The organism is Streptomyces sp. NPDC031132, from assembly GCF_055570595.1.
Window position 1 is genome coordinate 1 of sequence record NZ_JBVIGX010000014.1, and the last position, 57,226, is coordinate 57,226.

A 57,226-nucleotide genomic window follows, 5' to 3' on the forward strand; every position below is an offset into this window, starting at 1 on the left:
TGACCGACAGATCAAACGCAAGGCATAAGAGCCAGTCGTAGCGCGAGTCAGGCCACCGCCCAGAGCGGCACCCGAACATCCTCACAGTCGTAGCGGGTGGCCACCGCCCGGTGCTGCTTGAGCCGGTTGATGGCCCGTTCGACAGTGTTGCGTTTCTTGTACCGCTCTTCATCGAAGCCGGTTGGCCGTCCGCCGTGTGATTCCAGACTGTCGGGCTTCTTACGTGGCCTGCCCGGCCCGGTTCTCGGGACGCGGATCTTCTCCCGGACCGGCTTGAACTGCGTGCAGTCCGCCCGCTGACCTGGTGTGATCAGGGACAGCGGGCGGCAGCGACCGTCGGCGCTCAGGTGGAGCTTGCTGGTGAACCCGCCACGCGAGCGGCCCAGGCCAGCACCACCTCCACCAGGTGGGCGTGAAGGCTCTGCCACGGAGTCTCGTCCTGGTGTTCTGCTGGTGCGTCCCCCTTTGCTCGGGGGCCGGCGGGTCGGTTCGGGCGCCGGCCGCGTGCTGGTGGGCGCGGACGATGGTGGAGTCGACCGAGACGTCCCAGTCGATCTCACCCGCCGCATCCGCCGCGGCCTGGACCTGCTGGAGCAGACGCTCCCACGTCCCGTCCGCCGACCACAGCCGGTGCCGTTCATAGACGGTCTTCCACGGCCCGAACCGTTCGGGCAGGTCACGCCACCGCACGCCGGTCCGCGTCCGGTGCAGAATCCCGTCGATCACCTGCCGATGGTCCCGCCACCGCCCACAACGCCTGTTGCTGACCGGCAGGAACGGTCGCAGCCGTTCTCACTCGGCACACATCAACGACCCGGACCCGAAGTAGTCGCATGATCGGCCGGACAAGTCCTAGCCGTCCCAGTCCGGCGCCTCTGTGAGCGTGAGGGTTCCATCCTCTGCCTCGACGACTCTCACCAAGAACCCCCCGCGGTCCTCGCCGGGAAACGCTATGGAGAAGTGGGGGTCCATCTCCGTGAGGAAGTCCCAGCCCTCGCGCTGGGTCGTGTCGAGGGCGCTGGCATGCCGACCGGTTGCCCACCACGTTCCGACCGCGTCGACAGTGACGGTGATGTCGATGTCGTACATCTCAAGGCACGTCGCGTCATTGGCCCACCATTCGAGGCGGGCCTGACCCACGAATCGATCCATGAGCACACTATGCACGGTGCCCAGGACGGACGGGCGAGCGAGTCCGCCGACTTCGGACCTCATTCTGAAACGATCAGTGAGTGGTCACTGATGCGATGTGGGACCGGATCGAGCCGTCGATATCGGCCGATCGGGTCCGTGGGCGGCGGTGAGCCAACCACCGCCGAACTCTTGCAGCCATCGCGTGGAAGTACCGCACCAACTCGCCCTGGCGGGACCTGCCCGACGAGCTCGGCCCTTTCCAGACCGCCCACAAACGGCTGATCAGGTGGGCGGTCGACGGAACTTGGGAGACGATCCTCGCCCCCCGTTCTGGCGGCGCCGGAGGCCGCCGGCGACATCGACTGGACCGTGTCGGTGGACTCCGCGGTCGTCCGATCTCACCAGCACGCCGCTGGAGCACGCAAAAGGCGGCAACAGGCTCCGGCGAACCCGCCGATCACGCGCTCGGACGTTCCCGCGGCAGGCTGAGCACCAAAGTCCACCTCGCCGCGGATGGTGCCGCACGCCCTCTGGCCGTCACCGTCACCGCAGGCCAAGCCGGTGAAGCCCCCGCTTTCGAGACGGTGATGGCCCGCATCCGCGTGCCTCGCAGCAGCCCGGGCAGGCCACGAACCCGACCCACGTCCGACGGCGCGGCAGCCGTGGGGCCGCCCTCCAGGCTTAGAGGTCCTAACAAAGGCGTTGGACGTGTCGGTGGGTGATGAGGCAGGTGGCGAGGCCGAGGAAGGCTTCATGGATGTTGTCTCGTCGTTCCCATCGGACGCGCAGGCGTCGGAAGCCGTGAAACCAGGCGATGGTCCGCTCCACGACCCACCGGTAGACGCCGAGACCGGAACCGTGCGGGACTCCGCGGCGGGCGATCACTGGTTTGACTCCGGTCGCCCAGACCAGGCGGCGGTACTTGTCGTGGTCGTAGCCGCGGTCGCCGAGGATCACGTCGGGGCGGCGTCGCGGTCGTCCGACCAGGCCAGCGACGGACGGAATCTTGGCGAGCAGGGGCATCAACTGAGTGACGTCGTTTCGGTTTCCGCCGGTCAGTGACACGGCAAGCGGGATGCCCTGCCCGTCGACGAGGATGGTGCTTGCTGCCCGGTCGGGCTCGGTCGACCGGACTGGGACCACTTTTGGGCCCCGCCGAGCTGCCCTGACATGACTAGAGTCGATCACCGCCCGGGACCAGTATCAACTGCCTCAAGCAGTGGCGCGGCCTGGCCACCCGAGCCGACAAGCTCGCGATCGCCTACCAGGCCGCACTCCACCTCGCCGGCATCCTCATCTGGACCCGATGCTGACCAAAGAGACAGAACCTAGCCCGTCGGCTGGAGTACTGCCAGCAGGCGGCGCGCGGCGTCGGGGGACATGAGGATGTCGTGGATGCGGGCGGAGTGGTCGGCGGCCTCCTGCGCGCGGGGGAACATCGCCTGCTCGTAGTGGTGCGCGGCCGCGTCGGGGGCGGACGGGTCGGCGGCGATGGCGAGGCCGAGTTCGGCCCCGTCGAGCAGGGCCGCGTTGGCGCCCTCGCCGGCCGGCGGCATCAGGTGGGCGGCATCGCCGAGGAGGGTGACTCCGGGTACGTGCGGCCAGGTCAGCCCGACCGGCAGCGTGGACAGGGAGCGGACCGTGAGCGCCTCGTCGCACGCGTCGATCAGGTCGGTGAACTCCGGCGCCCAGTCGGCGAACTGCTCGCGCAGTCCTGCCCGGGCGCGGCCCGGGTCGTCGAAGGGGATGCCGCAGGTGGCGGGCCAGTCCTCGGCCCCCTGGAAGGTCAGGTAGACGCGCAGCCGGCCGTCACCGTTGAGCTGGGCGGAGAGGGAGCGGCCGGGGCCGAAGGCCCAGTAGTTGCCGCGTCCCACCAGCGCGGCGAGGTCGGGCCTGGCGCGGGCGAGGTCGGGGATGCCCAGTTCCACGACGTGGGAGCCGAGCGGGGCCGGCCGGGCGTCGGTGACGAGGGGCCGTACACGGGAGTTGGCGCCGTCCGCCCCGACGAGCAGGTCGCATTCGGCGGTCCGGCCGCCGGCGAAGTGCAGGCGGTGGCGGCCCCCGGGCAGCGGCTCGGCCCGCTCCAGACCGTGGCCCCAGGCGACGGCGCCGGGGGGCAGTGAGCCGAGGAGGATCGCGCGGAGGTCCGCGCGGTCGACCTCGGGGCGGTCCATCGGGGCGTCGTCGGGGGTGTCCTGCCGGAGCAGGACCGTGCCGGTGTGGTCGAGCAGGCGGTGGTCCTGGCCCTCGCGCCGGGCGATGGCCAGGAACTCCGCCTCCAACCCGGCCTCGCGCAGTGCACGCTGGCCGCTGCCGGGGTGCAGGTCGAGCATGCCGCCCTGGGTGCGGGCGGCCGGCGACGCGTCGCGCTCGTACACGACGGCCTCGATGCCGTGCAGGTGTAGGACGCGGGCCAGGACCAGGCCGCCGGGCCCGGCTCCGATGATGGCGATGTGCGGCATGGCTGACATGGCTGACGTGCGTGGCATGGGTGTGCTCCTGGGCCGGTTCGGATGCGGAGGGAGCGGATCGGATCCGATTGGATCGATACGCTGTATTGCGACGATACACCGTATCGACCGAGAAGCGATACGGTGTATCGAAACAGGAGCGGTCCGAGGACCCGAGGAAGAGACAGGGGAGCCCGTGCTCATCTGGGAACGGCCCGAGCCGGCCGCACGTTCGTCGCTCAGCCCGCTGAGCCGCGACCGCATCGTGCGGGCCGCGATCGGGCTGGCCGACGGCGACGGACTGGCCGCGGTCTCGCTGCGCAAAGTCGCCGCCGCGCTCGACGCCGGCCCGATGCGGCTCTACCGCTACGTGGACACCAAGGAGGAGCTCCTCGACCTGATGGTCGACGCGGTGTACGCCGAGATCCCGCTGCCCGAACCCGGCGAGGGAGACTGGGAGGCACGCGTACGGGCCCTCGCCCACGGCCTGCGCGGCGCGGCCCTGCGCCACGAGTGGTTCGCCGACCTCCTCGGCGGCCGCCCGCAGTTCGGCCCCGCGGCCCTCGGCCACCTGGAGGCGATCCTGGCGGCCCTGCGCCACGCCCCGGGCATCGGCGACGACGACCCGAACGCCCTGATGCGCGCCCTCCAGGCGGTGAACGGCTACGTACTCGGCGCCGTCCGCCACGAGATCGTCGAACGGCGCGCCGAACGCGAGAGCGGCCAGACGGAACGCCAGTGGCAGGCCGCCTCGGGCCCCTACCTCCGGCGCCTCTTCGCCACCGGCCGTTACCCCGCCCTCTCCCACCTCGTCACGGGCGGCAACGACCATGACCCGGCAGCGATGTTCACTGCCGGCCTGAACATCATCCTGACCGGCCTGGCAGCTCCGGCCTGACCCGCACCAGCCCCGTCGGCGACTACGATGCGTGCGTCGGCAGGGCGGGACGGCGGGAGTGCGTGGCGTGAGCGGTTACGGCGGGGGCGGGTACGCGGGCGGCGGGCCGGTGGGCGGGGCGGGCGGGACGCCGCCCGCGGGCCCGCCCGGCCAGGGCTCCCCGGTCCCGCCGCAGGGAACCCCGTACGGCCCGCCGCCGGGGCATCCGTACCACCCCCCGCAGCGAGCACCGTACGCCGCGCCTGCCGGGTATCCGTACGCGCAGCAGCCCGCGCACCCGTGCCCGCAGCCGGTCCCGGCGCAGGGGTATCCGTACGGATGGGGGCATCCGCAGATTGCGCCGCCGCCGGTCGAGCCGTCGCGGGGGCGGAAGATCCTGCGGGGCCTCTACAACCCGTTCTACGCCGCCCAGTCGGCGTTCCGCCCTTCGCGTCCGGGGATCGTGCACGACCCGGAGGTCCGCAAGCTCCAGCTGTGGCGGACCGCGCTCGGGCTGGCGGCCTGGGTGGGCCTGATGGTCGCCTACAAGGCGGTCGTCAGCGCCGACGACGTCAAGGCCGTGGCGGACGCCCGCCTCGACCAGAGCTGGTCCAGCGTCCTGGTACTGGTCTGCACGTTCCCGTTGGTGGTCGGCGCGTTCGTGGCAGCCGCGCGGGGCGCGCTGCGGCGCGTCTACCTGCGACGGGCCCTGCGTTCCCTCGGCGCGGTGGTGGCCATCATGGCCTCCATGGGCACCTCGGCGCTCGCGATGGCACCGGAGTTGGCGGGCTTCCGGGATGCCGTCGGTCTGCCGGGGAAGATCGTCATCGGCGTGACGTGCGCGTGGTCGATCGGCTTCGCCCTCTACGGCATCGGCCTGTCGCTCGTCCACGTCTTCCGTACCGCCGACATCCACGAGGTGGTGCCGCCGGTCCTCGCCGGCGTCCTCGTGTGGGAGATGGCGATCCTGGACGTGGTCACGGGCGCCTACCCCCAAGTACCGGCGGGCGCCCGCGCGGTGTTCATCCTCGGTGCACCCGTCACCGTCACGGCCCTGTCCTGGTGGGAGATGCACCGGCTGCACCGCCGCCACGGGCTGTCGGTCCGCGGCGCACTGGGGCGCTGACGGGCGGAACCGGCGCAACGGGCGCGCGGTCACGTCAACGACGCGCGGGCCGGCCGCGCCGCTCCGTCGAGCGCGTCAGCAGCACGCCGCGTCCCGGGAGCCCCCGCACCATGCGGCATCGAACATCGAGCTTGACCACGTACACCTCCCACGGCTCGTTGCCCGGGCCGGTGACCCACACCTTGTCCTGGACGACGTGGCAGCACGTGGTGCCGCACTCCACGGACGTGGCCAGACCCGCTTCCTCGAGGCGCCCGGCCGCGGCGTCGACCTCCTCGGTGGAGGCGACCTCGACGCCGAGCTGGTCCAGGCGGGTCTCCTCCCCCGCCCGGCCCTCGATGAGGACGAGCTCGAGCGGCGGCTCGGTGAGGCGTCGGCGGCGTGCTGCGCACCTATGGTGCGCGAGCCGCTGGGCGAAGACGCCGCGGCCGAACTGTCGCGGTTGTTCAAGGCGTTGTCGGACCCCACCCGCCTGCGGCTGCAGTCGCTGATCGCCTCGTACGTGGGGGCGGTGGCCGTCGAACTTCCGCTCCGCCGCGAAGCCGCCCGTCAGGACGCAGGATCCGGGGGCGTACTCGCGACTTGGGCGAGGACACCATGGCGGGCTCAGGTGTGGGCGCGTGGTGCCGAACGACTGCCGACCTGCTGCGAGTCTGCCACCGGACCAGGTGCAGGCAGGCCAAGCTCAGCGGTGCCGGGCGGCCGAGGAGTCCGTATTGCCGTAGTTACGTCGCGGGGAGCCGCGGGCTGCGGTGAGGGGGCCACACCGATGCGGTCGGCCGAGCGGATGGCGCCCAGGTCGAACGGTTCGTGACGCCCGCCCTGGCTGCGCCGGCGTATGTGCGGATCAGCGGGCGATCGAGATCGCGAAGGGCGCAAATCCGCTGGCCCGAATCACGTGCGGTACGAACAGTATCGCGGCCTCCGTGGCGCGGGCGCTCTGGATCCCGCCGAGATCGGTGATCCACTCCTTGCGCCAGCCGAGGTCGACGAGCAGTTCACGGACGGTCTGCTTGGCCTGCGGGTCCTCACCGGACAGGAAGGCCTCGGGCGCCTGGGTGAGCATGGCCGGCGCGGTCATCACCGGGAAGAGCATGGTGTTGAGTGTCTTGACGACGCGCGTTTGCGGGAGCGCTTCTTGGAGTTGCTCGGCGAGGCTTGAGCCGGGGTAGATCAGGTGGGCGGGCATTCCGTCCGGTCCGTCGACGGTGGCGTTGGAGACGTCCACGAGGATCTTGTCGAGCAGTTCCTCGCGCAGCGCGACGAGCCGGTCCAGCGAGCCGGCTCCCGGGGTGGCGTTGATGACGATCTGCGCTGCCCGGGCCGCGTCGGCGGCGGCGCCCGGCGTGCGATCCGTCACCGTCACCTCGTGCCCTGCCCGGGTGAGGGCTGCGGCCAGGTTGCCGCCGACGCGGCCGTTTCCGAGAACTGCGATCGTGGTCATGATGATCTGGTCCTTCCGTGCGTGCAGGTTGGGGCGTGTGGTCAGCGTGAGAGCGTGGCGACGGCTTCGGCGTGGACGCCGGGCGCGGCGGCCAGGAAGCTCTCGCTCTGCAAGGTCCAGGGGCGGCCCTCGGCGTCGGAGATCCGTCCGCCGGCCTCGGTGACGAGCAGCGCCCCGGGCAGCAGGTCCGCGCGGGCGCCGGCGAACTGCCAGAAGGCGTCGATCCGGCCTGCGGCCGTGTTCAGCAAGTGCAGGGTCGCAGGCACCGCGGTGCGGACGACGAGCGCGTCGAAGAGCATCGCGGTGATCGAGGAGCCGACGCGCCGCACGACCGTGTCCTCCTCGTCCGGCCGGGCCTGGCTGGTGGCAACGATGCTCAGACCGAGATCCGCCGTCTGGGAGACCTGCAGCGGTCGGCCGTCGAGGTAGGCACCCGCGCCGGTGAGCGCGGTGTAGGTCTCGCCGGTCATCGGCAGGTGGACCGCGGTGAGCACCGGCTGGTTCTCACGCACGAGGGTGGCGGTCACCGCCCATTCCGGCATGGCGTGCAGGTGGTTGACGTTGCCTTCGGCCGGATCGACGACCCACCACTCGCCCGGCGGCAGGGCCCCGCCCTCCAGCTCGTCCTCCGCCCAGCCGGCGTCCGGGCGGACGGCCGTGAGGCGGGGGCGCAGGATGTCGAGGGCCGCGTCGTCGTTCGCAGCGAGCGCACGCATCAGCTCTTCGCGTGTCTGGTAGCGGACCACCTCGCCGAAGCGCTCGCGCAGTGCCGAACCGGCCGCGCGCACGGCGTCCGCGGTTTGGGCGAGCAGGTTGGCATCGGTCGAGACGAGGTCAGTGGTCCGAAGCGTTCCAGGCATGGGGGTGCTCCTGTCTGAGGAAGGGTGACGAGGGCCGGTCGAGCCACGTTGTGCGTTCCGCCGTGCGCTCTTCCTCGAAGGTATCCAGCCCGGTAATTAACAACAAGTGCATGTAAAGCACGCCTAGGATTACTCCCATGCAATTGGATTTGAATCTGCTCACCGCGCTCGACGCACTGCTGGAAGAGGGCAGCGTGGCCGGGGCAGCCGCGCGCCTGCACGTCACCGCCCCCGCGATGAGCCGGAGTCTGGGCCGCATCCGGCGCACGACCGGGGACCAGATCCTGGTGCGCACCGGCCGCACGATGACCCCCACGCCGTACGCGATCGCCGTCCGGGAACAGGTGCACGAGCTGCTGCACCAGGTGCAGGGCGTGCTGGCACCGAGCCGTGAACTCGATCTGGCAACGCTGGAGCGCACTTTCGCGCTCCGCTGGCACGATTCCCTGGTCGCCTCGAGCGGCCCCGCGCTGCTCGCCGCCGTACGCCGACAGGCGCCTGGCGTGCGATTGCGTTTCGTCGCGGAATCGAGCGTCGACTCCCCCGAGTTGCGGCGCGGCGAGATCGACCTGGAGGCGAACGCCAACCCCCCGAGCGCACCGGACATCCGTGCCGATGAGGTGGGCTCGACCCGCCTCGTCATCGTCGTGAGGCAGGGGCACCCCCTCACCCGCGTCAGGACCGTCACTGCAAAGCAGTACGCCGCCGCTGAACACGTCACCGTCTCGCGACGCGGAAATCTCGGCAATGGTCTCGATGACGCCCTCGCGCGGCTCGGACTCGCCCGCCGCGTGGTGGCGTCCGCGCCCACAGAAGCAGCCGCGCTGGAGTTCGCGCGCGGCTCCGATCTCCTGGTCAGCGTCCCCGAAGCCACCACGCGGCCCACGGTCGCCGACCTCGGCCTGGTCGTGCTCCCCCTCCCGCTCGAACTGCCGCCGGTGTCGATCTACCTGTCGTGGCATCAGCGCTACGACACCGATCACGCCCACGCATGGCTGCGAGGGCTGGCGCGAACCGCCCTGGGCACCTGCGGGGCGTCGTAGTCGGCGCCGTGCGGGGGTGGCCGGCCGTAATGGCGATCAGCCGGCTCGAGTCCCTCCCCGCGGGACGATGCCTCCTCCCCCGCCGGCGGTCCCCGGGCCGGATGACCTCGACCGGCCCGCCGCGGCGCTGACACAGGCCGACGCCTTCGGTGACGAAGACGGTCTGGCCCAGCGGGTGGCGGTGCCAGTGGGTGCGGGCACCGGGCATGAAGTGCACCAGGTTGGCAGTGACCCGGGACGGGCTGGGGGCGGCTGCGACGGCATCGATGTAGGCGTCGCCGGTGAACCAGTCGGAGGGGCCCTTGGCGGTGGCGATCGAACTGCGGGTGATCTGCACGGGTACTCCTTGGACGGGATGGCGGCAGGGGTCAGGGCTTGAGGAGGGCCTTGATGGCGCGGCGCTCGTCCATCGCCCGGTAGCCGTCGGCGACCTGCTCCAGCGGAAGGGTGAGGTCGAAGACCTTGCCCGGGTCGATGCGGCCGGAAAGGACGCGGTCGATGAGGTCGGGCAGGTAGCGGCGGACGGGGGCGGGGCCGCCGCGCAGGCCGACGTGGGAGAAGAACAGCTCCTGCCCGTCAACGGAGACGTCGTGGGGAACGCCGACGAAGCCGACGTTGCCGCCGGGGCGGGCGGAATGCAGGGCCTGTTCCACGGCCTGGGCGGTGCCGACGCACTCCAGGACGCTACCGGCGCCGATCCCGCCGGTCAGCTCCTTGATCCGGGCGACGCCCTCGTCGCCGCGCTCGGTGACGATGTCGGTCGCACCGAACTCCCGCGCGAGCTTCTGCCGGCTCTCGTGCCGGGACATGACGATGATCCGCTCCGCGCCCCTCTCCTTCGCCGCGATCACCGCGCACAGGCCGACCGCACCGTCCCCGACCACCACGGCGGTCGAGCCGGGCTTCACCTCGGCCGCATCCGCGGCCCACCAGCCGGTGCCCATGACGTCGGAGAGGGCCAGCAGGCCGGGCCACAGCTCCTCGCCCGGCACCTCGTCGGTGGCGACCAGGGTGCCCTGGGCGTTGGGGATGCGCACGGAGTCGGCCTGGCAGGTGGACATGAACTCGCGGTGCAGGCAGTTCGACTGGAAGCCGCCCAGGCAGTTCGCGCAGGTGTTGTCGGAGGTGGCGAAGGAGCCGATGACGAACTGGCCCGGCCGGACCGAGGTGACCTCGGAGCCGACCTCCTCGACGAAGCCGACGTACTCGTGGCCCATCGGGTGCGGGTCGCCGATCGGCTCCGCGCCGCGGTAGGGCCACAGATCCGAGCCGCACACACAGGTCACGGCCGTCCGGATGATCGCATCGGTCGGGTGGAGGAGCTTCGGGTCGTCCAGCGACTCGAAGCGGACGTCTCCGGGAGCGTGAATCACTGCGCCGCGCATACGGAAGATCCTTACGTGTCGAGGCGCGCGGCACCGGATGCCCGGGGCCGCGGCCGAGTACAGGAACGGGTGCGGGCTGTCCGCGCCGGCCGAGATGACCGGGCGGAAAGCACCACGTCGTCCAGGTAACCCGCCCCGGGTGTGCGCAGCGAGACACCATCAAGGGGTGTACTGCCAGTACATCCCTATGGCCGCGTGCGGGACGTACCGTCGAAGGCGTGGACGGCCGAGCAGAGGTCCGCGAGTTCCTCACCTCGCGGCGCGCGAAGATCACCCCCGAGCGGGCGGGCCTGCCCGCCGGCAGCCGGCGGCGCGTGCCCGGCCTGCGCCGCAGCGAGGTCGCCGCCCTGGCCGACGTGAGCGTGGAGTACTACGCCAAGCTGGAGCGCGGCAACCTCGCCGGCGTCTCCCCCGCCGTCCTCGAAGCCGTCGCCCGCGCACTCCAGCTCGATGATGCCGAACGCGCCCACCTGCTGAACCTCGCGCGGGCGGCCGACGGCTCCGACGCCCTCACCCGCCCCGCCGCCGCACCGCCCGGCCGTTCACGCCGCACCGGAGTCTGCAGTGGGTGCTGGACGCCGTCACCGCCGGCCCCGTCTTCGTCCGCAACGGCCGCATGGACCTCCTGGCCGCCAACCAGCTCGCCCGCGCCTTCTACGACGACGTCTACGCCGCACCCGGCAACCGGGCCAACCTGGCCCGCTTCACCTTCCTCGACCCTGCCTCGCACCGGTTCTACCCCGACTGGGACCAGGCCGCGGACATCGCCGTCGCCATCCTGCGCACCGAGGCGGGTCGCAACCCGCACGACAAGGAACTCCACGACCTCGTCGGCGAGCTCTCCACCCGCAGCGACGACTTCCGCACCCGCTGGGGCGCCGTGACGTCCGCCATCACGGCGCCGGCACCAAACGCTTCCACCACCACGCCGTCGGCGACCTCACCCTCGCCTACGAGAGCCTGGAGATGGCCTTGCTGGGCACCGCCGCCGCCTACGGCAACGAGGCAGCGGTCGGCCACGCCATCAAGAACAGCGGCATCCCCCGCAAGGACTTGTTCGTCACCACCAAGCGGTGGGTCCAAGACGCCCCCGCGCAGGACAACACCCGCCGTGCTCTGGAGACCTCGCTGACCAAGCTGGGCCTTGAGCACGTCGACCTGTACCTGAAGCAGCAGCCGTTCGGCGACGTCTACGGCCAATGGCGCGCCATGGAAGCCGCCCACCGCGAGGGCCTGGCCAAGGCGATCGGCGTCGCCAACCGGCGACCGGACCGAGGACTGACCGCACCCTCCAGAAACGACGCGCGAGGCGCCTACGGTATCGACGCCCAAGATCGTCCGAGAGCCCAGCAGTGAACGCCGAACACGCACGAAGGGGCCCCGACCGGCCAGGGGGGAGAGGCCGGTCGGGGCCGGGCCCTGACCCAGCCGGGGGGGGGATGGCTGGTCAGGGCGTATGAGGGGCAAGACGAGCGGGCAACGGAGCTTCCGCCGTCAACACGTCCGCCGCACCCTTGTCACGGTACTCCTCGTAGGTGGCACCAGCCCTCTCGCCGCACGCTCCTGAGACGAGAAGACCGGAACCGGCCTACACAGCGCTGCCCCAGCGCCACCATCCGGGCACTGCGACGGCCGCGTGCCGGGTGGTGCCGGCGCCGACCAGGCTGTACGACGTGCTGCACACCGCGATCACCCAACCGGACGGGCGAGCATGATCATCATTCACCTCGCCGAACTGTCGTTCTGCGACTCGGCCGGCCTCAACGCCTTCATCCGCGCACGGCACACAGCCCAGGAACACGGCAAACAGGTCAGCCTCCGCAAGCCGCAGCCGCAGTTCCTGCGCCTCCTGGAAATCACCGGCACCGACACCATCTTCCCGATCACAGACATCTCACCCCAGGACGGCGTGCCGTAGCGCGCCGGCCGCGGCACACCAAGCACGGCCCGGCGCGGGCCCCGCCCCCCCCAACGGCGTACGCGTGCCCGCTTGGCGCAGGCGGTGCGGGCTGGGCCGTGGCCCGGTGACAGGGCGAGGTGAGGTCCACGCACGCGAGGCCCAGCCGGTCGAAAAAGCCACCCCGGCCGGGCCCCGCACCGGATCCAAGTCCCGCGCTCCCCTGGCGAAGACGGTCCGTCGCTGTCACCTGCACTCATCGGCCGAGACCCGGACAGGTGACCGACATCCAGACCACCGGCCTCGTCCCACCACGGGCAACCGCCGCACACGCGACGATGCCCGAGCCCGCCTCCGACCGCCCATGGCTGGAGAACACCGTGCTGGAACGCAAGAAGGTCAAGGACCGAACCAAGGTCACCTTCGTCCTGCCCGAAGGCGACCCGGACGGCCCGGTCAGCGTCGTCGGCGACTTCAACCACTGGAACCCCGCCGCCCACCCCCTCACACCCCGAGGCGACGGCACCCGCACCGCCGAGGTATCCCTGCCCGCCCACAGCACGCACTCCTTCCGCTACCTGGCCGCCGGCGCCCCATACGGATGCCGACCGAGGACGGCGGCGGAGACGTGCGAGCCGGGAAGGTGAGGCGAGCCGCGGACGTAGGTGGGCGGAGGCGCTGCGCAGCGTGCTGTCGATGAGCCGGGCCGGGTCAGCTTGCCAGTCGGGCGAGGGCCAGCGCATGAGCGCGGTCGAGGGAGTCGGCAGCAGCGCAAGGGACGTCCGGCTGCACGCCGGTGCCCTCCCAGTTCGTGCCGGAGACGGGGTTGATGGCGCGGCCGAAGGGAATGGTGGCTTCCAGGTGTGGGTGCACCGTCCAGCCCTGGCACGGATGTGCACCGCCGCGGGTGCGCTCACCGACCACTACGGCGCGGCCGAGCTGCTGGAGGTCGTACGCCAGCTCCTCAGCGGCGGAGAAGCTGCTGTCGCTGGTCAGCACGTACAACGGCTTGCTGCCGCCGAAGCGTGCGCCGGGAACGTGCGGGAGACTCCAGGACTGCTCACTGCGCTCTCCGCCGCGCCAGGACATGGTGTTGAGGTGGGTGCGCTCGTCCAGGAGGTAACTGCAGACGAAGGCGACCGTGTCCGGGTCGCCGCCTCGGTTGGCACGCAGGTCCACGATCAGAGCCTGGGCGCGGGATGCCAGGGTGAGCGCGGCGCCCAGCGGCTCGGCGGCCCACTCCAGCGGAAACAGCATCGGTGACAGCTCCACCACGGCGACCCCTCCCTCGAGCAACTGCACCCGGGGCGCACCGCCCAGCGAGGTGTCGAAGTCCCGGCGCATGGCCTCGAGGGTTGCCGCCCCCCGCTTCGGGGGGACCGGGTCGGTGTGGTGCTTCAGTCTCAGGTGTCGGTCGCCGTTGACGGACTGCAGGTCCGCGGTGACCAGACGGGCGAGTTCCTCTGCGCCGTCCACGTCATAGGCGCCCTCGGCGAGGCGTTGTTGCAGCAGGCCGGCGAGCTGCTCGGCTATCTCCGGGAAAACGTAGTGCTCGGACAGCAGCCGGGTCGTCTCGTCGATCACAGCGGCAGGCACAAGCTTCGTCAGATTCGTCATAGCAGGGAGTAGAACACCACTTCTTGCAAAAGGCTTCAGAGTTTAGGCACTTCGGGATGGTCCCGCGCCGTCCAGGCTGTTGCTGACCGTGCTGGAGTCCGGCCCCGCGCCCCGGGATGGTCCCGCCCGACGGGCAGGGCGGCCGCCGGGTGCGGTGCGACGGCCGGAGCCTCGGCCGCGCCACGGGCCCAAGCAGCGGCGTCGCTATGTCGGGCGGGGGCACCGGGGGGAAGCGCTCCCGCACAGGGCCGGGCAACTCGGCCGGGCCCAGGCGCCGAGGTGTCCCGGGACGGTGTGGGCTTCTCTGTGAGGGGTCATCCGATGCGGACGGTGATCTCGGGGAGGGGTATGTCGGAAAGGTTCAGCTGGAGCCCGGTCAGGGTCAGGTAGGTCTGCGAGTCGGTCAAGGCGGAGGTGGTGGACGGCGCCTGGGTCTTCCCGCGCGTGCTCACCAGCAGGTACCAGCCCCCGCGCTTGTAGCTGCGGGAGGCGTCGGGGCGGTCGCCGTTCGGGTTCAGTGTCCAGCCCTGGCGCTCCAGGTCTGCACAGATCGCGTTCATCTCCGACTGTGCGGCGGTCTTCTCGCGGACGGCCATCCAGCCCGTCCTGTTCGCGTTGGCGTCGGCCGCGACGGTCGCGCGGCCCTGCGCCGGGTCGAGGCCCGCCGCGCTGACCGCGTTCCGGATCACCTCGTCCACGGCGTCCCGTGTGAGGGGCGGGGACGTGGACTCCGGTGTGGACGCCGCCGTGGACGGGGACGGCGTGGGCACGGGCGCGCCCAGGTGGATACGCCCGTCGTCGTTTATCTGGATACGGTCAGGCAGGACCACGGCAGCCAGACTCACGATCAAGGTCGCGGCCAGCCCGATCCACACCCTCTTCAACAGCGCGTTCAACGCGAAACTCCCCCCGAGTGATCATTCAGAGGGAGTCTCACACATACTGCTCGGCGCCAGGCAGCCCTTCGAGGTCCTGACAAAGCTTCGCGTATCCCTCCCTCGGCCAGAAGACCCGCCGCGAACGGCTTTACGTCGCCCAGCTGCACACGCCCCCGCCCCCGCGGCATGTCTTGGGCACAGGAGGCGAGACGCTCTGTCACACGGGCGGCCCGGCCGCAGAGCGGCCCGTGCGCCGGATCGAGCTCGGCCAGTTCTCCGAGTTCATGACGGTGATGGCGTCCGTCCTGGACCATGCAGGTATCGACGGGTTCCCGAAAGACCGGGAAGAGGTGATGGCGGGGGCCGATATGCAGGCCACCGACTACCGCCGGTGCTACTCGGCCGTACTCGAGGTCGTAGGCGGCCGCTGGTTCCGGGCATCGGAGTTCACGAGCGTTCCTTCCTGGCTGGCAGTGCGAGGCAGTCCGCCCGCTGACCTGGTGTCATAGAAGTAGGCCCAGGACCTCGACCAGGGCCTGGAGGAACGCGGCTGGTCACGGCTCCGGCCTTGCCTGTCCGAGCCTGTCTGTAGGGTGCGTTACGTGAGTGACGTTTATGAGCTGATAGTCACGGTTGACCTGCGCAATGAGTTGTCGGAGCAGCAGCTCGCCGAGCTGCGTTGGCATCTGGGAATCGGTCCACAACCAGCGGGCTTGGCGATCGTGACCGAGTTCCCCTACGTGGTGGTCGACGACGAGGGGAACCCTGAGGTCGAGGACGATCCTCATCCGCTGCTGGCCGGCAGTGGCGCAGCCGACAAGGTCGGGGGTGCACTCTGCTCGACATTGGCCGGCCGTGAGGATCTGGCACAAGGGGGCTGGTCTTTGACCTCCCGGATCGAGATCCACCCGGACGAATTCGAAAACGTCGGCGAGTTGCTGTGCTGGCTCGCAGACCGGGCTCACGACACCCACCGGCTCGCAGACGGTGCGGTCCGTATGGGGTACTACAGATGGCACGAAGAACTGACGCCGCACGTACTGAAGGTCGAGAACGGGCGGATCAACTTGTTGGAAGCGACCGGGACGCCGGCGACGGAACAGTGAGCGGGTAAGCGGCGCCTGCGGGTGCTGTCTCCCGCGGCTCGACCCAAAAGACAGAGCACGCTGTCGGTCCCGCTGCAGACGCTCGTCTTCGCCACGCTCGCAACCTGGCTAGAAGCGTGATCGCCCGGACAAGTCCTAGGTGATCGCGCGTCAGCGGGCCTGGGCGGACTCGACGAGCTTGAACACCCTCGCCAGGGCCTCGGGCGGGCTGCCGGCGCCGCGTGTGGCCTTGGTGCGGAGCTTGACCGTGGAGAACGTCGACTCTCGGTCACGTTGCTGCTGGTCATCGGCGCATCTCCGTGATCGGGAGTCACACCGAACGGTTTGCAGTCCCAGCCGGTCCGAACCTCTCCCCCTGACTGCGGCCGAGGGAGCCGGCGCGCGCATCAGATGCCGCAGGAAGGCGCCGACCAGAAGCGGCTCGGTCGGTGGTCCACGTGGGTGTGGTCGTCGTGGCCGGGGTAGCCCGGCCCGAGGATGCCGCCGAATCCGTGGTTGCGTGCCGCCTGGGCCAGCTTGCACAAGGAATGCGGTCCGGCCGCGAGGTCAGCCGAGTCTCCGTACAGGTGGCGGCTGTCGGCTGCGCCACCGACCGCGGCGTTGCATGCGCGTGAGCGGAAGCCGCTGGTGACTGTGATCGGCGCATCGCCGAGCGCGTGCCGCATGGCCTGCAGCTTCCACATGGTACGTAGGGCGTTGGACTTGGCCGTGGCAGCGGAGACCGCGCCTCCGGACCAGGTGGCGTTGCAGTCGTTCAGTTCCGCGTACGAAAAGTTGACGGGTGTGCAGTCGTTGTCCTGCAGGGCGTAGATCTTGCTGAAGGTGGCACTGTCCGCGACTCCGTTGGCGGGCAGTCCGTAGGCCTGCTGGAAGCGTGTGACGGCGGCCGCGGTCGCGGGACCGTAGGCGCCGTCGATGCCGAGGACTCCTCCGGAGCCGGGGTAGCCGGCGACCCGGATCTGCAGTTGGGTGACGTCTGCGCCGGAGGCTCCCGGTGCCAGGGTGCGCGTCCAGGTGAAGCAGCCGTCGGCGTGGGCTGCTCCCGCAGTGGCCACGGTGCCGACGAACAGGCTCACGGCGAACAGCACCATGGCCAGAAACGGTCTGAAGAGGTGATGGGTCATGAGGGGGTTCTCCCTGGCTCGTTAATCGGAGGGACGCGTGAATCGAGGGACGGGTGGTGAGTCCCTTGGCGATGAGATGGGGGGCGTTGAGGAAGACGATCCGGGCGATGTCGACGCCCCCGGAAGCAGGCGACGCCCCTCCTCCATCAAGGCATGCTGTGAGGGAGCAAGATGAGTTTCGGAGTCGTCCACCCTGGAAGAGGAAAGGTTCGCGGCCGTCATCGCCGCCCGAAGGAGCTGGATGCCGTGCGGGCTGCTGGGATCGAGCCCGCTGAACTCCCGAATTTTCTGAAGGCGGTAACTCAGGGTTCTTCGGTGGATGTTCAAGGCTTTGGCGGTCTTTTCCCGGTCAAGCTCGTGGAAGAACAGCTCGTCGAGGGTGAGACGCAGATCGGTCCCCTGTTCGAGCGGTGCCAGGAAGTCGACGAGCCGGTTCTGCAGTGCCGGCTGACGGGAGATGGCGAGCTCTATCACCAGTTCGGCCGCCTTGTAGGGGCGCGCCTGGGCGTCGGGCATCGCCACCACCACGGACATGGTCTGCTGCAGCTCTCGCAGCGTTTCGGGTACCGATCCCACGGTGGCGGCCAGGGCGTGGGCGGCACGTACGGACCGCACCTTTCGAGACGCTGCGGTCACCAGCTCGGCGGACAGGGCTTCCGCAGCGTCCTCGTCACCGTTCACCGGTAGCAGCACCATCATTTCGTCTCGCCGAGCCTGGGTGGACCACAGGATCCCGGGCGAGGACCGGAGCAGGCCCCGGCTCGCGTCCAGCGCGCGGTCGAGGGCTCCTTCCTCCTGCAAGAACCTGCAGACGAGGATGAGATACCCCTCGGGGAGGAGGATGCCCGCCGCCGCGGCCATCGCGGCGGACTCGGTCGACGCGCGTAGCAACTCGGCAAGCAGCTGCCGGCGGGCTTGGAGGGTCTCTCCCCGTTCGACGCGCGCCGTGTCGTGGTAGCCCGCCATGGCGGCCGCGAGGATGCGGGCGTTCTCCTGAGCCCCGTAGGTGATCAGCTTCGCGAACTCTGCGTAGTTCTTGGAGTTCGCCACCGAAAGAATGTCTCGCAGGCCGGCCAGGTGCCCCACCTCGAATCCGTTTCGGAGGTCGGACGCGGAGAACGAGTCGAACAGGCATCGACGCGACCCCATGTTCCGGAAGACCTCCAGATCGGAGTCGAGGAAGGGAGCTTGGCCGTTGTCGAACAAGTCGAGCATGCGGACCGTCACGAAATGCAGTTCAGCCGGGATCTCTTTGGGTCGTTTCGCATGCAGCTGCGCCACCTTGGGAATTTCGCTCGCCGTCATGTCGAGGATCTTTGAGACAGTGACGTCGCGTCGGGCCTTCAACTGCCTGACGAGCTGGGAATCGTTGATGTGACACACCTCCATCGACAACCGAAGGAACGCCCGAATCGCACCGGGAGGGGGCGGCCCGAGCTCTGACTGCTCACTTCCAACGCGTGGATGCCCAATTCGCGAACGTCGATGGGGTGATCTCCGACCTGCGGGAGAGACTAAAGGGCCTTCCGGCCCTGGCGCAGACGTGGCGGTCCATACCAATCCCGGAAGGGCCCGGACGTGCGAGTACTACACAGCGTGGTTCCGCGTCATTTCGACGGCGATGCTAGCCGCCTGGCGGCCTATCCGGGAAGGGCGGCGGGAAGGCAGTCGCGGGGAATGAAGTACCACCCCTGCTGGCCGACGCCGTCGGTGCTGTCGGCCCGCGGGTCGCGGATCATCACCCACTTGCCGTCGCGCGAGACGTAGCGCCACAGGACGGTCTGGCCGACGGCTATCCGACCGTTCAGCGGCGAACTGGCCACCGCGGGAACCTTCCAGGGCTGCACATTGCCGTACCCCCTGATGTGGGATCCGTCCCAGGTCCGGCACCCGGCCCGGGCGACCGTGGCCACGGTGGCACCATCATCGGCCGAACCACCGATCTGGCCGTTGGTGAACAGGGAGGTAGGCAGCGTGGCCGCAGCGCCACAACCGTCGGCGGCGGATGCGCTGCCGGCGACTGCTCCCGAGAAGGTCCACAAGCACGCGTTGAGGTCCCCGTACACCCGGCCCCACCGGTACCCGCCGCTCTGCTCGCCCTGCACGTCGACCGTCCAGTTGCGGTACGCCGTACCCAGAACGTACGAGTGCGGAGCGCGCCGCAACAACGTGTAATCGGCCGACACATGCTTACGGACCGCGGCTTCGGCGGAGGGCCCCTGCACCAACAGGGGCACGGCCACACCCACCGCCGCCGCCAACGACAACCCGATGAGCGACGCACGAACTCGTCTCGACATGGAAATTCCTTCCCTTGGCATGAAATGGATACCTGGTGACGGGCCGACAGCATGGTTGGGCATGCTCGGCATTACACAGAAGCGGTCAAAGCGACAATCCGCCGTCGCCCGTAGCGACCACGTGCACACTCTCCTGCGGAAGAGAGGCCGGGAGGTGCTTCGACTTTCTTCCAACCGACGCTTGCCGTGTACCTGACAGGCGAGCCCAGCATTCATCACAGCGGTCGCGACACGCAAGGGTTGCAGAGAAGAAGATCCGCACACGAAGGCGCTTTGCGCAGACGGGCAATTGTCGGGCCGCCAGGTTTTCCTGGTTGCGCATAGGCCGACGCCGCTGTTCGTGATGCACTCCTGCCGATGCGCCGCCCGCTCAATCGCGGGCCGCCAGCTCCCGGAGGTAGCGCGTGATACGTCGCATGTCCGCAATCCTGGCCATTCCGGCCGCCACCTTGCTCGCTTGGGCCGGTGCCACAGCACCGGCTTCGGCAGCTCCCGCCGACAAATCGCATGTCCTGTCCAGTTGGACCCAGACCAGCGCCACCAGTTACAACGCCTTCATGTCGGCGCGCAATAACCAGGGTTCCTGGTCGGCGTACGGCTTCGACTGGTCCACGGACTACTGCTCCTCGTCGCCCGACAATCCGCTGGGCTTCCCGTTCAACCTTTCCTGTGCCCGGCACGACTTCGGCTACCGCAACTACAGGGCCGCCGGCCAGTTCGACGCCAACAAGCCCCGGTTGGACAGCATGTTCTACGAGGACCTCAAGCGGGTGTGCAGTTCACACGGGTACAGCACCTCGAAGAAAGCGTCCTGCAACAGCCTCGCCTGGACGTACTACAAGGCAGTCAAGCAGTTCGGCTGACCCGCCCGCCGGGCCGACCCGCGTTGCAACAAGAGCCGTAGTCAGCGGACCGCAGCTGAGCAGAAGGCGGCCGATGCCCGCGCGGCGGACCGCTCCTCTTGCACAGGAACAGCTGACCCTGCAGCGGCAGGCCCGGCACTACACCCTGTGCGCGGTTCGGTTGTGAGGACCGCTGGTTCCGAGGCCGAGCCACTTCGTCGTCCTGGGCCGTCCCGAGAGTTGGGCAGCAAGAAAGTCAGGGACGGCCCAGCAGTGCACCGCCCGCGGCGGTGTTCGCGCGGGCGGTGAAGAAGTGGACGAACGCGGCGACGAATTCCGCCTCGCCGGTCCGGCCGTTGCCGTACTTGTCGCGTTGCCGGAAGGCTTTGTTCCGCTCGGCGGGGTGGACGCGTACGTACCCCGGCCCCGACAGCGGTCGCGGGCCTCGCCGCCGCCCTGGCCGAGATACCAGGCCACTCAGTGAGTCGGGCGAAGGAGGGGCGCTTCCCCCGCCCGGGGGAACAGGTTCCTCCCCGCGGCGGAAGCCGCGACCGGGGGTGAGCTGGGAGGTTGGAAGCAGTCGGGATCAGCCCGACCCCTTTCTCCCCAGCGAGGATTGACCATGCGAAAGCTCACCACCGCGATAGCGCTCACCACTGCGGCCGCGGCCCTCGCGGCCGGGACGGCCGCCACCGCCGCGGCTGCGCCCGCGCAGGCCACCCCCCTACCGGCCCATCACCTCGCGCTGCACAGCTGGACCCTGCTCAACGAGCACGGCCCGGGTCCCAACCCAGGCGAGCGGCTCACCGCGCAGGTCAGCGCCCGTACGGTCGACGGCCGCGCCCGGGGGCACGTCGTGGTGCAGCACGTGTTCGAGAAGAGCGGCACCACCCGGGCCGAGTTCGACGTCGACTGCCTGACCGTCGACGGGAACGGCGCCATCACCGTGACCGGGCCCATCTCGCAGATCGTGGTCACCCCGCTCGGGGGCGAGCCGTACCTCTTCGAGGAGGGCCAGCACCCCGAGGCCGGCCTCACCTTCTACCCGACCGATGAGCAGCACCAGCGCCGGGTCGGCTGGGTCCGGACCAACCCCCAGACACACTCCGAAGTCGTCAAGTGCGGCGCGGTTCCGGCCAGCCTCTGGGTCATCGACGGTGCGACCTTCCTGCGGCACTAGAAGCGCGTCTCTGTCACCGGCAACCCACCTGTCTCTCGTGATCTTTCGTACGGGGGGATCCCGGCGTGCGTGGTGAGGATGGGCTGCTCGAGGTCGAGCCGGTCGAGGTAAAGCGGCCGCAACGCTATGGGGATGGCTCGACCAAGTGAAGTTCCGTCTCACAGGCCGGTCCCGAAGTCGTCAGGCAGTGCCGTAGCCCAGGTTGGCCTCGCCGTGCCCCTGGCCGCGCTGCTCCACGCCATCACGCAGCGTGCCGTACCGTCCGCTGCGGTCAAGTCCGAACTCAGCGCAGGTGCCCACCCCTTCCGACCAGATGGGGGGTGGCCGGACCGAGGGGGCCGAAGTAGCCGGACGGCCCACACCACCCAAGCCCCGCATGTTCAGCTGCTCGTCCAGGCCTCCGGACCATCCGCCGACCAGCCCTGGCGGACGTCCACCGTGCCCATAGGGGACACGAGGCCGAGTCGTACCACCTGGTCGAGGTCCGTAGGACGCACCCCGAGCCGCACCGGCGTCTGGTCCGGGCCGAGGGGGAAAAGCTGTCGAGGAGGGCAGGCGGGTCCCCGCAGCGCCGAGCTGCGCCACCTGATCCGAATGCCCCTCGGGGAACTGGAGTTCCGCGCCGGGCCTGCGCCGTAGTCGGCCCTGTCTCACCCCTTGCACTCGCCGATGCGACCCTTCAACAAAATGTGTAACCTCTCCCGGTCGGTGACATCTTTTGCCTGAGAGGCATCGCGTGTACCCATCCCCGGACCAGCCCTACCCTCCGGCCCCCACCAGACCTGCATGGCCTCTAGCCATCGCGGTGGTCGCGGTCGTCGCAGCCACCCTGTTCGTGCCCCCGCTCGGCGCCGCGCTGGCGTTCATGGCCCGCTGGGGCAAGGCCGGGAAGACCGTGGCCGTCTCCGCGGCATCGCTCTGGTTCGTCATCCTGATCGTGGCGGCCTCCGGGCCTGCGCCCAAGGCCCCTGCCGCGAAGCCGCTTCCCGCGCCGACCTTCACCGCCACCACGACGGCGACCGTCACCGCGACGCCCCAACCGAGCCCGACGCCCACGCCGACCGCGACACCCACCCCGGCACCGACGCCAACACCGACGCCGGCCACGGAGCCGGCGGCCCCCGCCCCGCCCGCCGGCAACGGCAACGGCAACAGCAACAGCAACGACGATTCCTCCGCGGCCGACGGGTCCGGGCCCTCCGGTGACTCAGCCTCCGGCGGGTCGTCCTCAGGCGGGTCCTCCAGCTCCTCGTCGTCCGGCGGGGGCGGGAGCGCCTACTACAAGAACTGCGCTGCGGCCCGCGCAGCGGGAGCCGCCCCGGTCCGGCGTGGTGAGCCGGGCTACGGCCGCCACCTCGACCGCGACGGCGACGGCGTGGGTTGCGAGTAGGGCGGACATGAGCGAGAAGACCCCCCTGCCCCCGCCGGGCCTGCCCGGACGCCAACTCGGCACCTCCTACTTCGGCTTTCCTGCCAAGCCCGCACCTCCGGCCTGGACCAGCTACCTCGTTCGCGTCGTCCTGGTCCTCCTCGCCATTGGCGTGACGGCGACCGCCGTCGACGGCTACGTACAAGGCGCGGATGCCAGCGAGAACGGCAAAGGCGAATCCTGGTGCCTGCCGGCCGGAGCCCTCGAAGACCCCCAATTCGGAATCGTTTGGCGATGGGGATGCTGGGCCGGCGCCGACGATGACAGCGACTTCGGGACACCCACCCCGCTTCCCTCCATCATCCCGAGGAACCCATAGAGGTATTCGAGAAACGTCGAGTGAAGAGCACGAGGCTCCCCCGCCGCCGGCAGAGATCCGGGCCTTCGAACCCCTGCTCCGGGGTGGGGCGGCGGACAGGCTGCCACCGGTCCGTCCGGGGGCAACCCAGGGCGACCCAGGTGACGGGGCGGGGGACGGAACGGCGGCCGGGGCAAGCACCCGGGCAGGAACCCGGTGTGTGCCACCCCGCGCCTGCACCGGACACGCCGAGGGGAGTCACAGTGGTGACGGCCCCGCCTCGATCCGCTTCCACCTACGAACCGCCCGCTCTCGCCCCCTCGCGAGAACCACCTACACCAGAAGCAGGAGTCACCCCAGCGTGAGCACCACCGTCATACCCGAAGCCGTCACCGCCCACCTCACCGCCGGAGCCACCGACACCGCGCACCTGCGTAGCGCCCTCGCCGTCCTCAACCGCGTACTCGCCGACAGCAGCATCACCGCCGTCACCCCCGCCACCCGCGACGGCCGGGGCGAGAAGTACGTCCGCGTCCGCGGCATCGATGCCGCCGCCACAGCCGCGTACGTCTATCCGTACGGGCGCGTGGAACTCCGCCTCGACCACGAGGACGCCGCCGAATACACCCACCTCGAATGCGTCCGCCTGATCGACACACAGAACGGCAGCCCCCTGCGGGTCGAAGTCACCGCCACCGATCCCGTCGCGATCCTCGTCGCAACCGAACTCACCCGCATCGCCCTGGCAAAGCTCGGCAGCCAGCCGACCCGCACGCGACCGTGCCCCCTCCGCCGAGAGCACAGTCCACCGACTGTTGGTCCAGGCGAACCGAGGCCCGAGAACCAGCGGCGCCGGAGCACCTCGAACGAGAGCCGGCCCGAACGGCACCACCCTGCGGGACCATCACGATCGTGGCATACATCGAAGCCCGAGACCGAGGAGCGGCGCCCCGGATCCGCACGAGGTCCAGGGCGCCGCTCCTTCGGGCTCTATCAGGACTGAGGGGCGTGCTGAGCAGCTGCTGCTCGGTCGGTGCCGGTGGTCCAGTCACCGGAGAACAGATGACACTTCCAGGCAGACCCCGGCAGCACACGCCTGCTGATCGGCAGCGGGCCGTACTGCACAGGGCAGTGCGCTGTGCGCTAGGGCCTGTATCCGGTCCTGATCACGTGACGAGCGCAGGCAGTCCCGCCGAGGCGTTCCGTCAGCCCGCTGCGGTGCCGAGTCGGGTGCCCCGTCACGTCCGTCAGAAAATAGTAGCCATGGACATAGTAGCCATGTAATCTATCGAGCATGAGTAAGGGCTCACCGGGCCCCACGCCCGGCTTCCTGGTATGGCGGCTCGCCAACAAATGGCGCGTCGCGGTCGATCGCGCAGTGGCTCCGCTGGGGCTCACGCACGCGCAGTACTCGCTGGTCGCGTCGCTGCACGGCATGCAGCGCGGCGGCGAGCGGCCCAGTCAGCGTCGGCTCGCCGACCACACCGGCCTGGAGGCGCTGTACGTCTCGAAGCTGGCGCGCGCCCTGGAGTCGGCCGGTCTGATCGAGCGGACCCGCGACCCCCACGACCCGCGCGCCATGCAGCTCGCCCTCACCGAGGAGGGCCAGGCTGTCACACGGCAGGCCATCGCGGTGGTCCAGGACCTGCATCAGCAGTTGCTGGAGCCGCTCGGGGGCCTCGACGCCCCGCGGACGCACGCATTCACCGACGAGCTGACGACCCTGCTCGACGCACCTCTCGCTCCACCTGTACCGAACAACGAGAGCACTCAGAGGACAACACCATGACCATCACCGCACCCGTCGCCGACGCCCGCGCCCTCGGCCTGGCCCACTACGCCGCCCGAAGCGTCCTGGAGCATGTCCTGGCCCGGCACGGCATCACGTTCCAGCACCAGGTCGCCCTGCGCGCGGCCCTCACCATCAACATCCCGCAGACGCCGGACGATATCGTCACCCAGGTCCAGGGCTCCCTCAAGGCCGATCCGGCCGACATCCGGGCCACCCTCGACGAACTGCTCGCCAAGCAACTGCTCGTCGCGGAGGGCGCGCACCTTCGCCCCACGGACACAGGCCGCGAGCTGATCGCCGCCGTCGGCGCGGAGACCGCCCCCATCACCGCCCGGATCTGGGGCGGGATACCCGTCGCGGAGCTGGCCGCCGCCGGCCGCGTTCTCGCCCTGGTCACCGAGCGCGCCAACGCGGAGCTAGCGGCGCTGACCTCCTGACCGAGCAGGTCAGGGTCTGCATCTGGTTGTGATCAGAGGGTGGCTCGCGTGAGGTCCGTGATCCAGATCATGGAGGCGCGGAGATGCAGGCCGGCGAGGTAGCTGGCGGGGGTCTTGTCGTAGCGGGTGGCAATGCCCCGCCAGGCTTTCAGCTTGTTGATCAGGCGCTCCACGGTGTTCCTCTCCTTATAGAGGGCGGAGTCGTGGCTGACGGGCCGACCACCCTTACTGCCCTTGTTCTTCCGGTTGGCAGCCTGGTCCTTCTTCTCCGGGATCACCGCCTGAACTGCGGGCTGTCGGCGTCCTGTCCCGCGGTCAGGATGAGCGCGAGCGGGCGGCACTTGCGGTCAGCGGCGAGGTGGACCTTGCTGGTCTGCCCGCCGCGCGATCGCCCAAGCAGGGCGGCCTTCAGCCGGACTCTGTGCCGGCGCCGGATACGGCGTCGTTCTTCCCGGGCGGGGTCGCTGTCTCCGTTGTGCCCGTCTTGTCCCTCCGGGCCGCCCCCTTTGACCGTGTCACTTCTTCCTCGGCGGCAGCCTTCTCCAGGGCGGTGAGAACCTCGGGTGCCAGGTGCATCCCGGCGGCGTCGTGGTGGGCGCGGGCCGTGGTGGAGTCCACGCTGACCAGGGACAAGTCCACCTCGCCCCGCTCCGCTGCCTCGGCGATCAGACCCTCCAGCAGAGCCTCGAAGACACCGGCGTCCCGCCACTGCCCGGAATCGGTTGTGGACGGTCGACCAGGCCCCGAACTCCGCCGGCATCTCCCGCCACTGCCCGCCCGTCCTGAACCGCCAGATCACGCCCTCGAACTGCTGCCGGAGCCGCTCGGGATACGGGCCGCACTTCCCGATCGGCAGGTACGGCCCGATGAACTCCCACTCCTCGTCCGTCAGTTGCATCCGCGTCATGCAAGATGCGTTACCGGATTCGCTCCATAGCGCGGAGCGAATCCGTCAGGTTGATCACGACTCGATACCCGCCCTAACAGGTCCTGACAAAGGCGTTGGGTGTGGCGGTGTGTGATGAGGCAGGTGGCAAGGGCGAGGAACGCTTCGTGGATGTCGTCGCGTCGTTCCCAGCGGGTTCGTAGGCGTCGGAAACCGTGAAGCCAGGCGATCGTCCGCTCGACGACCCAGCGGTGGACGCCGAGTCCGGAGCCGTGCGGAACGCCGCGGCGGGCGATCACAGGTGTGACTCCCATCGCCCAGTCCAGCCGGCGGTACTTGTCGTGGTCGTAGCCGCGCTGTCAGCAACGTCTCGGGCCGCTTCGTGGCCGTCCCACCCAGCCGGCCACCGGTGGGATCTTCTTCAGCAGGGGTACCAGCTGCGTGACGTCGTGCCCGGACGTGCGCGATCGACCGGGCCGGGACCGCTTTGGGGCCCCGCCCGGCGGCCCCTTCCCCACGACCAGGCCAACGAGCATCCAAGCCGACAGTCGCACCACAACCGGCTTCTGTCAGGAGTTCTAAGGCCCAGACCGGGACCGTACGACACGGCCCCGCTGTCCGCATGCCGGTCCCGGCGTACGCCGGCGCGGAGACCTCGTCATGATGGGCCCATGATGCAAAGCGACGACCAGCACACCGACTCGCCGGCGATAGCCCTGCTCAAGGAGGTGGGAGCGGAGACGACCAAGCACTCCGGCGGCACGCTCCTGACCCACCTGCTGCGCGTCGAGGCGCTGCTCGCCGCGTGGGGCGCGCGGCCCGCGCTGCAGACCGCGGCACTGTGCCATGCCTTCTACGGCACCGACGGGCTGCCGTTGGTGCTCCTGGAGCTGTCTGAGCGCCATCGCCTCGCCGAGGCGATCGGTACGGAGGCGGAGGAGCTCGTGTACTTCTACGCCAGCTGCGACCGCAAGGCCTCCTACCCCAGCCTTGCCGCGCCGGACGGGGCGGCGGTGATCTTCCGGGACCGGTTCACCGGTGAGGAGTTCACACCGTCCCTGCAGCAGCGTCGCGACTTCGCCGAGCTCACGGTGGCCAACGAGCTGGACCTGGCCAAGGTGCACGAGTCCTTCCGTGAGCGTAACGGGGCGGACCTGCTCGAGCTGTTCTCGCGCTGGGCGCCCCTCCTGTCGGAGGCGACCCGCCGCGAAGTGACCGCAGTCCTCGACTGACTTCGGTCCGCGAATGACCGCGCGCCGTCGGCGAGATCCGATGTACCGGAGTGGGCGTTGATCTGGCGTACTCCGGCCCTTGGCCGGACAACCGGGAGGGGTCGATCCGTACGTGCGCGGGCCGCTCCGGAGTCCCACTTCAATCCGGTCGACGCCCCGGGATCTACGATTGCACCAAGGGCCACAGGGGGCGGGTTTCCCGGCACTCCCCCGCCCCGACCGGCATGTCGACCGGGAGCCCGGGTCGAACACCGAGCCCACCAGCACCTGGCGGCTGCCTCGGCGCCGTCACCAGGTACAGCGGGCGCCCCGAGAACTACATCCTCACCGCCGCCGGCCCTGCCCGCTCGGAGCCGAGAACACCGAGGGGGCACACGGCAGCCGCATCATGCGACCCAACCACGGCACACCACCGGGCACGGCGGGCCACCGCTTCGGTGGGCATGCCGGCGTCCGCGGGCCGCGTCGGCGGCCGCCCGGCGGACCCTGGCGGCGAACCGCCGTCGGCTGCATCTCCTTCGAACCTGAGGCCGCGACCCTGCGGGAAGGGCCTGTGGCCCTCCGTGCGTCTGTGCGGCGTCCTCAGGCAGTCAGCGCGAGCGTCACCTCGCGCCCGAGGACTTTGTAGCTGACAGACGAGGTCACGGGGGTTGCGCTCGGGGTCTACCCATCGTGAAAGCCAGCCGGTCCCATATCGGCATCGTCTGGTACGTCCTCCGGCCCCTCCAGACCGAGGGCATGCGCAACTCCGTGGCGAGCAGGGACTTTCAAGCCCGAACGCGGCCATACTCGTGGGGGATTCCCCGGCACAACCAACAAGTCTGTGACTACCGCTTCAGTCGGCTGCGAATTGCCAGGACAGCGAGTCCGAGGAGGACCGGCTCGATCAGGCGAGACACCATCTCGGTGTAGGTGCCGGCCGTGGTCAGGTGCTGATCGGAGGAACGGAAGATCACCGAGTTGACGACCACCCGCAGGGACTCCTCGAACCGCTCGGTCGTCAAACGCTCGTTGTAGGGACCGACCGGGTTGACGGGGTCGGGTTTGTCGGTGGTCATCGCGACACTGCGGCCAGCCACTGTGCCAGTAGTCTTCGGCTTCGGGTCGTGCTGTGGCAAACCCCACAGCATCATCGCCACCACGGTGGCGGCCATGGCCACCATGAGCCAACCCAGGGCGCGCGAGGCTCGCGTCCCGTAGCCGGACAGCGCCCAATACGCGGTGAGCAGGCTCCGCTCGGCCCAGGGGATGTCGTCGGCACGGCGGCGCATCTCCATCTCGCCGTAGTAGAAGTCAGCGGCACCCGGTTCGTGCTTGCCGTCCTCGAAAGCCTTGCGCAGTTGCCGGTACACCGGCGCAAGTGCTGCCGGCTCCCGCACCTCTTCCCCTTCTGGCGCAGGCATCCAGCCATCTGTGCCCCGGCCGTGGGCGGCGCGCCAGTGGTGTTCTTCGGCCAGCGTGCGGCGAGGCGTCCAGCGTACTGGCAGCATCCCGCGTCGACGTAGGCCGGAGGGGGCAGCAGCAAAGGTGTATCTCCCCTCGAGCCGCAGCTGATCGAGGTGGATGGTGCCGGCGAAGAGGCAGTCGGTGAGATCCACGCTGGTGAGTACCAGGTGCGCGGCATCCATTCCTCGCAGCGAAATTAGCCGCACGCCGGCATCCACGAAACCGGGCTCGTCCATTTCCTCGCCGTCCACGATGAAGGGCCGGGATCGGGCAGCGATGCTCAACGGGTGTTCGACGACTGCATCGCTCAAGTCCACTACCGAGTACCGTAATCGCAGCGCCGCGGTAGATGCCCACCGCGTTCGCCAGCACCATACGGCGGCTGCCGCCGCCTCCACAGTCACTGCGTCCCCGAACACCGCCTCGGACAGGGTCAGCGTGCGTGCGCACACCAGCGGCCCGATCAGTGCAGCGCGCTCGAACGCCACTCCCAGAAACGACACCTGACCGCCTACCCTCAGCCCACGGAACGTGGCGCTGCCGCTGAACTGGGCCCGATCAAATCTGCCATCACCACCGATGCCGGACTGGTCGAGCGAGAAGAAACCGCCGATCTCCACCCCTTTGAAGCACGCATCTCGCCCGATCTTCGCCCCGTCGAAGACGGCACGGCCGCCCACCTTCATCCGCTCGAACGAGGCATTGCCGTCGACCTCCACTCTCTCGAACATGGCGCGTCGGCGGACCTTCATCCGATCGAAGCAGGCGTTGCCCCCGATCTTCACCTGGCGGAAGAGGGCACGACTGCCGATCTCCGCTTGGTCGAATGAAATGTCGCCAGCGATCTCGGCCCCATCGAACAGGACGTCACCGTCGATCTCCACCAGGTCGAAGCGCAGGCTGCCGCGGAACATCGCCTCGTCGAAACGGGCCTGGCCGGTACGCGGCTTATGCGTGGACGGCTCCGTGAGCGCGGCGAGTAGTTCGCTCACCAGCTCTTCGGTGAAGTGGGTGCCTCGGTGATCGAGGTCGGCGCCGGGCCGAAGATCTGCAAGGTAGGCAAAGCGTTCGGCGTCGGTCAGGTGAGCCAGGCACGCGGTGTGTGGCTCGACCTGACGGCCGCGACACGCGTCGCCGCCTGGCAGGGAGCCGCGGCAATGCGGCCATGGCGGTGCGTGCGATGCAGTCCGGTACGGGGCGGCGGTCATGTTCGTGGGACGTGGAACAGAAAGCAGTCGGTTGCAGCGATCCACACCAAACATCCGGAACCTCAGAACCCGCTACGCTCTTGGCTGCGTGGGCCTCAGACGTCGCTTCTTATGGCTGCAGCGCATGCTGTTGACCCGGCTCAGATGTGTGTCGGTGCTGCATGAGACCCTCCGAGCATGAGCAACGACCTGGCAGTGCTCGATGCCCTTGCAGGCGATGCGGTGCCTGATACCGCGTCCACGTAACCATCTCCGCAGGTGGAGGATGGAGGGTATGGCCCCGTAGGAGGGGCTCGAGGGTGTGGCTGTCGTGCAGGTTCGCCCCTGAGATTCCGACGGGCGGGGGCAGACCGGTCCGCGCTCCTCGAGCAAGCCGCGCGATCTTTCTCGTCGGGGAGCAGTGCTGGCCTACGGGTAGTCAGGAGGGTTGTCGCTGCGATCCCGCAGCCTTGATCAGGCACGCGCGGTCGTCCGCGCTGATCAGTCCGTCCGGAAGGGTCTCGTCCTCCAACAACGTGCGCAACGCAGAAGCGTGTGCGGCGAAAGCGGCCCTTCCTTCTTCGCGTTCCGGGTGATCGCAGTCGTTCCCGAATAGCGCCACCTGGCGTTCGTCGTCTGCGTCGACGGGCGAAGACAGCTCCGCGGCAACGACCAAGAGGTCGAACAGGCCGGGCCGCACCGCTGTGTCAGGGACAGCCGCCAGGCCGATCAGGAAGGGCAGGACAGCCGGCGTCGCAGCGCTCGTGTGAAAAACACTGTTCATCACGCGCAGGGCCTCGAGGCCGGCTACCTCATCCAGGAGACCGCGGAGCAGGACCGGGATTCTTGCAGGGCACCCGGGAAGCTGTGACCAGTCGACATCGGCGCAGCCCAGCAGTGCGGGGTGGTCGCATACAGCTCGCTCCATATGCGGATATTGGCGGAGAAACCGGGCAACGGCAGCCTCTTTCGCATCCGCATCCATCACACACATCTCTCTGCCCCTGCCCCCACGACATCGCCCCGAACGACATCCACAGGACGGAACTCTTCCCGGGTCGGGTGTCGACCGCAAGCGGGAACGCCAGCAGCTGGCACCTCCCACCCAGGGGGTCGTGCCCCCTGGCCCGCCACCGGATTCCGGGACGACCCGCGGACGGCGGCGGCCCTGACCCGCAGGGTCCGATGCCCGGCCCGGCGTGGAAGTCAGCGGACCAACGGATCAGGGCTGGACACGACTGGTTGCGCGTACGAACAACCGCCACACGAAGTGGCCTGGGTTCATGGAATCGACCGACATCTGCTTGACCGATGAACCTGCGGCAACGTAGCTTCGACCGAACCGACTCGAGAGCTACCACTGGAAGGAGGCGAAGCCGGATGTCGAACGTCTCCGAGCTGCTTCGCCTCGCACACCAGATCGCCTGGGCTCCCGGTCGTGTAGCACACGGCTGCTGAACAGCCCCCTTCCCGGCGCGCCTGATTACGGCCCGGGCACCTTCCTCTCTCCGTCACCACCTGCGGCACGTCGTTGCGTGCCGATTTGTCGCGCTCGGCGTTATCGAGCTGCGACCACTGAAAGAGAAAGCTCCTGAAATGGCGACTTGGACAGTCACATCGACCGCGCGCCGAAATGCAAGTGCGGCATGGTAGCGGCACGGATCACGGTCAACGGGAAAGAAACACCGATTGCACCGGCTGCAGCCCACACCACCGTGCTGGACTTTCTGCGCGAGCGTGGCCTCACCGGCACCAAGGAGGGCTGCGCCGAGGGGGAATGCGGCGCCTGTTCCGTCCTGGTGGCCCGTCCCGGGGTGAACAAACCTACTGACTGGGTGGCGGTCAACGCCTGCCTGGTCCCGGCCGCAGCGCTCGACGGCCAGGAGGTCATCACCTCCGAAGGTCTCGCCACCGCCGGCGAGTCCGGCGTGCCGGCCTCGTTGCACCCTGTGCAGGAGGAGATGGCCGTTCGCGGCGGTTCCCAATGTGGTTACTGCACACCGGGATTCATCTGCAGCATGGCCTCCGAATACTACCGGCCCGACCGCTGCACACACCCGGACTCGGCCGACGGCACCGGCACCAGCACCGGCACCGAGCACGGTCCGAACGGTTTCGATCTGCACGCGCTGAGCGGAAACCTGTGCCGCTGCACCGGCTACCGCCCGATTCGCGACGCCGCGTTCGCCGTCGGTACACCCACGGAGAACGACCCCCTGGCGCAGCGTCGCGAGCAGTCCCCACCCGAACCGGTCGCCACCGAATACACCCGGGACGACAGTACGTTCCTTCGGCCCGGCACCCTGGCCGAGACCCTGCAGCTGCTGCGCGAGCGGACCGACGCGGTGGTCGTCGCCGGAAGCACCGACTGGGGTGTGGACGTGAACATCCGTTCCCGCCGGGCGAATTGCGTGATCGCGGTCGACCGCCTGCCCGAACTGCGGGAGATGCGCGTCGCATCCGACCACATCGAGATCGGGGCGGCGCAGACGCTCACGGAGATCGAACGCCGCCTCGACGGCAGCGTCCCGCTGCTGGCAGAGCTGTTCCCCCAGTTCGCATCCCGACTCATCCGCAACAGTGCGACCCTCGGCGGCAATCTGGGTACCGGGTCCCCCATCGGTGACAGCCCGCCGGTGCTGCTCGCACTGGAGGCATCGGTCGTACTCGCCGACGCCGACGGTGAGCGCGAGGTCCCGCTCTGCGACTATTTCACCGGTTACCGGCAGAGCGTGCGCCGTCCCGGCGAGCTGATCCGCGCGGTGCGCATCCCACTGCCGCTGTCACCCGTCACGACCTTCCACAAGATCGCCAAACGGCGCTTCGACGACATCTCCAGCGTGGCGGTCGCCTTCGCGCTCGACATCGAGGACGGGATCGTACGCAAGGCACGCATCGGCCTGGGCGGTGTGGCCGCCACCCCGATCCGCGCCCTCGCCACCGAGGCGGCCCTGGAGGGCAAGCCGTGGGCGGCGCAGACCGTCGAGGCCGCGTCCCGGGTGCTGCAGGCCCAGGGCACACCCATGGACGATCACCGCGCCAGCGCCGGATACCGCTCCGCGATGCTCGGCCAGAGCCTGCTCAAGCTGTACGCGCAAACCACCGAGGCGGTGTCGTCATGAGCCATTTGTCCGAGCGCCCCGAAATGCCTGTCGTCGGCGTTTCCATGCCCCACGAGAGCGCCAACCTGCATGTCACCGGCGCCGCGCTCTACACCGATGACCTGGTCCACCGCACCAAGGACGTACTGCACGCCTACCCGGTCCAGGTCATGAAGGCCCATGGCAGGATCACCGCGCTGCGCACCGAGCCCGCGCTCGCCGTGTCCGGTGTGGTCCGCGTGCTGACGGGTGCCGACGTTCCCGGTGTCAACGATGCCGGTATGAAGCACGACGAACCGCTGTTCCCCGATGAGGTCATGTTCCACGGCCACGCCGTCGCTTGGGTGCTCGCCGAGACCCTGGAGGCGGCCCGGCTCGGTGCGGCGGCCGTCGAGGTGGAACTCGACGAACAGCCCTCCGTGATCACGTTGCAGGAAGCGATCGCTGCGGACAGTTTTCACGGCGCCCGACCCTTGATGCTGATTGGCGACGTCGACGCCGGCTTCGAGGACTCCGCGCACGTGTTCACCGGCGAGTTCCAGTTCTCCGATCAGGAACACTTCTATCTCGAGACGCACGCGGCGCTGGCCCACGTCGACGAGGGCGGGCAGATGTTCGTCCAGAGCAGCACCCAGCATCCCTCGGAGACGCAGGAGATCGTCGCGCACGTGCTCGGCCTGCACAGCCACGAGGTGACCGTGCAGTGTCTGCGGATGGGTGGCGGCTTCGGCGGCAAGGAGATGCAGCCCCACGGGTTCGCGGCCGTCGCCGCGCTCGGCGCCAGGCTGACCGGCCGGCCGGTCCGCGTGCGGCTCAACCGGACCCAGGACCTGACCATGTCCGGCAAGCGCCACGGCTTCCACGCGACGTGGAAGATCGGCTTCGACGCCGAGGGCCGCATCCAGGCCTTGGACGCCACCTTGACCGCGGACGGCGGCTGGAGCCTGGACCTGTCCGAGCCCGTCGTGGCCCGCGCCCTGTGCCACATCGACAACACCTACTGGATCCCCAACGCGCGCATCGCCGGCCGCATCGCCAGGACCAACAAGGTCTCCAACACCGCCTTCCGCGGCTTCGGCGGACCGCAGGGCATGCTGGTGATCGAGGACATCATGGGCCGGTGCGCGCCACTCCTCGGCCTGGATCCGATGGAGTTGCGCGAACGCAACTTCTACCGGCAGGGCCACTCGACACCGTACGGACAGCGGGTTCTGCACCCCGAACGGATCTCCACCGTCTGGAGCCAGGTGAAGGACGACGCCCGCATCGCCGACCGCCGGGCCGAGATCGAAGCCTTCAATGCCGCGCACCCGCACACCAAGCGAGCGCTCGCGATCACCGGGATCAAGTTCGGCATCTCCTTCAACCTCACCGCCTTCAACCAGGCCGGCGCGCTGGTACTGATCTACAAGGACGGCTCGGTCCTGATCAACCACGGCGGCACCGAAATGGGGCAGGGCCTCCACACCAAGATGCTGCAGGTGGCCGCGACCACACTGGGTGTTCCGCTGCACAAGGTGCGGCTGGCCCCGACGCGTACCGACAAGGTCCCCAACACCTCGGCAACCGCCGCCAGTGCCGGGGCGGACCTCAACGGCGCGGCGGTGAAGAACGCCTGCGAGCAATTGCGCGGGCGGCTGCTGCAGGTGGCCGGAACCCAACTGGGTGCGAACGCCTCGGACGTGCGCATCGTCGAGGGTCTCGCGCGCGTCCTCGGGAACGACAGGACGCTGGCCTGGGACGACCTGGTGCGCACCGCGTACTTCCAGCGGGTCCAGTTGTCGGCGGCCGGCTTCTACCGGACCGAGGGCCTGCACTGGGACGCCAAGACGTTCCAGGGCTCGCCGTTCAAGTACTTCTCCTACGGTGCCGCCGCGACCGAGGTGGAGGTGGACGGCTTCACCGGCGCATACCGGATCCGGCGGGTGGACATCGTGCACGACGTCGGCGACAGCCTCTCCCCGATGATCGACATCGGTCAGGTCGAGGGCGGTTTCGTGCAGGGCGCGGGCTGGCTCACGCTCGAGGACCTGCGGTGGGACGCAGGCGACGGGCCGAACCGCGGTCGGCTGCTGACCCAGGCCGCGAGCACCTACAAACTGCCGAGTTTCTCGGAGATGCCCGAGGAGTTCCACGTCAGGCTGCTGGAGAACGCCACCGAGGAGGGTGCGGTGTACGGCTCCAAAGCGGTCGGTGAGCCTCCGCTGATGCTGGCCTTCTCGGTGCGAGAAGCGCTGCGGCAGGCGGCCGGGGAGTTCGGGCCCTGCGGAGTCAGCGTGGAGCTCGCCTCCCCCGCGACACCGGAGGCGGTGTACTGGGCGATCGAAGCAGCCCGCAAGGGCGGCGTGCGGCACGACCGTCGCGCCCGCGGCGGCGGCGAGGTCCCCGCCGAGGCAAGTGCTTTGAGCAATGCCTGACATGAGCTGGGTGGCCGCGGTCGCGCGGTTGCGTTCACGCCGCGAACCCGGCGTGCTCGTGACCGTCGCGACCGTGCGCGGCCACGCACCCCGCCGGGCCGGTGCCAAACTCGTCGTGGGACGGACCGAGACCTGGGGTTCGATCGGCGGCGGCAACATCGAGGCCGTGGCCATCGACCGGGCGCGCGAGCTGAACGGCACGGCCGGCCCGGAGCCGGAGCCGGAGCTGATGGAATTCGCCCTCAACGACAAGGTCACCGGCCGGCACGGCGTGCAGTGCTGCGGCGGAGCCGTCACCGTACTGCTCGAACCGCTGCCGGTGGTCCCAGCGGTGGCGGTCTTCGGCGTCGGGCACGTCGGGCTGGAACTGGCACGCATCCTGGCCCGCCACCACCTCGACCTGCACCTGATCGACACCCGACCCGACATGCTCACCGCCGAACGACTCGGCGTACTCGCGGATGCGGTGGCGCAGATCCACGTGCACCACACCCCACTGCTTCCGGAGGAGGCGCTCACGGAGCTGCCGCCCGGCACCCACGTCCTGATCATGACGCACGACCACGCCGAGGACGCCGCACTGTGCGACGCCGCCCTGCGCACCGCCGGTCTCGGCTCGATCGGATTGATCGGCTCGTCCGCCAAATGGGCGCGGTTCCGGCAACGCCTGGCCACCGAGGGCGGCCACGACGCCGCCACCATCGCCCGGATCAAGACCCCGATCGGAATCGCCGAGATCACCGGCAAGGAACCCGCCACGATCGCGGTGAGCGTCGCGGCAGACCTGCTCCGGACCCTCGAACAGGACCGCCACCGGGCAGCCCCGAACCCGTAGTGGTCACCCCCCACGGCAGGTCGCGGGCGACCACGGCGTGCTGCGCGGACACGTAGGTGGTGACCATGATCGTGGCCATCACGAGGGCGATCAGCAGGCCCGAGATCAGCGCGGGCCACGACGGCGGCCGCGGGCCCTCGTCGGTGCCCGGGAGCCCGCCGCTCGGTCGGCGACCCACGCCGCCGGGCAGCTGAGGGCCCCGCGGCCAACCCCTGCGGTCGGCCCACTCCTCGGCGGATGCGGGACGGACTGCACCCGCACCGCCGTCCTCGGCAGCGCCCCGGCCAAGCTGAGGCTCCTCGAAGACCTGCCGAAGATCTTCGCGGGCGAAACACCGGCCGCCGACCCCATGTGCGCGCAGGCGGACGCATACATCGGGCCGGACAATGACCAACCACTCCGCCTACGACGTCGGGTGGGTGGAAGGCCCACTGGCTGCTGGAGGTCCCCCTGGTCGACGAGCACGGGGGCTTCGGCGGCTCGTACAAGGCGCTTCTCGACGTGGTGTGAGGCCCGCCGCGTTTCAGGTCGGCGTCACGATGAGCGGCGCCGGAACACCCCTGACCGCACGACTCCGGAACGCTCTGCCTACCTTCCGGGCCACTCAGCCGACCCCCGTGTACCCGTCCGGCCGATCCGGATCCGGACCGTCGTTCGCGCCCTGAGCCGCAGGAAGCCGTCACCCGCCTCCGTCGGAGCTTGGTAGCCGTCCACTCCACCCCGTGCCGGCGCGACGGGCACCAGCTTCGCGACGTCGGGGTCGTCCATCTCCTGGACACCGCCCCCTGCAGTCGGCGAAGGCGGGCCTTGACCGGACCGTTGGCGCAAAACACCGAGTCCGCGGGGTCGAAGAGCGCATTTCCCATGGCGGTAAAGGCAGCGGTCGAACTCGACATGTGAGGGTGACGACGCGGAGTCGTCCGGCCCGGTCAGAAGGCGTTCGTGGACAGGGGCCATTCGGGCCCAACTCACTTCATGGGATACCCAGTTGCCTTAAGCCTGGCTTGAATCGTCGTCGACAGGGCGGCAAATGAGTGGCTAAGTTCACTGCCTTGTGCGACTGATCGGGGGCAGGACGTTGGAACGTCTGGGCGCGGGGGATCCGGAGCGGGTCGGGTCGTATGTGCTGCTAGGCAGGCTGGGGAGGGACGGGACGGGCTCGGTGTACGCGGGGCGGTCGCCCGCGGGGGCGACCGTCGCGGTCGAGGTGGTGCATGAGGGCCTGGCCGGTGATGCCGGCTTTCGGGCGCGGTTCGGGGCCGCGGTCGGGGCCGCGCGGACGCTGGCAGGGGGTCATGTCGCCCCGGTGGTGGACGCTGACCCGGACGGGTCCGTGCCATGGGTGGCCACCTCCCTACCCGTTGGGCTGACCCTCAGCCAGGCCGTCACTTCGCACGGCCCGTTGCCCGATCAGACCCTACGGGTGCTGGCTGCGGGGCTCGCGGAAGCACTGGCTTCCGTTCACGCTGCGGGGTTGGCGCACTGCGCCCTCCGGCCGGACAACGTTCTCTTGGCGCAGGCGGGGCCGTGCCTCATCGGCTGGGTGGTTCCCCGGCAAGGAACCCCGGCCGACGACGTGGCCTCCCTCGGTGCGGCACTGGTGTTCGCGGCGTCCGGGCATGAGCCGTCGGGTCCGGGCGCCGCCGATGAAGGGGTTTCGGCCGTGCCCCCGTCGCTTCAGGGCATTGTCGGCCGCTGTCTGGCCACCGATCCACAAGACCGCCCGCAGCTCACGGAGTTGCTCGATCAACTGGCCGGCGCCGGAACTGCGGTGCCCACCGGCAGCTGGCTGCCGCCGGCGCTCGTGGACGAGGGCGAGGCGGCAGCCGTCCACGGGGGAACGGCACCCCTTGTTGTGCCCCCGCCGCCGAGCCATCCCCCGGCACCGCCCTCCACGGCCGCGGAGGGAGCCGGGATCAGCCGGAGGAACGTGCTCGTCGGACTGGCGGGCGGTGCCCTCGTCCTCGGTGGTGTCGCCGTCGCGGTCGCCCGGTCCGGCGGCTCGTCCTCCAAGCCTGTGGCGACGCCCCTGCCCTCCTCGAGCGTCTCTGCCCTCCCCTCCGGCGGTCCGTCCCAGGGCTCGGCGTCGCCGTCCTCGTCCGACCCGACACCGCTTCCTCTCTCCGCCCCGGACGCGACCCCGGTCTGGTCGGTCACCGTGGACTCGCCCCCCACGCACCTGGTTGCCTCGGACAAGGTGGTCGCACTCGTCGCCGATCAGTCGACGAGCTTCCTGGACTCCGCCGGCAAACCGGTGTTCAGCCCGCTGAAGGTCGGCAACATCGGTTCGGGCTTCCGTGCGCTCACCGCCTTCGCCGACGGCGTCTTCTACATCTCAGGCGTGACCCAGAAGGGTGGGAACACGCTGGGGGCGGTCGACGCCGCTACGGGCAAGGCCAAATGGGTCGTGTCCGTGGAGGATCCCGAGGGCAGCTTCCGGAGTCTTCCCGAGTACGTCGCAGTCGGCGGGGGCAGCGTCTACGTCGGCGGAAATTACACGGGCTCGCTGGACTCGGACATGACCGGCTACATCTGGGCCTTCGACATCGCCACCGGACAGGAGCAGTGGCGAATCAAGGGCACGGACATCAACAACGTGCTCGTTCCCCCGTCGGGCCGCCATCTTCTGGCCGCTTCCGGGACGACGAAGAGGAACAACAGCCAGGCCGTGATGATCGACGCGGCCGGCAAGGGGGCCCGGGGCTGGCAGAAACCTGTCCCGCTCGCCAACTTCAACTTCCCCGGCTGGCCGCTGACCAGCTACGCCGACGGGCTGTTCATCCTCGGACGGGAGAAGATCCTCGCCCTCGACCGCGTCACCGGCGAGGAGAAGTGGCACCTGGCGGCCGGGCCGGACCAGCCGGAGGTCCGGTTCGGGACTCCGATCCCCAGTGTGGACGGCAAGACGGTCTACATCCCCGTGGGGCAGGACCTCGTGGCCCTGAACGCTGCGGACGGCAGCGTGAAATGGATGGCGGTGCTCCCGGAGCACGTCATGTTCAAGGCCGGTCTCGGCGCAGGATTGGGTGGAGGGGAGGCGTGGTGTTCCGCCGACACCGTCTTCGCCACCGACACGACCAAGACCCTGTGGGCCATCGACGCCGCAACGGGCAAGGCCCGGTGGAAGTACACCGATCCCGGACAACCGGACGTCGGGTTCAAATGGAGGGTAGGCGGCGACCGTGTCTGGATCGCGTCGAACCTGACCGTGACCGCGATCGCCGCCCACGGCTAGGGCCTGTCTTTGGGATCGGGCCGGGTCAGGGAGCGGGGCTTGGTGCGTGCGATCGCAAGGCGGAGGAGGGAGTCAACGCCGGGGGGGACCTCCCAGCGGTAGCTGGGGGACGTTGGCGAGCGACGACAACGCGGCGAGCACGCGTGCCAGGCCCCGCGAGCCCGGCATGATCCGAAAGACAGGCCCTAGAGGGGGAAATCGTCCATGGACTTGAATCCGGGCGTGGCCGCGCTGGCGTCCACCGCCGCCGCGCGGCTGATCGATCTGCTGGCTACGGACGGCTGGACTGGGGCCAGGGCCGCCGTCGTTGCACTGTGGCGACGGGCCCACCCGGAGCGAATCGAGGCAGACCTCACCGAGGCCCGTGGTGAACTGCTCCGGGCCGAGGGGTCGGACGGCGGCCCGGAGTTCCGGGAGTTGCTGGTGGCCGAGTGGCAGGCCCGGCTCGTCCGGCTGCTGGCGACGCACCCCGACCTCGTCGAAGAGGTGCGCCGGCTGATCGGCGAGCAACTGCGCGACAGCGGTGCGGCGGCAGGGCAGACCATCGGGTCGTTGCACCAGGAGGCGCACATCACCGGCGGCGGCAGCGCCTACCAGGCCGGGCGCGACATCTCGATCACCGAGAGCCGTGAATGAGCGGGGAAGACACCGCTCTCGACGCCGGTTCGGCGCCACACCCGGCAAGTTCGTCCGTACATCAGGTCGTCCGTGTCAGCGACGGCGGCAATGCCTACGTGGCCGGGAGCAGCATCACCATCGTCCATCAGGACGGGACACGCCGCACGGTCGGCATGGGGGACGACATACCGTGTCCGTACCCGGGCCTGCAGCCGTTCGAGGCGGGGCAGGAGCGCTGGTTCCACGGCCGGGACCAGGTGGTCCAGCTCGTCTGCGAGCGGCTGGACGCCCGGGTGCGCACGGGCGGTCTGCTGGTGGTGATCGGCCCGTCGGGGGCGGGGAAGTCCTCGCTGCTGGCGGCCGGGGTGCTGCCCGCACTGGCGCAGGGCAGAGTGCCGGCCGAGGGATCGCGCCACTGGCCCCGGCTCGCCCTGACTCCCACGGCACATCCCGCCACGGCTCTGGCCCAGGCCGCCGGCCTCGCGGACGTGCCGGGGACGGCTGCGGCCTGGCGCGCCGATCCCGGACGGTGCCTCGCCGACCTGCACCGGCTTGCCCTCGGGGACGGCGGCGAGGAGGGCGGCGGGCATCGGCCACCGGGCCTCGTGGTCGTGGTCGACCAGCTCGAGGAAGTGTTCACCCTCTGCACCGACGAGTCCGAGCGGACGTGGTTCATCGACCTGCTGGACCGGCTGGGCCGGCCGCCCGCGGCCCGGGCGGCCGTGCCCACGGTCCTCGTGGTGCTGGGGGTCCGGGCGGACTTCTACGCGGCCTGCGTGGACCGTCCACAGCTGCGCGAGGCCCTGCGGGCGGACCCGGTCCTGCTGGATCCGATGACCGAGGACGAGCTGAGGCAGGCGATCCGCCTTCCCGCCGACGCCGTGGGGCTGGAGCTCGAAGAGGGCCTGGTCGAACTGCTGCTCGCCGACCTCGGCTCCGCCGTGCCGCCCGGCGGGTCCGGGTCCGGCGGCTCCGGCGGGGAGCGGGCCACGGCGACGTACGCGGGCAGGCTGCCGTTGCTCGCGCACGCCCTGCGGGCCACGTACGGACAGCGCAGCGGCCCTCTGCTGACCGTGCACGGGTACCGCCTCACCGGCGGAATCCGCGAGGCCATCAAACGGACGGCGGACGACCTCTTCAAGAATCTGCCGCCGGACGCCCCCGAGGTCGCCCGGTCGGTCTTCATGCGCCTGGTCGTCGTGGGCCGCGACGCCGACGACGCCCGCCGCCACGTTCCGTACGACGAGCTGCTCCGTGGCTCTTCCAGTCCCGAACTCGCCGCGCTCGTCGTCACGACGTTCACCGAGGGCAGGCTGCTGACCCGCGACCGGGATTCCGTGGCCATCACGCACGAGGCGCTGTTGCGCGCCTGGCCCCTGCTGCACGGGTGGATCGAACAGGACCGGGCCGGCCATCTGGTGCGCCAGGACCTCGAGGAGGCAGCGACCGCATGGGAGGGGGAGGACCGGGACCCGGCCCTGTTGCACCGCGGCAGCCGCCTGGAAGCGGCCCGGATCTGGGTCTCGAAAACCGAGGACGACGTCAGCACCCTCATGAGGGCGTTCCTCGACGCCTCCGGTGAGCAGGAACGACGCACGCGCGTCAGGCGCCGCCGCATACAGGCCGGTCTGTCGGCGCTGACGGCCGTCGCGGTGCTGACGGCCGGCCTCGCGGTCTGGCAGTACGCCCGCGCCGAGGACTCCGCCACGGAAGCACTGCGGGAACGTGACCAGGCGATCACCGCGCGGGTCACCGCCGAGGCGCTGCGGCTGGGGCCCGCCGATCCCTCCCTGGCGGCCCAGCTCAGCCTGGTCGCCTACCGTATGGCGCCGGACGCCGACGCGGCCTCGCGCCTGCTGAGCACCCAGAACACCCCGCTGGCCACCAGGCTTCCGGGAACCCGGGCCTCCGTCCGGACGGTGGCCTACAGCCCCGACGGGAACACGCTGGCGACCGGGACCGCCGGGGAGAACACCATACGGCTGTGGGACGTACGGGACCCGGGCCGGCCCCGCACCCTGGTGCCCCGGCTGCCCATGGACAGCGCCGTGGACTCCGTGCTGTCGGTGGCCTTCAGTCCGGACGGGCGCACCCTGGCCGTGGCCGGGCACACCGGTGACCACACCAAAGGGAGCTGGGCAGGCGGGGGCTTCGTCGACCTGTGGAACGTGACCGACCCGGAGCACCCCTCCGCGCTGGGCAGGCCGGTGAGCACCGACCTCGCCATCGTCACCTCGGTGGCGTTCAGCCCCGACGGGCACACCCTGGCGGCAGCGGCCTTCGGAGAGATCGGCCTGTGGAACGTGAGCCGTCCTGCTGCCCCCACCCTGCTGGGGAAGGTCCCCGACGCCTCGGACAGGATCAACTCCGTGCGGTTCGCCCCGGACGGGCGCACCCTTGCCGCCGGCGGCGACACGGGCGTCCGACTGTGGAACGTGTCCCGGCCCGAGGCCTCCGCCGCACTGGGACCACCCCTGACCGGTCCCACGAGCAGCGTGAGTTCGGTGGCGTTCAGCCCGGACGGCCGCAGCCTGGCCGCGGGCAGCGCGGACAGTACCGTCCACCGCTGGAACCTCGCCGACCCACAGCACCCGTCCTCGCCGGGCCCTCCCCTGACCGGTCCCACCAGCACCGTGACTTCGGTGGTGTTCAGCCCCGACGGACAGACCCTGGCCGCGGGCAGCGCGGACAATACCGTCCACCGCTGGAACGTGGCCCTGCCGCAACGCCCTTATCCGCTCGGCCTGCCCCTGGCCGGCCCCAGCAGCAGCGTGATGACCGTGGCGTTCAGCCCCGACGGACGCCGACTGGCCGCGGGCAACGGCGACGGCGCCGTGGACCTGTGGAGCCTGCCCGCGACCGTCCTGACCGGAGCCGGTGGCAGTGTCGCGTCGGTGGCGTTCGCCCCGGACGGGCGCACCCTGGCCGCGGGCAACCAGAACGGCACCATCAGCCTGTGGAACACCGCCGATCGCAACCGCCCGACCCCGCTCGGCGCGCCCCTGGCCGGACCCGGCGGGCCGGTCCTCTCGGTGAGGTTCGGCCCCGACGGGCGCACGCTCGCCGCCGGCGGCCGGGAGGGCACGGTGAGCCTGTGGAACACGGCCGACCCCGGCCGCCCGGCTTCCCTCGGGTCGCCGCTGGCCGGAGCCGGCGGACCGGTCCACTCGATGGCGTTCAGCCCGGACGGGCGCACCCTCGCCGCGGCCGGTGACGATTTCTCCGGCACCGTCCACCTGTGGGACGTGAGCAACCCGAGCGCGCCCCGGCGGCTGGCCTCCGGCATCGACGACGACACCCACCACGTATTGTCCTTGGCGTTCGCCGCCGACGGCCGGACGGTCGCCACCGGCGGTGACGTGAGCAACGGCAGGGTCGGCGTGTGGCGGATGGTCGACAACCGGCTCGTCCGCCTCGGCCAGCCCCTGATGCAGCCGGCCGGCACCGCCGCCTCGGTGGTGTTCAGCCCCGACGGGCACACTCTGGCCGTCGGCAACAGCGGTGGCACCGTGCAGCTGTGGAACATGACCGACCTGCACCACCCCGCGCCCCGGGGCAAGCCCCTGGCGGTGGCGGCCGGCCCCGTCACCTCCGTGGCGTTCAGCCCGGACGGGCGCACCCTCGCGGTCGGCGGCCTGAGCAGCAACGGCACCGTGAGCCGGTGGGACGTGACCGACCCGGACCGCCCCTCTCCCCTCGGCCAGCCGCTGACCCTGACCACCGGCCCGGTCTACACCATGACGTTCGCTCCGGACGGGCACACTCTCGCCGTCACGAGCGACGACGGCGTCGTCGGCATGTGGAGCCTGGCCGTCGACGAGGCGATCCGGCGCATCTGCGCGGGCAGCGGCGGCGCTCTCGGCCCCGAGCAGTGGAGCCGCTTCATCCCCCAGCTGCCGTACACCCCACCGTGTCCGAACTCAGGCGGCACAGGTTAGCCACCCCAGGACGCCACACCTCCCTGATGACCTGATCGACGGCCTGGAAGCCCTCGCCGCCCCTCCCTCCCTCGATCCGCCCTAGGGGGTGGGGAGGAGAGCGGCGACGAGGACGGCGAATTCCTCGGGGTCGAGGATGCGGATGCCCAGTTCTTCGGCCTTGGTGCGCTTGGAGCCGGCCTTCTCACCCGCCACCACGAGGGTGGTGCGCTTGGACACCGACGACGATGCCTTTCCGCCGGCCCGCTCGATCAGCTCGTTCATCTCGTTCCGGGACAACACCGCAAGGGGGCCGGTCATGGCTCCGGTTACCACGACGGCCTGTCCGGCCAGCGGGCCGCCCGCCGCGTCCTCGCCGTCGTTTGCGTCGGTCGCGGGCTTCTGCGGCTCGGTGACCTGCGTGCCGACCTGCTGGGCCTGGAGTTTGTCGAGGAGCGGGGCGAGTTCGAGGAGTTCGGCCGCAATGACGCGGGCCTTCTCGGTGCCGATGCCGTCGACCCCGGCCAGCGTGTCCGCATCGGCGGCCCGGATCGCGGCCATCGAGCCGAAGTACGCGGCGATCCGGCGGGACATCGTGCGCCCGGTGCCGCGGACACCGAGGGCGCAGAACACGCGGCTCAATGCGGCCCCGCGGGCGGTCTCGATCGCGGCCAGGAGGTTGGCGGCGCTGGTCTCACCCATCCGCTCCAGACCGAGGAGCTGCTCGCGGGTCAGCGTGAACAGGTCGGCGACGTCCTTGACCAGACCGGCCTCCACCAGCTGGATCGCGCGCGTGCCGCCGAGACCTTCGATGTCGAGCTGGTCCCGGCCGGCCGCGTAGATCACCGAGGCCACGGCCTGACAGCTCCGGCCGCGCACGCACCGCCACCGCTGCTCGGAGGTGTCGATCGCGTCGCCACAGCGGGGGCACGCCTCGGGGAAGACGATCGGGCTTTCGGCGCCGGTGCGCTGGTCGACCAGCGGTGCCTCGACCCGGGGGATCACGTCGCCGGCACGGTACACGAACACCTGGTCGCCGATCATGAGCCCGCGACGGGTGATGTCGGACGGATTGTGCAGCGTGGCGTACGTGACCGTCACCCCGTCGATGACCACGGGCTCCAGGACCGCGCGCGGGGCGATGATCCCGGTCCGGCCGACGTTCCACTCCACCGCCAGCAGGCGCGTCACCTTGTGTTCGGCAGCCAGTTTCCGGGCCACCGCCCACCTCGGGGCGCGCGAGCCGTTACCTGCCTGCCGCTGGTCCTCGGCCGTGTCGGCCTTGACGACGACACCGTCGATCCCGAACGGCAGGTCTCCGCGCAGGCCGGCGATCACGTCGATGCGTTCCTGCACCTGCTCCACGGTCTCGCATCGCATCGGGGCGGCGGCCGTGCTGGCGGCCGTGTTCGCGCCGAGCGCGGCCAGGTTCTCCAGCAGAGCGACGTGGCCGACGTCGTCCAGGCCGATCGCGCTGTAGGCGAAGAAGGTCAACTCGACCCGGTAGGAGCGGTCCTTGGCCCGCAGCGTGCCGGCTGCCCCGCTGCGCGGGTGCGCGAAGGGCGTGGCCTCGTGGGCGAGCCGGATCCGGTTGGCTTCCTCGAACTGCGCGGTCGTCAGCAGCACCTCGCCGCGCAACTCGACGTCGATCGGCTCGGTGAGTACCGGCGGCAGACCGAGGACGGCTTCGGCGGCGTGGGTGATGTCCTCGCCCGCCAAGCCGTCGCCGCGGGTGAGGACCTGAACGAGCCGACCACCCCGGTACCGGGCGGCCACCGCGAGGCCGTCGAGCTTCGGCTCCACACACCACCCGGCCACAGGGTGCCCGAGACGCCGTTCCAGCCCTGCGGCCCACTCGGCGAGCTCGTCGGCGTCGAAGACGTTGTCGAGGGAGAGCATCGGCACCGAGTGCGGCACGTCACCCTGCACCGCCCCGCCCGCCACCTTCCCGCTCGGCGACTCGGCGAGCACCTCGTCCGGGTGGGCCTCCTCGTAGGCCGCGATGGCGCGCAGCAGCCCGTCGTACTCGTCGTCACCGAGCGGGGTGGTCCCGTCGCCGTAGTACGCGGCCGACGCGGCCACGGCGGTGGTCACGGCCTCGACGTAGGCGGCAGGAGAGAGCAGGGCAATGTTTTCGGTCATGGACGTCATCATCCTGCCCGGCACTGACAACGCCACCGCCCGACCCCGCCTTGCCACGGCACGCAACCGATCCACCTTGCGGCACCGGGCGGGAACGGGCAACGGCCTGTCGACCAGACCGCCCTCGCGGCCGATCACCGGACCGAGACCAGCTCTCGGAGAATCACACAGTCGCACTTCATGACCTGCGGAGATGGCGCCCGTTACCGGCTGGCCTCGAGGGGGTTATCGTCGTCCGGTCACGGACGGCAACCGGCTCGTCTGTTCAACCCAGGGGAACCACCATGACTGATCTGAACTCGCTGCGGGCAAGCCTTGCGTCAGGTGAGCACGAGTTCGCCGACACCTTGGCCTTCGTCGCCGCGCACTACGAGTATCAGCCGCAGGCGTTCCGCAACGGGGAACTGGAAAATGCCGCAGGTGAGAACGAGGGTTCCTGCAAGACGCTGGGACTGGCCCTGCTGGAAGGGCTGACCGACCAAGAGGCGCTGCTGGCATTCGGTGAGCACTACCGCAGTGTGCTGGCGACGCCGAACGACACTGATCACGGCAACATTCGCAACCTCATGGCCCACGGCCTGGAAGGGGTGAGCTTCGCCGGGCAACCGTTGGCCCGCAAGAGCTGAACAGCGAAATCCGGGCGAGCACCAAAGGTTCTTGCAGTGTGAAGGTAGAAGCCCGGGCCCTGCGGCCCCCCTGCCACCCGCTACGGCGTGGGGCCCGCTCAATGTGGCGGGGTGGTCAGCCAGGACTTGACGGCTTCGGCCGGCACCGGCACCGGTACGTACGGGGTGAGGGCCTCGGCGATGGCCGCCGCGAGTTCATCGACGGTACGGACCTGGTATCCGGGCGGGGTGATCCAGATGCGGGGCGCGGCATCGGGGTCGTCCTGGTTCGCGAAGAGCTGGGCGTACAGGCAGTCCAGTCCTTCGTCGTAGCCCCAGGTGCTGTAGTGGTCCCAGCCCGGCATCCAGTACGCCTGCGGACCGGCCCGGAGCACGTCCGGGGTCACCGGCCGGGGCCGGGGCGGCCGGGTGTACGTCGGCCCGTAGACGATCTCCCACAGGCCGTCGGAGTGCTCGAGGACATCCATCCGCACGTGCTGCTTGAGCGTGCGCAGCTGGCGGCGGAACTCGTCCGGGTCGAGGCCGGCCCGCTGGGCGAGTACGGGGATGTCGGCGTCCCACAGGTTCAAGCCGAGTATGTCGCCCTCCCCCTTGCTCTGCTCAGCGACGGCCAGGAACACCCGCCGGGCCTTCTCATCGGCGATGTTCCTGCTGTGTACGTACGCAATGGCGTGCTGGCTCACGTTGGCCTTCCTTCCTGTCAGCGTTCGATGATGTGGCCGGCGGTGTCCTGGCGGCGCCCGTAAGGGGTGTCGAGAAGGTCCGCAAGCACGACGTGGTCTTGGGCTCGGCCCGAGCGATCCGGTCTGTGATGGCCGGCGGCTGACGCGTCGGGGCCGGCTGGTTGAGCAGCTCCAACGCGTCGGGCGACGTCCGCGCGTACAGCTGCTGGGAGGTCACGTATCCCTCCAGGTCGAACAGGTGCTCCGGACCGGCGCAAGGATGAGCACCCCGACTGCCCGGCCGGGCCTGGAATGGAAGAACCTCGGCCCCAGGTCCGACGAATGCGAAGGCGCAGACAGGAGGTGGCGGCTTCCACAGCGCGGGTTTCCTCGCTGCCAGTCCGTTCAGGACCTTCCTACGTCAGGCCCGGGCGAGGGGGCGCGTAGGTGATGCCGGCGTCTCCGGCAGAGGTCACGGCGAGGGCCGCGCTCTTCCAGATCGCGGCGGGAACGCCAGCCCTAGGGCCGTCATAAGCCTCTTTGAGTGCCTGCCCGAAGGTCTGGCACCGACATGGACCTGGGTGTCCTCCTGCACGATCACGGGTTCGCCGGTGGCGCTCAGGTCCACGATGCCCTCCAAGAGGGTTGGTGAGAGTTCAGCTACTCAGCATGGCAGCTGACTGGCAGTCGGGAGAGGGAGTCCGTCAAATGACCGGTTGCAATGACCGGTTGCACGGCCCGGTTCCCGGACGACAGCACCAACTGCCTGGATCGGCAGTGACTCGCCAAGGCTTACCGAGCCCCGAGACCGTAGCCGGGATGACGTCCGGCACCGTCCAGCGCCCGCCTGGGCCGCAGCCACGATCGCCCCGCACTCTCCGACCCGCGCTACGTGCGCCGCCGTAACGCGACCGCGGCCGCCGCCAAAGGCCACCGCGTCGGTGACCCGTCACCGCCCGTCGACTACACCGAATCCGAACAGGCCACATGGCGCTCGGTCCACGCCGCACTCGCCAGGGCGCAGGCCGGGCGGGTACGCCGGGGAGTCGAGCGGGCCCGAGAGGTGCCACCTCATGGCCTACTTGCAGCGGATGGGGCCGCCCGCCTCGCCGGCTCTGCCCGCATCCGGGCCGGACCTCGCACCGCGCCGGCACAGCGGTCGCTTCAGCAGCATCGCCAACGACGAGGAGCTGTAGTGCACCTGCCATGCCACTCTGATGCGCCGCCGCTGACCTCCAAGTCCGAGAACTCCCCGCCGCCCGCGTAGAGTCGCAGATCAGAGAGTTTGCCCGCCGCACCCGCGGGGATGGAGCCGGGCAGCCGACGCTCGCCCGCGTCGAGATCGTCTGCTCCCCGCACGTGCGGGGACGAACCCGTGACCGTGGCCGGGCCACCAGGGCGCCGCCCTCCCCGCGGTAACCCGGCGAATCAGCGGCGAGGTTGGTACCCCTGGGCGTACTGCACCATGTCTGAGCCCCGCATGTGGGCGGGCAGTAGCAGTAGCGAGCAGGGTGAGCATCGGCTTCGGCTCGTGGGCAGCCCTGCCGTGCCCGTCGGAGCGATGGGCGCCGTAGAAGGGCTCGAGGTAGCGCTGCTCGACCGCCTCGATCACGAACCAGGCGAGGCGGTCCCCGGGCAGCCAGTCGTACAGGTCAGGGGCTGCGGGGTTGCAGCAGCGCTTGGTCTCGATCGCATGTGAGGAAGTTCTGTGGCATGCCCCGATGCGCCAAAAGGGCTGGGACGGCAGGGTTTTGTCCGACAGGCTCCTCGAGAATCAGGTGCCAGAGTTGTCGACGAACCCCACGACATCGAGGTATTCGATTTTGGGCGGGGCGCCATAAATCCCCGTCACCTTGTCGACGAGCTCCTCCGTGAAGAAGGCACGGGCTTTCTCCTCGTCATCCCACACGTAGAAGTTCCTTGCCTGAGCGCCGTCTTCGTCGAGCATGAAGCTCTTGAAGCGAAGGCCGGCCATGCCCTCGAACGGTCCGCGGAGTTCGCCGGCAATCTTTGCGATAGTTGAACGATCAAACTTGTCGGTCTGCGTGAAAGTCACGAGCACGCCGATCATCGGGCCTCCTATCGATGGGGTGAACAACGGTCGATCGAGTGATGCTAGCGGCGGATCCTAGTACACGCGGCCGGACATTCCGGTCCGTTAGGCCGCGAGTCGGAGGTACGGTTCGCGGTCATCATCGCGATGGCGCTGCGGACTCGGAAGAATCCGACGGCCTGATCCGCGAAGAGGTCCTGGATCCGCGCCTTTCCTTCGACCTCCGCGGAAAGTACGTGAAGAAGGCGACGGCGGCCTCCAGGTCTTCGACAACGATGCCGACGTTGTCCATCCGCTGAAGCGTCCTGACGGTTCTCCTCTGCGTGGCGTGGCCCTTTTGAAGCCGCCGGCATACCGAGGACGGAGCCAGCGGCCCATTCCCGACACCCGTGAACGGGCTGAGTTCCGGAGACCCGCTTCTGGCCCCGCCTTGGGCTGCCCCAATTGCCGAGAGAACCCGCCCACACCCGATACGAACAGTCAAGGAATCCCTCTAACGGGCACCCGAATGGGAGACCCCAGCAAGTCTGGAGAACCGTCGGATCCGGCGGAGCAGGCCGTCGTAATCGGTCGGGGCGGTCACTGCGCGCTCGCTGCAGGACGGACGACGAGCTCGTTGACGTCGACCTCCGGCGGCTGGGACACCGCGTACGCGATGGCCTCCGCGACGGCGGGGGCCGGCAGCGCCACGGCGCGGTAGGCCTTCATGGCCTCCCTCGCCACGGGATCGGAGATGTGGTCGGCGAGTTCGGACTCGGTCACCCCCGGGGAGACGAGGGTGACCCGGATGCGGCCGGCGGACTCCTGCCGCAGCCCTTCGGAGATCGCCCGCACGGCGAACTTGGTGGCGCAGTACACGGCCGCGGTGGGCGCGACCTCATAGGCGCCGACGGAGGCGATGTTCACGATCTGCCCGGCGCCCTGGGCGCGCATCACGGGCAGGGCGGCGGCGATCCCGTACAGCACTCCCCGTACGTTCACGTCGATCATCAGGTCCCACTCGTCGACCGCGAGCGCATCCAGCGGCGAGAGCGGCATCACTCCGGCGTTGTTGACCATCACGTCCAGCCGCCCGTACCGCTCGCACGCCGCGGCCACGAAGGCCCGTACGTCGGCGACGTCCGTGACGTCGAGCCGCCGGAACGCCGCGGTTCCGCCCGCCGCGTTGATCTCCTTGCTCAGCGCTTCCAGCCGCCCCGTGCGCCGCGCCCCGAGGAGCAGCAGATGCCCGTCGGCGGCGAGCCGCCTGGCGGCCGCCTCGCCGATCCCGCTGCTCGCTCCGGTGATCGCCACGACTTTGGGTTCGTTCCTCATGCCTGCCCTACTCCTCGACGATGAACGCAGGTCCGTCCTGCCCGAGCGAGTCTTCGCGAGCCGAAGGCGACTGGCCAGGTCGGGAGTTGCCTGGGTGCGGCACACCCAGGCAGGGCCCACCCCCACCGCCTAACCTGTGGCCATGACCACGACCGCGACGGACCGGGCCCTCGGAGAGTTCCTCCACGCACGCAGGGCGGCCCTGCGGCCGCAGGACGTCGGCATGCCGAGCCGCGGCATACGCAGGGTCGTCGGCCTGCGCCGCGAGGAGGTCGCCGTCCTGGCCGACGTCAACGTGGACTACTACGCCCGCCTGGAACAGGGCCGCGAGCGCCATCCCTCCCCGCAGGTCCTCGACGCGCTCGCGCACGCCCTGCGGCTGCGCCCCGACGCCCACGCCCACCTGCACCGCCTGGCCGGCTCTCCGCCGGCCGACCGCCCGGCCACCGACCAGGTCGACCCGGCGCTGCACCAACTCCTCGACGGCTTCTCCGGCTCCCCGGCGTTCGTCGTCAACGCCGCCCTGGACATCCTGGCGGCCAACCCCCTCGCCCGGGCCCTGCATTCGCCGTTCTCGCCGGCCGACAACCTGGCCCGCATGGTCTACCTCGACCAGGCGGGCCGGCACTTCTACACGGACTGGGCCTCGACGTCCCGGGGCACGGCGGGCCACCTCCGCGAGGCCACCGGCATCGCCCCGGACAACCCTCGCCTGCGCGACCTCGTCCGTACCCTCACGACCCGGAGCCCGGACTTCGCCCGGCTGTGGACCACACACGACGTCCTGGCCAAGACCCAGGGCGCAAAGCACCTCCACCACCCGGTGGCCGGCCCCCTGACCCTGACCTACCAGTCCTTCGACGTCCGCGCCGCCCCGGGCCAGCAGCTCATCGTCTACCAGCCGGCTCCCGGCACCCCGACGGCCCGGGCCCTCACCCGGCTGGGCGCAGAGCCCCTGCGCGTTCAGGCGGCCCCGGGTGGGGAAGTGGCCTCCGGGAGCCACGGAGGCCGGCCCGGTGCGTTTCCGTCCCGCACCGGGCCGTAGGTCGTGTCCGGGCGTCCTTTACGGCCCCGGCGGTCAGCCCGTGACCGGGATCGCTCCGGTCGCAGGGACCGGTGCCGCTCCCGTTCGCCCTCGGGTCTTGCGATGCCGACCGTAGAGGCTCCGGGGGCCGGTGGGACGACACGCCCCGCAGACCGATCCGTGCGGGTCCCGGGGTCCCTACGATGCCCGGACCGATACCGTCGTGAAAGGGGAGCGTTCCGTGGGCTCTCGTCTCAACCCGTACATCAGCTTCGCCGGCGACGCCCGACAGGCCCTGGAGTTCTACCAGGCCGCCCTGGGGGGCACGTTGGCCCTGAACACCTACGAGCAGTACGGCGCCCCGACACCGGACTACAACGACAAGATCATGCACGGGATGCTCGAGACGGACGGCGGCCTCGCCCTGATGGCCGCGGACAACCCGCCGGGAATGGAACACCGGCCCGGCAACAACATCTCGGTCAGCCTCAGCGGCGACGACGCCGACGCGCTGCGCGGCTACTGGGCGAAGCTGTCCGAGGGGGGCACGGTGGCCGTCCCGCTGGAGAAGCAGATGTGGGGCGACGAGTTCGGCATGTGCGTGGACAAGTTCGGCATCACGTGGATGGTCAACATCTCGGAGAACTGAGGACCCCGCCGCCCTCGTCCGCCTCGTGTCCGGCTCCGCTGTCCTCGGCCCGGGCGGCGATCCGCCCGACGTCGTCACGCATGAGCGCGGCAAGCTGCGAACCCGCCCACAACCCGACACCCTCAGCGCCATCTCGCGTGCCAGTCCGACGCAGGACGGTGCATGCTGCTGCAAGTGCTCACCGAAATTCGCCGTGGGCGACATGCTGCCAACGGGCCGGACGCGTGGGGGCAGGGCGACGCCGTGCTGCGGGGCCGCCGGCGCGGCCATCGCGGCAGCAGGCCGGCGCGGACGGGGAAGTAGGGCGATCGGAGGCGGCGCTGCACGGCATCGGCTGCTCCGGGACGAGTGCCTGGCCCCGCCACTCCGACGTGGCGACCGATCGGTTGTAGGGTGCCGCCCGTGACCGAGCATCAGCGCGATCTCGTCGGCTACGGCGCCGAGCCGCCGCATGCCGCCTGGCCCGGCGGCGCCCGCGTCGCTGTCAGCCTCGTCCTCAACTATGAAGAGGGCGGCGAGCAGAACGTCCTCGAGGGCGACCCCGCCTCCGAGGGCTTCCTCCACGAGCTCATCGGCGCGCCGCCCGTGGCCGGCGGGCGCGACCTGAACGTCGAGTCGATGTTCGCCTACGGCGCTCGCGCCGGCTTCTGGCGCATCCACCGCACCATCGTGGCGCACGGCGTACCGCTCACCGTCTTCGCCGTGGCGCAGGCCCTTGAGCGCAACCCTGACGCGGCGCGAGCGATGGGCGCCGCCGGCTGGGAGGTGGCGAGCCACAGCCGGCGCTGGATCGACTACCGCCACGTGCCCGAGGACGCGGAGCGCGCCGACATCGCGCGCTCGATCGCGACGATCGAGCGGCTCGTCGGCCGCCGGCCCGTCGGCTGGTACACCGGCCGGACGAGTCCCAACACACGGCGCCTGATCGTCGAGGAGGGCGGCTTCCTCTACGATTCCGACGACTACTCGGACGACCTGCCCTTCTACGTCGAGACGGATGGCCGTTCCCACCTCGTTGTGCCGTACAGCCTCGACGCCAACGACTTCAAGTTCCTGATCGTCCACGGCTTCACCACGGCCGACGACATGCTCGCGTACCTCGTCGACACGTACGACACGCTCCACGCGGAGGGCGCCGACCGGCCCCGGATGATGAGCGTCGGCCTGCACTGCCGGATCACGGGCCGACCGGGCCGCATCCGCGCGCTGGACGGCTTCCTGAAGCACGTCGCGCAGCTCGGCGGGGCGTGGATCGCCACGCGCGAGCAGATCGCGCACCACTGGCTGGCCACCCACCGGCCTCCTCGCTGAGCGCCAAGCGCCGGGGGGCCGGGCGGACCTCGACCGGGGCCCATTCGAAGACGCGGGATCCGTGCGCGCCGTCGCCGCAGGAGTCGCCACTGCCAGCCGCACCATGGCTGCTGGTGCTGACCGCCAGCACCCTCCGGCTCCCCCGACGACCTGACGGGAAGCCGGAGGAAGGTTGAGCCGCTAGAGGCCGGCGTTGGGGTTGACGCCGCCGGTGCGCACGGCACCGCGCTCGCCGCCGAACTGCGCGAGAGAGCTGGAGTCGCTGCTGGAACCGCCGGGGCGGATCGTGCCGCCCAGGTAGAACAGCTTCTTGTCGGCGCTGTAGTGGTACTCCACGGCGCTGACCGACAGGTTGCAGATGGCGAAGGGAAGCCCGGGCCGCTGTGGCCGGCTCCTACGGCCGTCCACGACGCGGCATCGCATGGGTGAGTGCAGTCCTGCGACGAGGGAGTCGTTGCACGAAAGGCACTGCGGGGGGAGCGACGCGGCGCTGCGTCTGGGGGTCGTCGTGGGCGGGCGCAACCAGGAGCCAGAGGGCGGGTGGCCCGACCACGCTCGCTGCGGGTGCCTCGGTGGGAACGCGTCCGGCCCAGGCTGCGCTCCAGCTGCCCGCGGCGCCCTTCAGAGATCGTCTGGTGCCGGCCCCATGGCCGACGAACCACGTGGTCTCAGAGGCGGGTCCCAGGAAAGGGAGCTGCCCAGGTGCATGAGGATTCGGGTCAGGGCGTCAGGGTCGCGGGGCTCGAGGAGGCTCGGGGCGAAGGCGGCGCCGGGCCGCGTGCGGTCGGCTCCGTTGGGGACGGCCAGCGCGATGCGGAGGGCGGCATCCAGGATGTCGGGGTCCAGGACGAAGGGCAGATCGAGGCGTGTGCGACGTCCCAGGCGTGGACCACGTAGTCGAGGAAGTGGAATCCGATGGCCCGGATCGCCGGGAAGGCTGCGCCTGCGCCGAATTCGGGGAGGGCGAACTCCTGCTCCCCCGTGCTGACTTCGGCAAACGCGGCCAGGACTTCCCGGCGATGGCTGGTCAGTGGCTCCTGCCACAGGGTCCGAGTGCCATGGATCGGCTTGGTCAGCCCGTCTAGACGCTCGTGCGCACCGCTCCGGCCGTGTGCTCGGATGCCTCCCGCTTCGCCGGTGTCTCGGGTGCCTCGAGTTTCTCGGGTGTCTCGGGCAGGTCGTTGCCCGCCGACCTGCCGAGGAGCCAGCTCAGCAGCGGACCGGCCATCGCGGTCGTGACCACGGCCATGACGACCATGAGCGAGTAGAGTCCCTTGTCGAGGAAGCCCAGTTGCAGACCCACGTTCAGGACGATCAGCTCGGTCAGGCCTCGGGTGTTCATCAGCGTGGCGAGGGCAGCGGACTGCCGTACCGGCATCCGGTTCAGCCGGGCGGCCGCGAACGCGCCGATGAACTTGCCGCCGACGGCCACCAGGAGGATCAGCCCCAAGGCACCCAGCCCGTCCATGTTGATCCCTGAGAGATCGACCTTGAGGCCGGCGACGAGGAAGAACACCGGCAGCAGCAGCGTGCCGTTCATCTCCCCCAGGCGCTCGTGCACCTTCGCCCGGAGCTGCTCGGTGCCGGTGCGCGGGAGGATCACACCGAAGAGGAACGCGCCGAAGATGTAGTGCAGACCCACCCACTCGGTGGCAGCGGCGGACAGCAGCAGGCCCGCGACGATGCACCCGAACACGGTCGGGGTGAGCTGGAGCGCGGGCCGGCGGGCCGCGTAGCGCTGCAGCAGGGGGCGCAGGACGAAGAGCATGCCCAACAGGTACGGGATCGCGAGCAGGATGCGCCACTCGTCGCCGCCCGCGGAGCCGCTGATGGCAACCACGGCGGCGAGCACCGACCATGCGAGGACGTCGTCGATGGAGGCGCAGGCCAGAGCGACCACACCCAGCGGGGTGCGCGTCATGTTCCGGTCGGTGAGGATGCGGGCCAGCACCGGGAACGCGGTGATCGACATGGCGATGCCCATGAACAGCATGAATGCCGTCTGGTTGTCGGCGCCGTAGTCGTTCATCAAGTAGAGCGCCAGGACCATGCCGAGGCCGAAGGGCACGATGATGGAGCTGAACGAGATACCGACGGCAAGGCTTCCGCTGCCGCGTATCAGCTTGGCGTCCCACTCGAGGCCGACGATGAACATGAAGACCGCGACTCCGACCGCGGCCAGAGCGCTGAGCAGTGGCCGGATGGATACGGGGAAGAGGGCGTCGGAGATGGCGCCGTGGAACAGGGTGGGTCCCAGCGCGATGCCGGCGAGGACCTCACCGATCACCGCCGGCTGTCCGAGCCGCCGGGCCAACGCGCCGAGTACGCGTGCCAGGATCACGATGGCGGCGAGGCCGAGGAGGAGTGACGTGGTCTGATGGGTGTTCATACGGTCCGTCTCCGTAAGGCGGGCTGTCCTTTGACCCGTTGGGCCAGCGTGTCCGGGTGGTCAGGTGCCGGCGACCGCCTGGTGCGGCCACCGGGGGCTGGTGGGGGTACGTGAACCGGGTTGCGGTTCACGGGGCTCCTCAAGAACTGTGTGCCTCCCGCGAAGAGTCACGGTGCACTACCGCCGGAGAATGACTCGAGGGCCACTGCAACGGAGAGTGACGCCGGGCAAAGGATGCCCACTCCATGCAGCGCGCCTACTCACGACGAAGGGGCAGAGAGCACTCACGGCCGGACACGTCACGTGAATCCGGCACCCACACGGGTGAACCCGCTGTGGCGGCAGCGTGTCGACGAAGGGCTGGTCCGCGATCGGTTCCGGCGACGTGCTCCCAGCCGCCTGGGCGGCGTCGCTGCTGGGCCGCGTGGTCGGGGTTGGGGAAGTCGGTGTCCACCTGGCAGCCGCTTCTACCGTCGGCTGCCATGTAGATCCGTGCGGGCACGGAGTCCGCCACGTCATCCGTCAGTCGGGGCTGCGGACGCCCCATGCCCCTGGTCGACCGGTGTCACCGCAGAAGGCGGGTACGCAGTGACGATCCGGGTAGCCGCACCACATGGACGGCACGACCGGAACCACGCCGCTGAGCGCTGTCGCGCGCCGCCGAGCGCCTCCTCGACCGTCTCGACGCCGAATTCCACCGTTCACCGACCGTGCCGGAAGGAGACCGCGATGTCCTCCCACGACCAGCCCCGCCTCACCGATCCGGTATCGCTCTACGCCCGTCCCCCGTTTCCCGCGCAGGACCAGGACCATCCCGGTTCGACCGAGGCAATGGATCCCCGCCCAGATCACGGCGAGGACACCTACCAGGGCCACGACCTGCTGAGAGGCCGCAGGGCGCTGATCACCGGAGGCGACTCGGGGATCGGCCGGGCCGTCTGCCTGGCCTTCGCGCGGGAGGGC

The 57,226-nt window shown here is 70.0% G+C and carries 47 protein-coding genes and 8 pseudogenes (1 of these 55 cut by a window edge); 31 read left to right on the forward strand and 24 right to left on the reverse strand.

Annotation, left to right across the window (positions count from 1 at the left end; genetic code table 11):
- Positions 1-86: 86 nt before the first annotated feature.
- Positions 87-786: pseudogene (locus tag ACZ49B_RS21600) on the reverse strand (IS5 family transposase); the annotation flags it as partial.
- 66 nt (positions 787-852) lie between these two features.
- The gene (locus ACZ49B_RS21605) at positions 853-1,152 is read right to left on the reverse strand and encodes a hypothetical protein (RefSeq protein ID WP_468308261.1); all 300 of its coding nucleotides are present in this window, start codon (positions 1,150-1,152) and stop codon (positions 853-855) included.
- A gap of 95 nt (positions 1,153-1,247) precedes the next feature.
- On the opposite strand from ACZ49B_RS21605, the pseudogene ACZ49B_RS21610 reads away from it, so the two are divergent.
- Positions 1,248-1,775 (forward strand): annotated as a pseudogene (locus ACZ49B_RS21610) (IS5 family transposase); the annotation flags it as partial.
- A gap of 49 nt (positions 1,776-1,824) precedes the next feature.
- Here the strand turns inward: ACZ49B_RS21610 and ACZ49B_RS21615 are convergent.
- Positions 1,825-2,322: an IS5 family transposase gene (locus ACZ49B_RS21615; protein WP_468308264.1), complete on the reverse strand. Its 498-nt coding sequence runs from the start codon at positions 2,320-2,322 to the stop codon at positions 1,825-1,827.
- An 11-nt stretch (positions 2,323-2,333) separates the two neighbouring features.
- Here ACZ49B_RS21615 and ACZ49B_RS21620 point away from each other — a divergent pair.
- Positions 2,334-2,447, forward strand: a pseudogene (locus ACZ49B_RS21620) (IS5/IS1182 family transposase); the annotation flags it as partial.
- A 15-nt stretch (positions 2,448-2,462) separates the two neighbouring features.
- Here the strand turns inward: ACZ49B_RS21620 and ACZ49B_RS21625 are convergent.
- Complete coding sequence (locus ACZ49B_RS21625) at positions 2,463-3,623, reverse strand: FAD-dependent oxidoreductase (protein WP_468308266.1); 1,161 nt, start codon at positions 3,621-3,623, stop codon at positions 2,463-2,465.
- Positions 3,624-3,780: 157 nt separating this feature from the next.
- On the opposite strand from ACZ49B_RS21625, the gene ACZ49B_RS21630 reads away from it, so the two are divergent.
- Positions 3,781-4,482, forward strand: a complete 702-nt coding sequence (locus ACZ49B_RS21630) for a TetR/AcrR family transcriptional regulator C-terminal domain-containing protein (RefSeq protein ID WP_468308268.1) — start codon at positions 3,781-3,783, stop codon at positions 4,480-4,482.
- Between the two features lie 67 nt (positions 4,483-4,549).
- On the forward strand, positions 4,550-5,587 hold the full coding sequence (locus tag ACZ49B_RS21635) for a hypothetical protein (protein ID WP_468308271.1): 1,038 nt from the start codon (positions 4,550-4,552) through the stop codon (positions 5,585-5,587).
- 34 nt (positions 5,588-5,621) lie between these two features.
- On the opposite strand, the gene ACZ49B_RS21640 is transcribed toward ACZ49B_RS21635, so the two are convergent.
- From ACZ49B_RS21640 to ACZ49B_RS21650, 3 genes are all read right to left on the reverse strand, one after another.
- Complete coding sequence (locus ACZ49B_RS21640) at positions 5,622-6,071, reverse strand: glyoxalase/bleomycin resistance/dioxygenase family protein (protein WP_468308694.1); 450 nt, start codon at positions 6,069-6,071, stop codon at positions 5,622-5,624.
- 363 nt (positions 6,072-6,434) lie between these two features.
- Entirely contained in the window at positions 6,435-7,031 is a 597-nt protein-coding gene (locus tag ACZ49B_RS21645) for an NADPH-dependent F420 reductase (protein ID WP_468308273.1), read from the reverse strand.
- Between the two features lie 41 nt (positions 7,032-7,072).
- The gene (locus ACZ49B_RS21650; protein ID WP_468308276.1) at positions 7,073-7,891 is read right to left on the reverse strand and encodes an inositol monophosphatase family protein; all 819 of its coding nucleotides are present in this window, start codon (positions 7,889-7,891) and stop codon (positions 7,073-7,075) included.
- 137 nt (positions 7,892-8,028) lie between these two features.
- Between ACZ49B_RS21650 and ACZ49B_RS21655 the strand changes: the two genes are divergently transcribed.
- On the forward strand, positions 8,029-8,934 hold the full coding sequence (locus tag ACZ49B_RS21655) for a LysR family transcriptional regulator (RefSeq protein WP_468308279.1): 906 nt from the start codon (positions 8,029-8,031) through the stop codon (positions 8,932-8,934).
- A gap of 85 nt (positions 8,935-9,019) precedes the next feature.
- Here the strand turns inward: ACZ49B_RS21655 and ACZ49B_RS21660 are convergent.
- Together ACZ49B_RS21660 and ACZ49B_RS21665 are read right to left on the reverse strand one after the other, a co-directional pair.
- Positions 9,020-9,271 (reverse strand): annotated as a pseudogene (locus ACZ49B_RS21660) (cupin domain-containing protein); the annotation flags it as partial.
- Positions 9,272-9,302: 31 nt separating this feature from the next.
- Entirely contained in the window at positions 9,303-10,319 is a 1,017-nt protein-coding gene (locus ACZ49B_RS21665) for a zinc-dependent alcohol dehydrogenase family protein (RefSeq protein WP_468308281.1), read from the reverse strand.
- A gap of 218 nt (positions 10,320-10,537) precedes the next feature.
- Here ACZ49B_RS21665 and ACZ49B_RS21670 point away from each other — a divergent pair.
- From ACZ49B_RS21670 to ACZ49B_RS21680, 3 genes and pseudogenes are all read left to right on the forward strand, one after another.
- Positions 10,538-11,675: pseudogene (locus ACZ49B_RS21670) on the forward strand (aldo/keto reductase).
- Between the two features lie 355 nt (positions 11,676-12,030).
- On the forward strand, positions 12,031-12,237 hold the full coding sequence (locus tag ACZ49B_RS21675; protein WP_468308284.1) for an STAS domain-containing protein: 207 nt from the start codon (positions 12,031-12,033) through the stop codon (positions 12,235-12,237).
- Between the two features lie 257 nt (positions 12,238-12,494).
- A complete protein-coding gene (locus ACZ49B_RS21680; protein ID WP_468308287.1) occupies positions 12,495-12,863 on the forward strand; it encodes an isoamylase early set domain-containing protein in 369 nt (122 codons plus the stop codon).
- A gap of 64 nt (positions 12,864-12,927) precedes the next feature.
- Here ACZ49B_RS21680 and ACZ49B_RS21685 read toward each other — a convergent pair whose 3' ends face one another.
- Both ACZ49B_RS21685 and ACZ49B_RS21690 read right to left on the reverse strand, forming a co-directional pair.
- Positions 12,928-13,833, reverse strand: a complete 906-nt coding sequence (locus ACZ49B_RS21685) for a S41 family peptidase (protein WP_468308289.1) — start codon at positions 13,831-13,833, stop codon at positions 12,928-12,930.
- A 314-nt stretch (positions 13,834-14,147) separates the two neighbouring features.
- A complete protein-coding gene (locus ACZ49B_RS21690; protein ID WP_468308292.1) occupies positions 14,148-14,729 on the reverse strand; it encodes a hypothetical protein in 582 nt (193 codons plus the stop codon).
- A gap of 230 nt (positions 14,730-14,959) precedes the next feature.
- Here ACZ49B_RS21690 and ACZ49B_RS21695 point away from each other — a divergent pair, with 230 nt between their 5' ends.
- Positions 14,960-15,220: a hypothetical protein gene (locus ACZ49B_RS21695; protein ID WP_468308294.1), complete on the forward strand. Its 261-nt coding sequence runs from the start codon at positions 14,960-14,962 to the stop codon at positions 15,218-15,220.
- Between the two features lie 93 nt (positions 15,221-15,313).
- A complete protein-coding gene (locus ACZ49B_RS21700; protein ID WP_468308297.1) occupies positions 15,314-15,817 on the forward strand; it encodes a hypothetical protein in 504 nt (167 codons plus the stop codon).
- Between the two features lie 386 nt (positions 15,818-16,203).
- On the opposite strand, the gene ACZ49B_RS21705 is transcribed toward ACZ49B_RS21700, so the two are convergent.
- The 3 genes from ACZ49B_RS21705 to ACZ49B_RS21715 form a co-directional block, all read right to left on the reverse strand.
- Positions 16,204-16,908: a D-Ala-D-Ala carboxypeptidase family metallohydrolase gene (locus ACZ49B_RS21705; protein WP_468308696.1), complete on the reverse strand. Its 705-nt coding sequence runs from the start codon at positions 16,906-16,908 to the stop codon at positions 16,204-16,206.
- Positions 16,909-16,962: 54 nt separating this feature from the next.
- The gene (locus ACZ49B_RS21710) at positions 16,963-18,246 is read right to left on the reverse strand and encodes a PucR family transcriptional regulator (protein ID WP_468308299.1); all 1,284 of its coding nucleotides are present in this window, start codon (positions 18,244-18,246) and stop codon (positions 16,963-16,965) included.
- Between the two features lie 335 nt (positions 18,247-18,581).
- A complete protein-coding gene (locus ACZ49B_RS21715; protein WP_468308302.1) occupies positions 18,582-19,304 on the reverse strand; it encodes a hypothetical protein in 723 nt (240 codons plus the stop codon).
- A 341-nt stretch (positions 19,305-19,645) separates the two neighbouring features.
- On the opposite strand from ACZ49B_RS21715, the gene ACZ49B_RS21720 reads away from it, so the two are divergent.
- The 7 genes from ACZ49B_RS21720 to ACZ49B_RS21750 all read left to right on the forward strand — a co-directional run bounded on the left by ACZ49B_RS21720 (position 19,646) and on the right by ACZ49B_RS21750 (position 25,219).
- Positions 19,646-20,104: a phospholipase gene (locus ACZ49B_RS21720; RefSeq protein WP_468308304.1), complete on the forward strand. Its 459-nt coding sequence runs from the start codon at positions 19,646-19,648 to the stop codon at positions 20,102-20,104.
- Between the two features lie 601 nt (positions 20,105-20,705).
- The gene (locus ACZ49B_RS21725; protein WP_468308307.1) at positions 20,706-21,263 is read left to right on the forward strand and encodes a hypothetical protein; all 558 of its coding nucleotides are present in this window, start codon (positions 20,706-20,708) and stop codon (positions 21,261-21,263) included.
- An 805-nt stretch (positions 21,264-22,068) separates the two neighbouring features.
- Positions 22,069-22,653, forward strand: coding sequence for an excalibur calcium-binding domain-containing protein (locus tag ACZ49B_RS21730; RefSeq protein WP_468308309.1), 585 nt, complete (start codon positions 22,069-22,071; stop codon positions 22,651-22,653).
- A gap of 7 nt (positions 22,654-22,660) precedes the next feature.
- The gene (locus ACZ49B_RS21735; RefSeq protein ID WP_468308312.1) at positions 22,661-23,011 is read left to right on the forward strand and encodes a hypothetical protein; all 351 of its coding nucleotides are present in this window, start codon (positions 22,661-22,663) and stop codon (positions 23,009-23,011) included.
- A 340-nt stretch (positions 23,012-23,351) separates the two neighbouring features.
- The gene (locus tag ACZ49B_RS21740) at positions 23,352-23,993 is read left to right on the forward strand and encodes a hypothetical protein (RefSeq protein ID WP_468308313.1); all 642 of its coding nucleotides are present in this window, start codon (positions 23,352-23,354) and stop codon (positions 23,991-23,993) included.
- A 291-nt stretch (positions 23,994-24,284) separates the two neighbouring features.
- Entirely contained in the window at positions 24,285-24,779 is a 495-nt protein-coding gene (locus ACZ49B_RS21745; RefSeq protein ID WP_468308315.1) for a MarR family winged helix-turn-helix transcriptional regulator, read from the forward strand.
- Positions 24,776-25,219 carry a MarR family transcriptional regulator gene (locus ACZ49B_RS21750; protein ID WP_468308317.1) on the forward strand — a complete coding sequence of 148 codons (444 nt, stop codon included), beginning with the start codon at positions 24,776-24,778 and terminating at the stop codon, positions 25,217-25,219. The genes ACZ49B_RS21745 and ACZ49B_RS21750 overlap by 4 nt, the downstream gene beginning before the upstream one ends.
- Before the next feature lie 32 nt (positions 25,220-25,251).
- Here the strand turns inward: ACZ49B_RS21750 and ACZ49B_RS21755 are convergent.
- Positions 25,252-26,126, reverse strand: a pseudogene (locus tag ACZ49B_RS21755) (transposase).
- A 104-nt stretch (positions 26,127-26,230) separates the two neighbouring features.
- Positions 26,231-26,607, reverse strand: a pseudogene (locus ACZ49B_RS21760) (transposase); the annotation flags it as partial.
- Between the two features lie 169 nt (positions 26,608-26,776).
- Between ACZ49B_RS21760 and ACZ49B_RS21765 the strand changes: the two are divergent.
- Positions 26,777-27,337, forward strand: coding sequence for a DUF6817 domain-containing protein (locus ACZ49B_RS21765; RefSeq protein ID WP_468308320.1), 561 nt, complete (start codon positions 26,777-26,779; stop codon positions 27,335-27,337).
- A gap of 827 nt (positions 27,338-28,164) precedes the next feature.
- On the opposite strand, the gene ACZ49B_RS21770 is transcribed toward ACZ49B_RS21765, so the two are convergent.
- Together ACZ49B_RS21770 and ACZ49B_RS21775 are read right to left on the reverse strand one after the other, a co-directional pair.
- Positions 28,165-29,991: a pentapeptide repeat-containing protein gene (locus tag ACZ49B_RS21770; protein WP_468308322.1), complete on the reverse strand. Its 1,827-nt coding sequence runs from the start codon at positions 29,989-29,991 to the stop codon at positions 28,165-28,167.
- A gap of 418 nt (positions 29,992-30,409) precedes the next feature.
- Positions 30,410-30,955, reverse strand: coding sequence for a hypothetical protein (locus ACZ49B_RS21775; protein ID WP_468308325.1), 546 nt, complete (start codon positions 30,953-30,955; stop codon positions 30,410-30,412).
- Positions 30,956-31,616: 661 nt separating this feature from the next.
- Between ACZ49B_RS21775 and ACZ49B_RS21780 the strand changes: the two genes are divergently transcribed.
- The 6 genes from ACZ49B_RS21780 (at position 31,617) to ACZ49B_RS21805 (ending at position 44,114) form a co-directional block, all read left to right on the forward strand.
- Positions 31,617-33,092: a xanthine dehydrogenase small subunit gene (locus tag ACZ49B_RS21780; RefSeq protein WP_468308327.1), complete on the forward strand. Its 1,476-nt coding sequence runs from the start codon at positions 31,617-31,619 to the stop codon at positions 33,090-33,092.
- Positions 33,089-35,488: a xanthine dehydrogenase molybdopterin binding subunit gene (gene xdhB / locus ACZ49B_RS21785; protein ID WP_468308330.1), complete on the forward strand. Its 2,400-nt coding sequence runs from the start codon at positions 33,089-33,091 to the stop codon at positions 35,486-35,488. The genes ACZ49B_RS21780 and xdhB overlap by 4 nt, the downstream gene beginning before the upstream one ends.
- Before the next feature lies 1 nt (position 35,489).
- Positions 35,490-36,323: a xanthine dehydrogenase accessory protein XdhC gene (gene xdhC, locus ACZ49B_RS21790; protein WP_468308332.1), complete on the forward strand. Its 834-nt coding sequence runs from the start codon at positions 35,490-35,492 to the stop codon at positions 36,321-36,323.
- A 1,663-nt stretch (positions 36,324-37,986) separates the two neighbouring features.
- Positions 37,987-39,558, forward strand: a complete 1,572-nt coding sequence (locus tag ACZ49B_RS21795; RefSeq protein ID WP_468308334.1) for an outer membrane protein assembly factor BamB family protein — start codon at positions 37,987-37,989, stop codon at positions 39,556-39,558.
- 204 nt (positions 39,559-39,762) lie between these two features.
- On the forward strand, positions 39,763-40,194 hold the full coding sequence (locus tag ACZ49B_RS21800; RefSeq protein WP_468308336.1) for a phytanoyl-CoA dioxygenase family protein: 432 nt from the start codon (positions 39,763-39,765) through the stop codon (positions 40,192-40,194).
- The gene (locus tag ACZ49B_RS21805) at positions 40,191-44,114 is read left to right on the forward strand and encodes an nSTAND1 domain-containing NTPase (protein ID WP_468308339.1); all 3,924 of its coding nucleotides are present in this window, start codon (positions 40,191-40,193) and stop codon (positions 44,112-44,114) included. The genes ACZ49B_RS21800 and ACZ49B_RS21805 overlap by 4 nt, the downstream gene beginning before the upstream one ends.
- 81 nt (positions 44,115-44,195) lie before the next feature.
- Here ACZ49B_RS21805 and ligA read toward each other — a convergent pair whose 3' ends face one another.
- Positions 44,196-46,244 (reverse strand): NAD-dependent DNA ligase LigA, encoded by a 2,049-nt coding sequence (gene ligA / locus ACZ49B_RS21810; protein WP_468308699.1) that lies wholly within the window; start codon positions 46,242-46,244, stop codon positions 44,196-44,198.
- Positions 46,245-46,519: 275 nt separating this feature from the next.
- Here ligA and ACZ49B_RS21815 point away from each other — a divergent pair, with 275 nt between their 5' ends.
- A complete protein-coding gene (locus tag ACZ49B_RS21815; protein WP_468308341.1) occupies positions 46,520-46,861 on the forward strand; it encodes a HopJ type III effector protein in 342 nt (113 codons plus the stop codon).
- Between the two features lie 98 nt (positions 46,862-46,959).
- Here the strand turns inward: ACZ49B_RS21815 and ACZ49B_RS21820 are convergent, their stop codons facing one another.
- The gene (locus ACZ49B_RS21820) at positions 46,960-47,544 is read right to left on the reverse strand and encodes a hypothetical protein (protein ID WP_468308343.1); all 585 of its coding nucleotides are present in this window, start codon (positions 47,542-47,544) and stop codon (positions 46,960-46,962) included.
- 826 nt (positions 47,545-48,370) lie between these two features.
- Here ACZ49B_RS21820 and ACZ49B_RS21825 point away from each other — a divergent pair.
- Both ACZ49B_RS21825 and ACZ49B_RS21830 read left to right on the forward strand, forming a co-directional pair.
- A pseudogene (locus ACZ49B_RS21825) lies at positions 48,371-48,526 on the forward strand (phenylalanine 4-monooxygenase); the annotation flags it as partial.
- A 70-nt stretch (positions 48,527-48,596) separates the two neighbouring features.
- Positions 48,597-48,719 carry a hypothetical protein gene (locus tag ACZ49B_RS21830; RefSeq protein WP_468308346.1) on the forward strand — a complete coding sequence of 41 codons (123 nt, stop codon included), beginning with the start codon at positions 48,597-48,599 and terminating at the stop codon, positions 48,717-48,719.
- Between the two features lie 578 nt (positions 48,720-49,297).
- Here ACZ49B_RS21830 and ACZ49B_RS21835 read toward each other — a convergent pair.
- Positions 49,298-49,594: a hypothetical protein gene (locus tag ACZ49B_RS21835; RefSeq protein ID WP_468308348.1), complete on the reverse strand. Its 297-nt coding sequence runs from the start codon at positions 49,592-49,594 to the stop codon at positions 49,298-49,300.
- 561 nt (positions 49,595-50,155) lie between these two features.
- Positions 50,156-50,890, reverse strand: a complete 735-nt coding sequence (locus tag ACZ49B_RS21840; RefSeq protein WP_468308351.1) for an SDR family oxidoreductase — start codon at positions 50,888-50,890, stop codon at positions 50,156-50,158.
- Positions 50,891-51,032: 142 nt separating this feature from the next.
- Here ACZ49B_RS21840 and ACZ49B_RS21845 point away from each other — a divergent pair, with 142 nt between their 5' ends.
- From ACZ49B_RS21845 to puuE, 3 genes are all read left to right on the forward strand, one after another.
- The gene (locus ACZ49B_RS21845; protein ID WP_468308353.1) at positions 51,033-51,935 is read left to right on the forward strand and encodes a helix-turn-helix domain-containing protein; all 903 of its coding nucleotides are present in this window, start codon (positions 51,033-51,035) and stop codon (positions 51,933-51,935) included.
- Between the two features lie 220 nt (positions 51,936-52,155).
- The gene (locus ACZ49B_RS21850; protein ID WP_468308356.1) at positions 52,156-52,563 is read left to right on the forward strand and encodes a VOC family protein; all 408 of its coding nucleotides are present in this window, start codon (positions 52,156-52,158) and stop codon (positions 52,561-52,563) included.
- 402 nt (positions 52,564-52,965) lie between these two features.
- Positions 52,966-53,874, forward strand: a complete 909-nt coding sequence (gene puuE / locus ACZ49B_RS21855; RefSeq protein WP_468308357.1) for an allantoinase PuuE — start codon at positions 52,966-52,968, stop codon at positions 53,872-53,874.
- A gap of 180 nt (positions 53,875-54,054) precedes the next feature.
- Here the strand turns inward: puuE and ACZ49B_RS21860 are convergent, their stop codons facing one another.
- Together ACZ49B_RS21860 and ACZ49B_RS21865 are read right to left on the reverse strand one after the other, a co-directional pair.
- Positions 54,055-54,297 (reverse strand): hypothetical protein, encoded by a 243-nt coding sequence (locus ACZ49B_RS21860; RefSeq protein ID WP_468308359.1) that lies wholly within the window; start codon positions 54,295-54,297, stop codon positions 54,055-54,057.
- A 658-nt stretch (positions 54,298-54,955) separates the two neighbouring features.
- Positions 54,956-56,263, reverse strand: coding sequence for a cation:proton antiporter (locus ACZ49B_RS21865; protein ID WP_468308362.1), 1,308 nt, complete (start codon positions 56,261-56,263; stop codon positions 54,956-54,958).
- 729 nt (positions 56,264-56,992) lie between these two features.
- On the opposite strand from ACZ49B_RS21865, the gene ACZ49B_RS21870 reads away from it, so the two are divergent.
- Positions 56,993-57,226, forward strand: partial view of an SDR family oxidoreductase gene (locus tag ACZ49B_RS21870; RefSeq protein WP_468308363.1) — the 5' end (the start) only. 660 nt of this gene lie beyond the right edge of the window; only the first 234 of its 894 coding nucleotides appear in the window; it begins with the start codon at positions 56,993-56,995; its stop codon lies beyond the right edge, outside the window.

Coding starts and splice junctions, on each gene's coding strand:
- ACZ49B_RS21805 (WP_468308339.1), top strand. CDS start 40,191: ATGAGCGGGGAAGACACCGCTCTCGACGCCGGTTCGGCGCCACACCCG.
- xdhC (WP_468308332.1), top strand. CDS start 35,490: ATGAGCTGGGTGGCCGCGGTCGCGCGGTTGCGTTCACGCCGCGAACCC.
- ACZ49B_RS21750 (WP_468308317.1), top strand. CDS start 24,776: ATGACCATCACCGCACCCGTCGCCGACGCCCGCGCCCTCGGCCTGGCC.
- ACZ49B_RS21705 (WP_468308696.1), bottom strand. CDS start 16,908: ATGGTGCTGTTCGCCGTGAGCCTGTTCGTCGGCACCGTGGCCACTGCG.
- ACZ49B_RS21815 (WP_468308341.1), top strand. CDS start 46,520: ATGACTGATCTGAACTCGCTGCGGGCAAGCCTTGCGTCAGGTGAGCAC.
- ACZ49B_RS21655 (WP_468308279.1), top strand. CDS start 8,029: ATGCAATTGGATTTGAATCTGCTCACCGCGCTCGACGCACTGCTGGAA.
- ACZ49B_RS21770 (WP_468308322.1), bottom strand. CDS start 29,991: ATGACCGCCGCCCCGTACCGGACTGCATCGCACGCACCGCCATGGCCG.
- ACZ49B_RS21845 (WP_468308353.1), top strand. CDS start 51,033: ATGACCACGACCGCGACGGACCGGGCCCTCGGAGAGTTCCTCCACGCA.
- ACZ49B_RS21735 (WP_468308312.1), top strand. CDS start 22,661: ATGAGCGAGAAGACCCCCCTGCCCCCGCCGGGCCTGCCCGGACGCCAA.
- ACZ49B_RS21860 (WP_468308359.1), bottom strand. CDS start 54,297: ATGCGATGCCGCGTCGTGGACGGCCGTAGGAGCCGGCCACAGCGGCCC.
- ACZ49B_RS21865 (WP_468308362.1), bottom strand. CDS start 56,263: ATGAACACCCATCAGACCACGTCACTCCTCCTCGGCCTCGCCGCCATC.
- ACZ49B_RS21665 (WP_468308281.1), bottom strand. CDS start 10,319: ATGCGCGGCGCAGTGATTCACGCTCCCGGAGACGTCCGCTTCGAGTCG.
- ACZ49B_RS21715 (WP_468308302.1), bottom strand. CDS start 19,304: ATGCCCAACCATGCTGTCGGCCCGTCACCAGGTATCCATTTCATGCCA.
- ACZ49B_RS21710 (WP_468308299.1), bottom strand. CDS start 18,246: ATGACGGCGAGCGAAATTCCCAAGGTGGCGCAGCTGCATGCGAAACGA.
- ACZ49B_RS21765 (WP_468308320.1), top strand. CDS start 26,777: ATGATGCAAAGCGACGACCAGCACACCGACTCGCCGGCGATAGCCCTG.
- xdhB (WP_468308330.1), top strand. CDS start 33,089: ATGAGCCATTTGTCCGAGCGCCCCGAAATGCCTGTCGTCGGCGTTTCC.
- ACZ49B_RS21840 (WP_468308351.1), bottom strand. CDS start 50,890: ATGAGGAACGAACCCAAAGTCGTGGCGATCACCGGAGCGAGCAGCGGG.
- ACZ49B_RS21625 (WP_468308266.1), bottom strand. CDS start 3,623: ATGCCACGCACGTCAGCCATGTCAGCCATGCCGCACATCGCCATCATC.
- ACZ49B_RS21800 (WP_468308336.1), top strand. CDS start 39,763: ATGGACTTGAATCCGGGCGTGGCCGCGCTGGCGTCCACCGCCGCCGCG.
- ACZ49B_RS21725 (WP_468308307.1), top strand. CDS start 20,706: ATGCGAAAGCTCACCACCGCGATAGCGCTCACCACTGCGGCCGCGGCC.
- ACZ49B_RS21605 (WP_468308261.1), bottom strand. CDS start 1,152: ATGGATCGATTCGTGGGTCAGGCCCGCCTCGAATGGTGGGCCAATGAC.
- ACZ49B_RS21780 (WP_468308327.1), top strand. CDS start 31,617: ATGGTAGCGGCACGGATCACGGTCAACGGGAAAGAAACACCGATTGCA.
- ligA (WP_468308699.1), bottom strand. CDS start 46,244: ATGACGTCCATGACCGAAAACATTGCCCTGCTCTCTCCTGCCGCCTAC.
- ACZ49B_RS21675 (WP_468308284.1), top strand. CDS start 12,031: ATGATCATCATTCACCTCGCCGAACTGTCGTTCTGCGACTCGGCCGGC.
- ACZ49B_RS21775 (WP_468308325.1), bottom strand. CDS start 30,955: ATGGATGCGGATGCGAAAGAGGCTGCCGTTGCCCGGTTTCTCCGCCAA.
- ACZ49B_RS21830 (WP_468308346.1), top strand. CDS start 48,597: ATGGCCTACTTGCAGCGGATGGGGCCGCCCGCCTCGCCGGCTCTGCCC.
- ACZ49B_RS21685 (WP_468308289.1), bottom strand. CDS start 13,833: ATGACGAATCTGACGAAGCTTGTGCCTGCCGCTGTGATCGACGAGACG.
- ACZ49B_RS21645 (WP_468308273.1), bottom strand. CDS start 7,031: ATGACCACGATCGCAGTTCTCGGAAACGGCCGCGTCGGCGGCAACCTG.
- ACZ49B_RS21835 (WP_468308348.1), bottom strand. CDS start 49,594: ATGATCGGCGTGCTCGTGACTTTCACGCAGACCGACAAGTTTGATCGT.
- ACZ49B_RS21650 (WP_468308276.1), bottom strand. CDS start 7,891: ATGCCTGGAACGCTTCGGACCACTGACCTCGTCTCGACCGATGCCAAC.
- ACZ49B_RS21745 (WP_468308315.1), top strand. CDS start 24,285: ATGAGTAAGGGCTCACCGGGCCCCACGCCCGGCTTCCTGGTATGGCGG.